Source organism: Pedobacter sp. ISL-64, assembly GCF_018613605.1.
Lineage (GTDB): Bacteria > Bacteroidota > Bacteroidia > Sphingobacteriales > Sphingobacteriaceae > Pedobacter.
The window spans coordinates 1-57,671 of the sequence record NZ_JAGGPU010000013.1 but is presented as its reverse complement, the minus strand read 5'-3'; the positions used below and the strand labels follow the sequence as shown (position 1 = coordinate 57,671).

General features: G+C 40.7%; 40 protein-coding genes and 1 tRNA gene (1 of these 41 running past the window's edge). 27 read left to right on the top strand and 14 right to left on the bottom strand.

The window, feature by feature from the left end:
* Window positions 1-666, bottom strand: the 5' portion of a protein-coding gene (locus J7E57_RS17345) for a response regulator (protein ID WP_215131457.1). The gene continues 387 nt to the left of window position 1, outside the view; the window shows 666 of its 1,053 coding nt (coding positions 1-666); its start codon is at window positions 664-666; its stop codon lies off the left edge, out of view.
* Window positions 641-1,858 carry a PAS domain-containing sensor histidine kinase gene (locus J7E57_RS17340; protein ID WP_215131455.1) on the bottom strand — a complete coding sequence of 406 codons (1,218 nt, stop codon included), beginning with the start codon at window positions 1,856-1,858 and terminating at the stop codon, window positions 641-643. Before J7E57_RS17340 ends, J7E57_RS17345 begins: the two co-directional genes overlap by 26 nt.
* Before the next feature lie 254 nt (window positions 1,859-2,112).
* Between J7E57_RS17340 and J7E57_RS17335 the strand changes: the two genes are divergently transcribed.
* The 12 genes from J7E57_RS17335 (at window position 2,113) to J7E57_RS17280 (ending at window position 20,571) form a co-directional block, all read left to right on the top strand.
* Window positions 2,113-4,803, top strand: a complete 2,691-nt coding sequence (locus J7E57_RS17335) for a cation-translocating P-type ATPase (protein ID WP_215131453.1) — start codon at window positions 2,113-2,115, stop codon at window positions 4,801-4,803.
* 324 nt (window positions 4,804-5,127) lie between these two features.
* Entirely contained in the window at window positions 5,128-7,506 is a 2,379-nt protein-coding gene (locus J7E57_RS17330; RefSeq protein ID WP_215131451.1) for a phosphoketolase, read from the top strand.
* Entirely contained in the window at window positions 7,503-7,916 is a 414-nt protein-coding gene (locus tag J7E57_RS17325) for a BON domain-containing protein (protein ID WP_215131449.1), read from the top strand. Before J7E57_RS17330 ends, J7E57_RS17325 begins: the two co-directional genes overlap by 4 nt.
* 326 nt (window positions 7,917-8,242) lie before the next feature.
* Window positions 8,243-9,898 carry an alpha-glucan family phosphorylase gene (gene glgP / locus J7E57_RS17320; protein ID WP_215131447.1) on the top strand — a complete coding sequence of 552 codons (1,656 nt, stop codon included), beginning with the start codon at window positions 8,243-8,245 and terminating at the stop codon, window positions 9,896-9,898.
* Between the two features lie 143 nt (window positions 9,899-10,041).
* Entirely contained in the window at window positions 10,042-10,872 is an 831-nt protein-coding gene (locus J7E57_RS17315) for a hypothetical protein (RefSeq protein WP_215131445.1), read from the top strand.
* Between the two features lie 21 nt (window positions 10,873-10,893).
* Window positions 10,894-11,322, top strand: a complete 429-nt coding sequence (locus J7E57_RS17310; protein ID WP_215131443.1) for a hypothetical protein — start codon at window positions 10,894-10,896, stop codon at window positions 11,320-11,322.
* Window positions 11,323-11,822: 500 nt separating this feature from the next.
* A complete protein-coding gene (locus J7E57_RS17305) occupies window positions 11,823-12,404 on the top strand; it encodes an RNA polymerase sigma-70 factor (protein WP_215131441.1) in 582 nt (193 codons plus the stop codon).
* 68 nt (window positions 12,405-12,472) lie between these two features.
* The gene (locus J7E57_RS17300) at window positions 12,473-13,600 is read left to right on the top strand and encodes a FecR family protein (protein ID WP_215131439.1); all 1,128 of its coding nucleotides are present in this window, start codon (window positions 12,473-12,475) and stop codon (window positions 13,598-13,600) included.
* A gap of 116 nt (window positions 13,601-13,716) precedes the next feature.
* Window positions 13,717-17,349, top strand: coding sequence for a SusC/RagA family TonB-linked outer membrane protein (locus tag J7E57_RS17295; protein WP_215131437.1), 3,633 nt, complete (start codon window positions 13,717-13,719; stop codon window positions 17,347-17,349).
* A 7-nt stretch (window positions 17,350-17,356) separates the two neighbouring features.
* Window positions 17,357-18,826, top strand: a complete 1,470-nt coding sequence (locus J7E57_RS17290) for a RagB/SusD family nutrient uptake outer membrane protein (RefSeq protein WP_215131436.1) — start codon at window positions 17,357-17,359, stop codon at window positions 18,824-18,826.
* A gap of 9 nt (window positions 18,827-18,835) precedes the next feature.
* A complete protein-coding gene (locus J7E57_RS17285; protein WP_215131433.1) occupies window positions 18,836-20,008 on the top strand; it encodes a DUF4369 domain-containing protein in 1,173 nt (390 codons plus the stop codon).
* 2 nt (window positions 20,009-20,010) lie between these two features.
* Window positions 20,011-20,571: a TlpA disulfide reductase family protein gene (locus tag J7E57_RS17280; RefSeq protein WP_215166212.1), complete on the top strand. Its 561-nt coding sequence runs from the start codon at window positions 20,011-20,013 to the stop codon at window positions 20,569-20,571.
* Between the two features lie 631 nt (window positions 20,572-21,202).
* Here the strand turns inward: J7E57_RS17280 and J7E57_RS17275 are convergent.
* Window positions 21,203-21,276: transfer RNA gene (locus J7E57_RS17275), tRNA-Met, on the bottom strand.
* A 1,366-nt stretch (window positions 21,277-22,642) separates the two neighbouring features.
* Here J7E57_RS17275 and J7E57_RS17270 point away from each other — a divergent pair.
* The 3 genes from J7E57_RS17270 to J7E57_RS17260 all read left to right on the top strand — a co-directional run bounded on the left by J7E57_RS17270 (window position 22,643) and on the right by J7E57_RS17260 (window position 25,818).
* The gene (locus tag J7E57_RS17270) at window positions 22,643-23,023 is read left to right on the top strand and encodes an START-like domain-containing protein (RefSeq protein ID WP_029278206.1); all 381 of its coding nucleotides are present in this window, start codon (window positions 22,643-22,645) and stop codon (window positions 23,021-23,023) included.
* A gap of 29 nt (window positions 23,024-23,052) precedes the next feature.
* Window positions 23,053-24,477 carry an LptF/LptG family permease gene (locus J7E57_RS17265; RefSeq protein ID WP_215131429.1) on the top strand — a complete coding sequence of 475 codons (1,425 nt, stop codon included), beginning with the start codon at window positions 23,053-23,055 and terminating at the stop codon, window positions 24,475-24,477.
* A gap of 129 nt (window positions 24,478-24,606) precedes the next feature.
* On the top strand, window positions 24,607-25,818 hold the full coding sequence (locus tag J7E57_RS17260; RefSeq protein WP_131032157.1) for a bifunctional 3,4-dihydroxy-2-butanone-4-phosphate synthase/GTP cyclohydrolase II: 1,212 nt from the start codon (window positions 24,607-24,609) through the stop codon (window positions 25,816-25,818).
* Window positions 25,819-27,102: 1,284 nt separating this feature from the next.
* On the opposite strand, the gene J7E57_RS17255 is transcribed toward J7E57_RS17260, so the two are convergent.
* On the bottom strand, window positions 27,103-31,533 hold the full coding sequence (locus tag J7E57_RS17255; RefSeq protein WP_215131427.1) for a translocation/assembly module TamB domain-containing protein: 4,431 nt from the start codon (window positions 31,531-31,533) through the stop codon (window positions 27,103-27,105).
* 74 nt (window positions 31,534-31,607) lie between these two features.
* On the opposite strand from J7E57_RS17255, the gene tsaD reads away from it, so the two are divergent.
* Both tsaD and J7E57_RS17245 read left to right on the top strand, forming a co-directional pair.
* Complete coding sequence (gene tsaD / locus J7E57_RS17250; protein WP_215131425.1) at window positions 31,608-32,609, top strand: tRNA (adenosine(37)-N6)-threonylcarbamoyltransferase complex transferase subunit TsaD; 1,002 nt, start codon at window positions 31,608-31,610, stop codon at window positions 32,607-32,609.
* Between the two features lie 296 nt (window positions 32,610-32,905).
* Entirely contained in the window at window positions 32,906-33,103 is a 198-nt protein-coding gene (locus tag J7E57_RS17245; protein WP_215131423.1) for a hypothetical protein, read from the top strand.
* Between the two features lie 85 nt (window positions 33,104-33,188).
* Here the strand turns inward: J7E57_RS17245 and recA are convergent, their stop codons facing one another.
* Window positions 33,189-34,202 carry a recombinase RecA gene (gene recA, locus J7E57_RS17240; protein WP_215131599.1) on the bottom strand — a complete coding sequence of 338 codons (1,014 nt, stop codon included), beginning with the start codon at window positions 34,200-34,202 and terminating at the stop codon, window positions 33,189-33,191.
* A 135-nt stretch (window positions 34,203-34,337) separates the two neighbouring features.
* The gene (nth, locus tag J7E57_RS17235; protein ID WP_215131422.1) at window positions 34,338-35,003 is read right to left on the bottom strand and encodes an endonuclease III; all 666 of its coding nucleotides are present in this window, start codon (window positions 35,001-35,003) and stop codon (window positions 34,338-34,340) included.
* Window positions 35,004-35,659: 656 nt separating this feature from the next.
* Here nth and J7E57_RS17230 point away from each other — a divergent pair.
* Both J7E57_RS17230 and J7E57_RS17225 read left to right on the top strand, forming a co-directional pair.
* Window positions 35,660-36,136, top strand: coding sequence for a DUF3347 domain-containing protein (locus J7E57_RS17230; RefSeq protein ID WP_215131421.1), 477 nt, complete (start codon window positions 35,660-35,662; stop codon window positions 36,134-36,136).
* Between the two features lie 16 nt (window positions 36,137-36,152).
* Window positions 36,153-38,444 (top strand): multicopper oxidase domain-containing protein, encoded by a 2,292-nt coding sequence (locus J7E57_RS17225; RefSeq protein ID WP_215131420.1) that lies wholly within the window; start codon window positions 36,153-36,155, stop codon window positions 38,442-38,444.
* A gap of 117 nt (window positions 38,445-38,561) precedes the next feature.
* Here J7E57_RS17225 and J7E57_RS17220 read toward each other — a convergent pair whose 3' ends face one another.
* From J7E57_RS17220 to J7E57_RS17210, 3 genes are read right to left on the bottom strand one after another with little or no spacing between them, the layout of a single operon-like run.
* Entirely contained in the window at window positions 38,562-38,966 is a 405-nt protein-coding gene (locus J7E57_RS17220; RefSeq protein WP_215131418.1) for a type II toxin-antitoxin system VapC family toxin, read from the bottom strand.
* Window positions 38,966-39,268: a hypothetical protein gene (locus tag J7E57_RS17215; RefSeq protein WP_251029956.1), complete on the bottom strand. Its 303-nt coding sequence runs from the start codon at window positions 39,266-39,268 to the stop codon at window positions 38,966-38,968. Before J7E57_RS17215 ends, J7E57_RS17220 begins: the two co-directional genes overlap by 1 nt.
* An 8-nt stretch (window positions 39,269-39,276) precedes the next feature.
* Window positions 39,277-40,236, bottom strand: a complete 960-nt coding sequence (locus tag J7E57_RS17210; protein WP_215131416.1) for a hypothetical protein — start codon at window positions 40,234-40,236, stop codon at window positions 39,277-39,279.
* Between the two features lie 211 nt (window positions 40,237-40,447).
* Between J7E57_RS17210 and J7E57_RS17205 the strand changes: the two genes are divergently transcribed.
* Genes J7E57_RS17205 through J7E57_RS17195 form a run of 3 tightly spaced genes read left to right on the top strand, consistent with a single transcriptional unit; the run spans window position 40,448 to window position 43,214 of the window.
* Complete coding sequence (locus J7E57_RS17205; protein WP_215131414.1) at window positions 40,448-41,545, top strand: fatty acid desaturase family protein; 1,098 nt, start codon at window positions 40,448-40,450, stop codon at window positions 41,543-41,545.
* Entirely contained in the window at window positions 41,535-42,593 is a 1,059-nt protein-coding gene (locus J7E57_RS17200; protein ID WP_215131412.1) for a fatty acid desaturase family protein, read from the top strand. The genes J7E57_RS17205 and J7E57_RS17200 overlap by 11 nt, the downstream gene beginning before the upstream one ends.
* A 27-nt stretch (window positions 42,594-42,620) precedes the next feature.
* Window positions 42,621-43,214, top strand: a complete 594-nt coding sequence (locus J7E57_RS17195; protein ID WP_215131410.1) for a hypothetical protein — start codon at window positions 42,621-42,623, stop codon at window positions 43,212-43,214.
* Between the two features lie 270 nt (window positions 43,215-43,484).
* Here the strand turns inward: J7E57_RS17195 and J7E57_RS17190 are convergent, their stop codons facing one another.
* From J7E57_RS17190 to J7E57_RS17180, 3 genes are all read right to left on the bottom strand, one after another.
* Window positions 43,485-44,669, bottom strand: a complete 1,185-nt coding sequence (locus J7E57_RS17190; RefSeq protein WP_215131408.1) for an MFS transporter — start codon at window positions 44,667-44,669, stop codon at window positions 43,485-43,487.
* A 1,057-nt stretch (window positions 44,670-45,726) separates the two neighbouring features.
* Window positions 45,727-45,921 (bottom strand): hypothetical protein, encoded by a 195-nt coding sequence (locus tag J7E57_RS17185; protein ID WP_029279590.1) that lies wholly within the window; start codon window positions 45,919-45,921, stop codon window positions 45,727-45,729.
* Window positions 45,922-46,008: 87 nt separating this feature from the next.
* Entirely contained in the window at window positions 46,009-46,593 is a 585-nt protein-coding gene (locus tag J7E57_RS17180; RefSeq protein ID WP_029279592.1) for an RNA polymerase sigma factor, read from the bottom strand.
* Window positions 46,594-46,852: 259 nt separating this feature from the next.
* Here J7E57_RS17180 and uvrA point away from each other — a divergent pair, with 259 nt between their 5' ends.
* Window positions 46,853-49,666 (top strand): excinuclease ABC subunit UvrA, encoded by a 2,814-nt coding sequence (gene uvrA, locus J7E57_RS17175; RefSeq protein WP_215131406.1) that lies wholly within the window; start codon window positions 46,853-46,855, stop codon window positions 49,664-49,666.
* A gap of 8 nt (window positions 49,667-49,674) precedes the next feature.
* Window positions 49,675-50,328: a LysE family transporter gene (locus tag J7E57_RS17170; protein ID WP_215131404.1), complete on the top strand. Its 654-nt coding sequence runs from the start codon at window positions 49,675-49,677 to the stop codon at window positions 50,326-50,328.
* A gap of 818 nt (window positions 50,329-51,146) precedes the next feature.
* Here J7E57_RS17170 and J7E57_RS17165 read toward each other — a convergent pair.
* On the bottom strand, window positions 51,147-51,587 hold the full coding sequence (locus J7E57_RS17165; RefSeq protein ID WP_215131402.1) for a hypothetical protein: 441 nt from the start codon (window positions 51,585-51,587) through the stop codon (window positions 51,147-51,149).
* Window positions 51,588-51,807: 220 nt separating this feature from the next.
* On the opposite strand from J7E57_RS17165, the gene J7E57_RS17160 reads away from it, so the two are divergent.
* From J7E57_RS17160 to J7E57_RS17150, 3 genes are read left to right on the top strand one after another with little or no spacing between them, the layout of a single operon-like run.
* A complete protein-coding gene (locus tag J7E57_RS17160; protein ID WP_251029955.1) occupies window positions 51,808-52,629 on the top strand; it encodes a metallophosphoesterase family protein in 822 nt (273 codons plus the stop codon).
* A gap of 16 nt (window positions 52,630-52,645) precedes the next feature.
* The gene (locus J7E57_RS17155) at window positions 52,646-53,485 is read left to right on the top strand and encodes a hypothetical protein (RefSeq protein ID WP_215131398.1); all 840 of its coding nucleotides are present in this window, start codon (window positions 52,646-52,648) and stop codon (window positions 53,483-53,485) included.
* Between the two features lie 25 nt (window positions 53,486-53,510).
* Window positions 53,511-55,952, top strand: a complete 2,442-nt coding sequence (locus J7E57_RS17150; protein WP_215131396.1) for a bifunctional YncE family protein/alkaline phosphatase family protein — start codon at window positions 53,511-53,513, stop codon at window positions 55,950-55,952.
* Between the two features lie 369 nt (window positions 55,953-56,321).
* Here the strand turns inward: J7E57_RS17150 and msrA are convergent, their stop codons facing one another.
* Window positions 56,322-56,810 (bottom strand): peptide-methionine (S)-S-oxide reductase MsrA, encoded by a 489-nt coding sequence (gene msrA / locus J7E57_RS17145; protein WP_057933770.1) that lies wholly within the window; start codon window positions 56,808-56,810, stop codon window positions 56,322-56,324.
* Between the last annotated feature and the right edge of the window lie 861 nt (window positions 56,811-57,671).

The following is a 57,671-nucleotide window of genomic DNA, read 5'->3' as shown; positions in this document are numbered from 1 at the left end:
ATCTGCATAACAACTATCACTTAATACCGAATTAATCCCCAGATAGTCACCCTGACCATAAATTCCTGTCATTAGCTCCCTGCCATCTTTTGCCAGTTTTATGGTTTTAACTCTCCCATGCGTAACCAGATAGAGCCCTTTTCCATGATCATCCGCATAATAGATGACCTGATTCTTCTTGAAGTTCCTGCTTTTCTTTTCCTCAATAATCTTATTGAATTCAGCAAGACCGTCTGTTTTCTCAACCAATACTTTGAATGCTTCAGTTCTGTTTTGGAGGGAAAGATCGTTTGCAGCTTTCTTTCTTAAACGGATATCAATGGCATTTAGCAATTCCATATCATCAAAGGGCTTAACCAAATAATCATCTGCGCCCAGTTCCATTCCTTTCCGAAGATCTGCATGTTCGGCCTTTGCAGTCAGAAAAATAAATGGAATTCCTGATGTCTGCTCATGCCTGTTGAGCATATATAATACACCATATCCATCAAGTTCGGGCATCATGATATCACAAAGTATGATATCTGGAACATGGCTGATGGCCAGTTCAACGCCAAGCTTACCATTCTCAGCCTGATATACCGTGTAACGGGCCATTTCTAGAATTTCAACCAGGTTTGTACGTATCTCACCATGATCTTCAATAATCAATACTTTTTTGCTCATGGTTATTTTTTTGTGGGAAGGTCAATGTAAATAAGGTTCCTCTGTTAACGCTGCTTTTAAAACTGACATGCCCATCCATCAATCCTGTATATCTGGAAAGTATACTCAATCCAAGCCCAGTACCTGATATATTACCAGTATTGTGGGCACGAAAAAAAGCATCGAAAAGATGTTTGTGATCACTTTCAGGAATACCAATCCCATCATCACAGATTCTGATGGTACAATTATGCTCATTAATCTTGGTGTAAAACTGAATCTGACTATCAGCTCCTGAATATTTAATGGCGTTGTCTATTAATATGATGATACAATTTTTTAATAGATTTTGATCGAGTGTTATCTTTTGGCTAGTACCTCTGTGTTTAAAGATAATCTTTTGCTTTCCCTGTAAAACAACCTGCATTTCGCCGGTAATTTCTTCTGCCATCTCTGATAAGTTAAAGCGACTCAGTAACGGCTTGACCATCCCGCTGTCTAATTTTTCCAGTGATAAAAAGTCGTTAAGAATAGCTGTAATATTAAGTACAGCATCTTTGATTTTGCCCACATGCTTTCTGATGTTCTTTTGATCAAGTGTTTCGGTATAACGTTCGATTAAGGAAGCGGATAGCTGAACGAGGCTTAGTGGCGTCCTGAACTCATGAGAAGCGATGGACACAAATCTGCTCTTCAACTGTCCAAGTTCTTTTTCTTTATTAAGTGACAGGTTCAGATCAATTTGAGTTTTTTGGAGTTGATTCACACTCATTCTCAATGAATGCGTTCGCTCTTCCACCTGCATTTCAAGTTGTGCTGTATAGTCCTGTAATTTTCCTTCTGCCTCTTTTTCCCTGGTCAGATCATGAATGAAACCAGCATAAATTATCCTGCCTGAATATTTAACCTCACTTACGCCCAGACGAAATGGAAAGAAAATCCCGTTTTTCTTCTTGCCTATTAGCTCTCGGCCAATTCCAATGATATTTGCCTTATCCGTTTGTTTATAATTAAAAAGGTAACGGTTATGGTTGGATCTATCTGATTGAGGCATCAATATGGAGATGTTTTGTCCAATAACCTCTTCAGGAGCATAATCGAAAAGACGACATGCAGATGGATTAATCGACTCTACCACACCGCTGTCATCAATAGTGATCAGTCCGTCTATTGCATGGTCAATAATTGCCTTTAGCAATACGGCATTTTCCATAATTTATTGATTAACAGCTAAATGTTTTAGCTGCATTAATAGAACCATCGCCAGAGGGGATTGTTTGGATTTTATTCTTTCAAAGAATATCAGCACGCTTAAGATTGTCATTCAAAAATGGAAGAATGGCTAACCGCTCATGATGAGCATCATCAATTCAGGTAGGGAATATCATTTCTAACTACAATTGGGGCGGTACTTTTGCTATATGTAGCGTCATCTGTCAATTCTGGCATTGACTGTTATAAAAGAAGATGAACAATAACTTAGCTGCCAATAATACACCTGTTCCAGTTTTAAGCGTTGGTGAACTACTTAATGCTTTTGAAACGGATGGGCAGCAGGGTATCAGTATTAATGAGGCTTCGTTACGTTCAGTCCAATTTGGACTCAACATTAACGTCAGCCAAAAGGTCAAAAGTATCTGGCAGATGTTTTTTGAACAGTTTAACAGTCCTATCGTTTACCTGCTGTTTATCGCTGCATTTGCATCGCTATATTTTAAAAACTCGTTGGAAGCAATCGCAATATTTATCGTTATTTTGGTTAATGCCCTGATTGGTTTTTTTATGGAACTACAGGCAAGGAGTTCCATGCGGGCGTTGAAAGAAATGGACCTAAGTGTCTCTAAAGTCGTTAGGGGCGGAAAAATCATGGATGTACTTTCCGAACAGTTGACCCCTGGAGATTTGCTGCTGCTTGATTCCGGAGACATGGTGTCTGGAGATGGCCGGGTTATCGAATCAAACGGACTTCAGGTAGATGAGTCTGCATTGACTGGGGAATCATTTCCCATCCTTAAAACAAGCGATAGCCAGGGGGCAGATACTGATGCATCTGCATCAACAAACATGGTATACAAAGGTACAGCGGTGATGAACGGAAATGGCAAAGTCATTATTACAGGCATTGCCGCAAACACCGAACTGGGTAAGATCAGCGAGATGGTTGGTCGTTCAGCTGCCACCAAATCACCTTTGGATATCAAAATCGGAAATCTGACCAAAAAGTTAATTTACATCACCCTTTTCATGACGGCTTTCTTTGCACTCACCGCTTTTATTGAAGGGAAACCCTGGCTCGAGATTCTGGAAACGTCAATAGCACTTGCTGTGGCTGCCTTTCCTGAAGGCCTTCCTATTGTAGCAACGGTTGCGCTCGCTTTTGGCATGCTGCGCATGGCAAAAAGAGATGCAATCGTCAAAAGACTTTCCTCGGTCGAAACGCTCGGCGGAGTGAATGTCATCCTTACAGACAAAACCGGAACCTTGACTGAAAATAAGATTTTTGTAAAAGTTCTGTCTTTTCCTGACGAAGAAGTACATGTTTCTATGGAAAAGGGACATCTGGTGTATGATGATATGGGTATCAACAGAAGCCAGGAAAATTTTGAGCTATTAGTTAAAATCGGCACGCTTTGTAACAATGCCCCTGTTGATCAAACTGAGACGTCTAAGGTGTCTGGTGATCCTATTGAAATTGCCTTATTGCTATTGAGCAAAGCCGCCGCGTTTTCCAGGGAGGGCTCTGCAGCACATTACCAGAGAAAATCGGAGATTCCCTTCAGCGCTGAAACCAAACTGATGGCAACTGCCGATCAAAATGGAAATGATTATTTCATTTCAGTGAAAGGGGCAGTTGAAGGTTTGATCTTAAAGTGCACAAAGATCCAGTCCGGAAATAGTTTAAATGAAATCACTTCCAGTGATCGGGAAAAAATACTCGCCAGTGCAGAAACCCTTTCAGCAAGTGGGTTAAGGGTATTGGCTTTTGCCTTCAAAAGCCTGAATGAAATGCCTGATGGCGACTTCATAACTGAGCTGACCTATGTGGGGATGGTTGGGTTTTTGGATCCCCCGCGAAGTGACATCAAAGGCGCTATATCGACTTGCCGCTCTGCAGGTATAAAAATCGTTATGATTACCGGAGACCATCCGTTAACAGCTTTAAGTATTGCAAAACAGGTTGGCATCACAGAAATAGCGGATGATCAGGTGATATTGGGAAATGCACTCCCGCAGGAAGACTTATTGGATCAGGAGTGGAGGGATAGGATTCTTTCCACTACTGTCTTTGCCAGAACTTCTCCTAAACAGAAACTCGAAATTGTGGATACTTATCAGAAGGCTGGCTTTTTGGTGGCGATGACCGGAGACGGGGTAAATGATGCGCCAGCAATAAAAAAGGCAGATGTAGGGATTGCCATGGGACTAAGGGGCACTCAAGTGGCAAAAGAAACTGCAAATATTGTGCTTAAGGATGACTCCTTTGTATCGATTACCCGGGCCGTTGCCAATGGAAGAGAGATCTTTCAGAATATCCAGCGCTTTGTCATCTATCTGATATCCTGTAACCTGAGTGAAATTATTATTGTAACCCTACTGGGCTTTTTGGGAACTGGTGCCATCCTCTTTCCCTTACAGATTCTGTTTCTGAATATGGTTACTGATGTTTTTCCTGCGCTTGCTCTTGGCCTGGGAAAGGGAGATAAATCCATTATGTTGAAGGCTCCAAGAGATCCTGGCCTTGAGATTATATCTAACCGTAACTGGCTGGTGATTTTGGTTTATGCAGTGCTCATGACGCTTTCGGTTATGCTTGCGATTTTTATATGCATGAGATATGTAAGTGAAAAAGTAGAGGTCATCAATAATGTAGCATTTATTACGCTGGCTGCTGCCCAATTATTTCATGTATTCAATATGTCTTCTTTGCGCTCGGGAATGACGAAAAATGAGGTGACCAAAAATAAATTCGTATGGATGGCAATCATATTCTGCTTTTCTCTTATCACTTTGGTGTATGTTTTTCCCAAAAGCCGGCAGGTTCTTAATCTCAATATAATACCATTACAGGCATGGCTCGCCGCAATTTTTGCAGGTACACTGCCGCTGATAATGGTTCAACTTTACAAGTTGATTTTAGGTAAAAAGCATCAAAAATAATCCATACAGTAACAATTAGTACCTACAAATAAACCACGAACGGGCTATATAAGTTACCTGCTAAATAACATGCTTGCCAGTCTTGATCTTCTATTTTAGGATCAACATCTCTATTAAACATGACCGCTATCATTTCTTGGCCCAGAATAGTTGAGGATATTTGATTAAACATACCAGATTAGAATGATATAGCGACTTGATATGTAGTTTTTTATTAGTCTTAATTTTTATTGCCAGATCTATATACACTTGGATAAAAACCTATCGAATCATTATCCATGAAGCTTAAAACAATACATGTTTAAAGCTTAAATCCAAAATACCATGCAAGAAATTTCAGAAGCAGTAATCGATAAAATACATCAATATTGGCAAGCGGTAAATTACTTATCTGCTGGTCAGATTTATTTACAGGCCAATCCGCTAATGCGCAACCCGCTTACACCAGACGACATTAAACCAAGACTGCTTGGTCATTGGGGCACTTCTCCTGGTTTAAACCTTATTTATGTCCACCTGAACCGGTTGATAAAAGATACGGATGCGGATGTGCTATATGTGTGCGGTCCTGGTCATGGAGCACCCGCAGTAGTAGCCCATACTTATCTGGAGGGTACGTATACCGAACTTTTTCCTGAGGTAACGATGGATGAGGAAGGTATGCTTAAACTTTTCAGACAGTTTTCTACTCCTGGAGGAATTCCCAGTCATGTAAGTGCCCACACACCAGGATCAATCAATGAGGGCGGTGAATTGGGCTATTCCCTGATGCATGCTTTCGGCGCTGTATTTGATAACCCAAACCTGATTGCCGCCTGCGTAATCGGTGACGGAGAGGCAGAAACAGGCCCTCTGGCAGCAAGCTGGAATTCAGTTGCTTTTTTAAATCCTGCAAGAGATGGCGCGGTGTTGCCAATACTTCACCTAAACGGATACAAAATAGCAAGTCCTACAATATTTTCCCGCATGGATGATACCGCTTTAAGTGAACTATTCAAAGGATATGGATATGAGGTGTTTTTCGTTGAAGGAGAATACCCGCACAATGTTCACCGTCAGCTGTCTTCTACATTTGATATCGTTTATGATAAGATCAGAAAAATCCAGTACAATGCCAGGGCTGAAGGTATAATCCACCAAAGAAAATGGCCTATGATTATTTTAAGAACGCCCAAGGGGTGGACCGGACCTAAATCCTGGAATAATCTGCCCATCGAGGGATCGTTCCGTTCGCATCAGGTTCCGTTGGCCGGAGTTAAGGAGAACCCTGAGAAATTGCAAGCCCTTGAGGTATGGATGCGCGGCTATGAGCCGGAGAAGCTCTTTGATGAGCACGGTACACTAAACGCTGACCTCCGCAGCCTCTCGCCTGTTGGGGATAAAAGAATGAGCGCATTACCTTATGCAAACGGGGGAGTATTGTTAAAGGATCTTATTCTGCCAGACTTCAAACACTACGGGATCAAAGTAGCGCATCCGGGAACAATCCAGGCAGAAAGCACCCGGAATCTAGGTAAGTTTTTGCGTGAAATATTTACCATGAATGCAGCCAATAAGAATTTTAGATTGTTCTGTCCAGATGAGACGAACTCTAATAGATTAGAGGCCGTTTTTCAGGTGACTGACCGATGCTTCATGGAGAAAATTATCGGTACTGATGATAAATTATCTCCAGATGGAAGGGTAATGGAAGTATTGAGCGAGCACCTTTGCGAGGGCTGGCTAGAAGGTTATCTGTTAACGGGCAGGCATGGCCTGTTTCCTTGTTATGAAGCTTTCGTAACCATTGTCGATTCCATGGTTAGCCAGCATGCAAAATGGTTAAAGACTACTCAGGAAATCCCTTGGCGTAAGCCAATAGCTTCGTTAAACTATCTGTTAACTTCTCATGTATGGAGACAGGATAATAATGGTTATAGTCATCAGGGGCCAGGATTTATTGATACGGTGGTCAATAAAAAAAGCAGCGTAATCAGGATTTATTTACCGCCCGATGCCAATACGCTGTTATCTGTAATGGATCATTGTCTGAGAAGTAAAAATTATGTTAATGTTGTGGTTGCAGGGAAACAGCCTGAGCTGCAATGGTTAGGGATGGAAGAAGCTGTAGCGCATTGCGAAAAAGGGGCATCTGTTTGGAAATGGGCTGGAAATGATTTTGGCGAACCTGAGGTGATTCTGGCATGCGCCGGAGACGTACCCACCCAGGAAACTATCGCAGCCGCCGAAATTCTTCGCACACACTTACCTGAGCTTCGGGTAAGAGTTGTTAATGTGGTTGATTTAATGGCCCTTTCTCCAAGAGCATATCATGCACATGGATTAAGTGATGAATATTTTGAAGACCTGTTTACCGATGCTGCCCCTGTGATTTTTGCATTCCATGGTTACGTCCGTATTATTCATGATCTGGTTCATGGACGCCCGGATCCCGCACGGTTTCATGTCCGCGGATTTATGGAGGAAGGAACAACCACCACACCATTTGATATGGTAGTATTAAATCAGATGAGCCGGTATCATTTAGCTATGGAAACGGTTAAACGCGTTCCCCGGTTCCAGCAACAGGCCGATGAGTTCATCCGTTTTTGTGAGGATAAATTAGCCAGCCATAAAGAATACATAGGTGTACATCTTGATGATATGCCAGAAATAAAAAACTGGAGATTCAAGTGCGCAGATAAAATAAACAAAATATTATGATGAGAAGGAGCAAATTTGGCCCATTGATAATGGAAATTATAATGAAAAAAAAGAATAAAAAATTAGCGGAGGAGGTTAGACTGGCTATCACGACCGATTCCCTTATAGGTGTAGAGAAAATAGAGATTTCGGTGGAAGATGGTTTGGTGACCCTTAAAGGATCAGTGGATAGCTACGCCAAAAAACTTGCTGCAGAACATGTCGCAAAATCTGTGAAGGGGGTAAAAAATGTTATTCAGAAAATAGAAGTCAGGTTTTCATTTAAAAGCAACCTGATTGTTTACATGGGCGCAAACCTGACCTTGGATAGTAAGCATGCTTATAAAAATGATAATGACCAACCTATGCATCTCATAGGCCCCCTGCATCCGGATTTGCACTTTGAAAGGAGTACTAATGAAATCTGGTGAAAATGGAAATGATGAGAAGGAAAATGGAATCGGCTTGTCCCGTCGATATTTACTTTTTAGATTGGGTATATTGAATTGGATCTCCAGCCGGTATTTATTTGTAGCGCTTTCAAAAAACATGATGCGCTGGCCATATCTGCCTTTGGGAAGGTTTATCAAAAAAATCTTTAAAAAATAGGGAACAATTTAGTGCGGACAGGTTCATTGGTTTGGTTTTTGTAGAATGCTTTTAAGGAACTTATGATTTGATCCTGAATATATAAACAGGTTCTTTTTAACAATTTCTTAATTCTCCAATAAAATAATCCACGAACAAAACGTTTTCTATGACCAGAACCGAGCGCTTTGGGTACAGCCCTAATGCAGAATATCAAACCAGTGTAGCCTATTTTTCAATGGAGTTTGCCATTGATCAATCCCTTAAAATTTATAGCGGAGGCTTGGGTTTTCTCTCCGGATCCCATCTCCGGAGTGCATTCGAATTGAAACAAAATTTATTAGGCATAGGCATGCTTTGGAAATACGGTTATTATGACCAGGTAAGGGATAAGGATAACAATATGGTTCCAGCCTTCATTCAAAAGGATTATTCGTTTCTGGAAGATACAGGAATTGTTCTTTCTGTTCCCGTACATAGTGCTATCGTTAAAGTCAAAGCATTTTTATTGCGGCCTGCCACATTTGGCACCGCACCTTTATTTTTGCTGAGTACCGATCTTCCTGAAAATGATGAAGTAAGTAGAAGCATTACTAACCGGTTATACGACCCAAACGAGGCCACCCGGATTGCGCAGTCAATCATTCTGGGGATTGGTGGGGGAATGCTGTTGGATCAGCTCAACCTGCAGCCAGATTATTATCATATGAACGAAGGGCATGCGGTGCCACTTAATTTTTATCTGTATTCAAAGTATCAAAATCTCGAAGAGATTAAAAAAAGAATGCGATTTACAACCCACACCCCTGAGCTTGCGGGTAATGAAGAACATGATTTTTCGTTGTTAAAAGAGATGTCATTCTTTTACCATATGCAGGAACATGAAGTTAAATTTGTGCTGGGACTGGAGGGCGAGAAGTTTAATTACACGCTGGCAGCATTGAAGTTTTCTGGCAAAGCAAACGCTGTTTCCAAACTTCATGGTGAAGTTGCCCGCGAAATGTGGGGAGGCTATGATGGGATATGTGAGATTGTTTCCATAACCAATGCACAGAATCAAAAGTACTGGCAGGATAAGGCTATCGCTCAGCGCGTAAATGAGAATAACCAACAGGCGTTTTTAGCCCGGAAAAAGGAATTAAAATCACGCTTGTTTCGGCAAGTTGCCGATCAGACAGGAAAGCTATTTGATGAAAATGTGCTCACTCTGGTATGGGCCAGGCGTTTTGCCGGATATAAACGAGCAGATCTGCTGATGCACGACTGGACGCGTTTCGAGATGTTATTAAAGCATTCAAAATATCCCATCCAGATCATTTGGGCAGGAAAACCCTATCCAGAAGATACAGGCGCAAACCAAATCTTCAATCAGATCATTGATAAAACAAAGGCGTTCCCTAATTGTGCAGTTTTGGTAGGTTATGAACTCGGTTTATCCTCACTTCTAAAAAAGGGAGCTGATGTGTGGCTTAATAATCCAAAAATGTACCGGGAAGCTTCAGGAACCAGCGGCATGACAGCGGCTATGAATGGAGCTATTAATCTTTCTATTCCAGATGGATGGATTCCCGAGTTTGCGCTGAATGGAGAGAACTGTTTTCTTATCGAGCCTGCAGAAAGTTTGCTATCCGAGGAGGAAAGAGATAAAAAAGAGAATACCAACTTAATGGATGCGCTGGAAAAAACAGTTTTGCCTACTTACTATGATGATCCATCAAAGTGGTTTAATATTGTTCAAAGTGGTATAAAAGGCGTTATCCCTGAATTCGAGTCAGCGAGAATGGCAGAAGCTTATTATACGCAGATGTACCGTCAGGCCGATTAAAAAAAATACGTTAATTTCGATATCCTTCCTTACTAAATTCCCCTGTCATGACCACCCTCAATCAATAAGGTGACCAGTATCATTTTATTTGCTTTAAGCTATACCGACCTTTGTTGTCAGCGTATAGCTTGAACAAGTAACAAATGAAATCCATTATCATCATTAACGATCATAGTCCAGAATCAGAGCATGCTGCCATATTTGCACTTGTATTGGCACAACGTCTTGAGGTAAATATTATCCTGGCTAATTTACCCGTTCTAAATCTAACCACGGATGAATATGGATGGACAGAAATGCTTCCAGAGATCAGTAATACTGTAGCAATCGATTCCAGGCTGATGAAAAATCTTTTGGAAAGAAAAATGCTTCATCCGGGATTTAAACCCGTAATTCAGGAGCTGAGTTTTTCTTTTGAAATGGGGGATCTATATAGGCTGGCCAACGAAAACGAAATCTTAATGGTTATAAAGGGTTTGGATGAATTTCTGCCTCAGGCTTTGCTGAATGTTAATCTTGCCATTAATAATCTACTACATAAAATTCAGGTGCCGCTAATGATCATTCCTTCCTCATGGTCTGAAAATGAGCTCAAACGGATGGTATATTTAACCGATTTGCGTTTCTGTGGCCTAAGGACAGTAAAGTTTCTGGCAGGCCTTGCCACCTGTTGGGATGCTAATCTGGTTATTGCGCACGCTTCGGCCAGTGGCCTTCCGCTGATGGAGACCGATCAGGCAGAAGAGGTTTTTAATGATGAAGTCAGCCTGAATATAGGCTACAAGAAACTCTTCCTAAACATGCTAAATCAAGGCGAACCTGACAACACACTGAAAGTTATGGTTAGCGAAATGAAAGCGGACCTTTTGGTTCTGGTTGACCAGCATTTTCATTTTAATTTGCTTACCCAACAATATTTCAAAGATAATTGCGCGCTGTATAATCCCGTTCCCATACTCATATTCCCTTCTTGATTTCACCCTAATAAAACATGAATGAACAGCATAAATAGTACCTCCCCCGCATATATCCAATATCATGCTATCGCAAAGCACTGGGCATCAGACATCGATTTTTTTAAAATTGAAATGGTTTTTCTTCATCATTTGCTCGATGATCATTTTATATTGCTCTCCGGCCCAGCGTATATTGATGACCTAAAAGCCGTCGGTAAAAAATTCTTACAGCTTGAACAAGATAAATATAGTGCTGATACGGATCTGATCGATTACATAAAAGTACTGGAGGGACAAACAGAAAATCTTGTTGACGGCCATGGAGAACTTCTTGCTATTAGACAAAAACAGATGGAACATACTATGCTTCACTTGACTTCGACTTACAGGATACTCAAGCAAGAACTATTTTCTCTGGTTATCGCATTAATTCAGGATAGAAAGCGGCAAGCTTTGCCTCAGCTATAAGGTCATGTTTAGGATCAGCCAAAAGGCTGATCTAAATATTCTACGGACGGGAGATTAACCTTGATTTCATCCCCATTAAACTCGTTTACTCGGTATAAAGGTCAAACAAAGCAGAGTAGTTCTGTCCGAGCAGGATCGAACTGTTAATTGCTTTATTTTAGCGAATAAGGCGTTTCTGTTTATATTTGAGATGTTCAATAGAAAATGCGCTAAAAGCAAAAAGCCTTGAGTTTGAGCTCCTTTCAATGAAAGAGGTCGAACTTCAAGGCTTTTTGCCGTTTACGTAGAGTCAATCCGCGGAAGTTCGACCTTGTTCGAGCATTGTGATGCTATAGTCAATTTCGAAAAAGTCTTGAAAAACAAACTTGAAGGACAGTATCGCACAAAGAAAAAGCTTCGTTGATATTTTGCAATTTAGGATATCCTTCTAACCTCTTCGGAAAAACCAATTAACATATCCGATTAATTTATTTTGTAGATTCGCAAGTCATCTTCGGTCCATGTCAGCAAACCTTCCATATAATGATCAGCAACTTGTCCTACTTCTAAAGCAGGATAGTAAGGAGGCGTTTGGCGAAATCTATGGTCGGTATCAGACATTACTGTTTTTGTTTGCTGTGAAAAAGCTTCAGGATGAGGAAACTGCAAAAGATATTGTGCAGGAAGTTTTCATTTCCTTGTGGAACAACAGGGCAACAATCATTGACAGCGCCCCCCTTGCACCTTACCTTTACCGATCAGTATTAAATAAGGTACTTAATATTTTTCGTAGTAAAGGGGTAACCGAAGAATACATTGCCTCCCTGCAATATACCCTTAATAATTTTTCAGAAGGTTCTGCTGATTATCTGATACGAGAAAAGGATATAAGTGCAATGATCGAACTGGAAATCGCAAATTTACCTGATAGAATGCGGGAAGTTTTCGATTTAAGACGGAAAGAATATTTAAGCAATAAGGAAATTGCCCTAAAACTTAACCTATCCGAGCATACCGTCGCAACCCATATGAAAAATGCGTTAAAAATTCTTAGAAAGAGGCTCGGTTCTGCGATTTTTTCAGTTTATTTCATTAATCTTTAAATTTTTTTTCACTTCTATACCCGATTGGCCAGAGTAAGGTGTAATGTAAGGTATAGAATAGATGTGAAATGCAAAAAAGCGAAGCAGAAAAATTATTTGATAAGTTTAAAAATGGAACTTGTAACGCAGCCGAAATGGAAGCCGTTCGCTATTGGCTTCACTACTACCGCTCGGAAACTGATGCAAAATATTCTTCAGCGGAACTTGAAGATATTTCAGAAGAGATATGGAGTAAGGTAGAGCTAGCCTTACCTGAACGTAAACCTCGGGTTATCGCGCTGAAAGCTAAAATTGCTGCTGCTGCCGCAATCGTAATGTTGACGTTGGGCGGGCTCTATTTTATGCAGAACAAGGCACCCCTTTCCAATCAAGTAGCCAGCGTATACAAAAATGATATAGACCCTGGAGGGGATAAGGCTTATTTAATACTCGCTGACGGGAAAAAGGTTAGTTTAGATCATTTACAGCAAGGGGATATTACCCAACCGGGTGTTAAAATATCAAGATCAGCTGATGGTATGGTGATTTACAAAACTTCTGCTGATCAGGCGGCCACCGATGAAAACAACACGCTTGAAACACCTAGGGGCGGAAGATTTTCCATTGTCCTTCCAGATGGGACAAAAGCCTGGCTCAATGCAGCATCCACCTTAACCTATCCGCTCTCTTTCAAAAATAAAAAAGAACGCATAGTGACATTATCCGGAGAGGGGTATTTTGAAGTGGCCCACGATAAATTGCATCCGTTTATGATTCGTTCCCAAAGACAGACGGTACAGGTGTTGGGAACGCATTTCAATATACAGGCCTATTCTAATGAAAAAAAGATCAGGACAACGCTATTATCGGGTTCGGTACGTATATCGGGCAGTATGCAGGGCTCAAAAACACTTAAGCCTGGAGAACAGGCAGATTTTACTACAAATGGCGTTACGGTTTCGCAGGCAGATACAGAGCAGGCAAATGCCTGGGTAAATGATGATTTTGTGTTTAATGGCGAAGACCTTCATACGGTAATGAGACAGGTTGCAAGATGGTACGATGTAGACGTAGTGTATGATGGGGAACAGGATAATGCAGCATTCTACAGTACCATTTCAAGAAAGAAAAAGCTTTCTGAGATATTGAAAGCGCTGACAATGAATCAGGGTGTGCACTTTAAACTGGAAGGAAGGAGGGTAACTGTTATGCCTTAATCCGGAAAATTCCTGGACTGGTAAAAAAGCGGGAGCGTTGGAGGCGCCCCCGGTTAAAGGCCGGTACAGATGAGTAATTGTTCAAACACTATTATCAACTAAAACCAACCAAACAAATGTATAAAAAATACCATGCAAATGGATATGATCCAACTAATCATGTCCGTAAGTCAGGTTCCCTTTTCGGGAAGATCCCTCAGGACGCACGGATAGCCCGGAAATATTTTCCGCCGGGGCTATATTATTTACTTTTCTTTTTTCTGCTGTTTCCGGCCCGGTCTTTTGCTCAGAACGAGCGCATCAGCTTATCAAAAAAAGATGCTCCCCTGAGTGAGGTGCTAAGGGATATCCGCAAGCAGTCCGGATTTGATTTTGTGATTAACCGTGAGCAGATCGGCAGGTCAAAACGGGTAACCATCCAGGTTAAGGATGCCGGTTTAAAAGAAGTTCTGGATGAATGTTTTCGCGGTCAGCCTTTCGATTATACAATAGAAAACAGGATCATCGTTGTAGTTAACCGGGTTAAAGTAGAAAACAAAGCTTTTTTGATCAATCTTAAAATCCGGGTACAGGACCAAAAAGGTGGGGTGTTGCCCAGCGCCAGCGTAACCTCAAAAGAGGCAGGTTTGATGGGTTTTACCGATACAAACGGTGAGTTTGTGTTTTCGAGGATTCCGCGGGATGCAACTGTTGTGGTTTCCTATGTCGGTTACAGATCGGATACACTTACGGTTAAATCGTCGTCCGAAATTGTAGTCATGATGAGTCAGCAAATCAATACGATAGATGAGGTTTCTGTTGTTTCTACCGGTTACCAAACCCTATCCCGTGAAAGGGCGACGGGATCTTTCGGCAAACCTGATATGCAGATTTATCAGAACAGGGTGGCCACTCAAGATCTGGTTTCCAGGCTGGACGGTTTAGTTGCCGGAGTGACGGTAATTGCCGGGCCGAAAGGTGTGACAGGAAACAGACAGTTTGGGGGTGGAAACACCCAACAAAGTATCATCAGGGGTAGATCGACTATTCAGGCAAATTTCGATCCCCTTTACGTTGTGAACGGCGTGCCAGTGACTGACCTGTCAGTGATCAATCCGGATGACGTTCAGGATATTTCGGTATTGAAAGATGCATCTGCAGCTTCCATATGGGGCGTAAGGGCTTCAAACGGCGTAATCGTAATTACAACTAAGAAGGGATCTACGGGCAAACCCATAAAAATCAGCTATTCAGGAAATATATCTCTCTTCGGCAAACCGGATCTCGATTATGTTCCCATGATGAACAGTGCACAATACATACAAACGGCAAAAGAGCTGTTTAATCCTGCTGCTTTTCCATATGCAGCCATTGGTACCTCGGTAATCGCACCACACGAACAAATCCTCTATAACCAGAACCGGGGTTTGGTCACTGCGGCTCAGGCACAGCGCAGTCTGGATAGCCTGATCAATATCAGTAACAAAGATCAGATACGGGATTTGCTGTTTCGGAATGCTTTCACCACCAACCATACGCTTTCTGCCTCGGGCGGGACATCAGCCTACAGTTTCTATGCTTCTGGTTCTTATACCAACACCACCAGTAGCCATCCGGGAGATCAGAATGGCGCATATCGGTTAAACATCAACCAGACTTTTATGCCCATCAGCAGGCTTCGGATCAGTCTGAACACCGCATTAAACAATACCATAACCAATAGCGACAAAAGTATTGTAATCGGAAGCAATTTTGTTCCTTATCAGCTCTTCCAAAATGATGCAGGAAACAACTTGCAAATGAATTATGTTCAGGGGCTTTCGCCGGAGGTAAGAAAAGATTACCAGACCAGAAGCCGGATCAATCTTGATTATTCGCCCTTGGACGAAGTCAATATGGGATTTACAAAAGGGAATACCCTCTCGGTGAACCTCACCGGGAATGTGAATTTAAAAATATGGAGAGGACTTAGCTTTGATGGTACATACAGCTATCAAAAAGCACCCTCCACCAGCCAGCTTTATAATGATAGCAAAACCTACGACCTGCGAAGGGAGCTGCTGGGCTTTACTGTTGCAAGGACTGCAAATGATGTTCCCGTATACTATTTACCAACTTCGGGAGGAACCTATAAAACAGTGAATATTGATCAGCGAAACTATACACTGCGAAACCAGCTGATTTACAATATTGGGCTTAGGGACGGACGGGACAGGCTCAATGTTCAGATCGGCCATGAAGCCCTCGAGCAGCTTGCTACCAACAGGACAACTATTGCCCGGGGTTATGATCTTGACCTGCTGACTTCTGCGAGCCTTAATTATTTGGCCCTGAGCCAGGGAATCTTTGGGGCCGTATCGTCCTTTAGAAGTACTTTTAACGAAAAACCATTTGAGACTTTTGAGCAACTTAACCGGAATGAATCCTTTTTCGGATTGTTTAATTACACCCTGAACGAAAAGTACATGCTGGATGCCAGCATCAGGAGAGATTACAGCAATCTGTTTGGTTCCGAAAAAGGCAAGCAACGTAAACCCACGTTCAGCGTGGGCACGAAATGGCTGATCAGTAAGGAAAACTTCCTCGAAAAGAGTACCTGGATCAATAATCTGGCGCTTCGCACCACGTATGGCGTTACTGGTAATTCGCCATTCATCGGTGCAGGTTCATCAAGAGATGTGATTCAGATTGGCCGTAACAATGTAACTGGAGACTACTACTCCCTGATAGGGCTGGCCAATAATCAGCTTACTTTTGAAAAAACGGCGACGGTTAATATTGGGGTTGATTTTAGTGTGCTGCGGAACGCGATTAGCGGAAGTATTGATTTGTATAATAAGAAAACCACTGATATTCTTGGGCAGGTAGATCTCAATCCGGTCAACGGCGCATCTATTATTCGTGGTAATCTTGGAAACATGACCAACCGCGGACTGGAAGTTACCTTGAATTCGAGAAATTTCCAGCTAAAAGATTTTAGCTGGACTACAGGGCTAACATTTAGTATGAACAGAAATCGCTTGCTGAATTATTCAACTCCCCAACCTACTCAGCTTACAACCAATAGTAGAATTAATAGTAATTATGTGGTTGGCTACGGCATACAACCCTTGTTTGCCTATCAGTTTGCCGGACTGGATGCACTTGGCGATCCGCAAATCCGTTTGGCAAATGGAACCATAACCAAGGATCCTGATGTTGCTACGGCCGATGATCTGATTTATATGGGTACCACTATTCCAAAATTTAACGGTGGGCTGAGTAATACTTTCCGATACAAAAACCTTTCACTTACCGCAAACATGATCTATAATTTCGGCAATGTGATGAGACGGGATGTTAACCGTTATTTTTATGGACGCATCGATTACGGCACAGGTAGTTTTGGAGGTAACCTGAGCCCGGATTTTTTGGAGAGATGGAAAAAACCGGGGGATGAACTGCTAACCAATATCCCTTCGTATGTGGCCAGTGCAGGAGTAAATGTGAGCAGGAGAAATATTGATTACTATACCTATGCTGATATCAATGTGGTGAGCGCGTCTTATATCAAACTCAGAGATGTTACGCTGAATTACATGGTGGGACCAAAATTATTGAACCGCCTGCATGTAGCGTCTTTATCGCTTTTTGCACAGACCGGAAACTTCATGATGTGGAAAGCAAATGATTTCGGTATAGATCCTGAATACCAATCTTTCAATCAGGGAGGACGAAATATGCCTGCCTTTAAGCACAGTTTTAGTTTCGGTGCAAACCTTACCTTTTAATCTTAAGATGATGAAAATATATCAATATTTATCTTTCCTGCTGTTGTTGGTTTCTGTAGCAGGGTGTAAAAAATCTTTCCTTGAGGTAGTGCCCAAGGGACAGTTAGTTGCCACGACAACGGACGACTATGAAAAGATCATGAACGCTCCGGATCTTTATTTCTACTCATTTGCCGGGGGCTGGCAATCGATGGTGCTCATGGGAGACGATGTAGCTGCGGAAGGCAGTTACTTCTCATCAGCTTCACCGATGAGCCAGAATGCATTCAATTATAAGGCAGATATATTCAGGGCTCAGGATAATACCTTCGATTTCAAAGCTTACACAAGTAACCTGTATACGGTAAATAAGGTGATCAACGAGATCGATGAATCTACGGGGGGGAGCGCCGTACAGAAGCTCGCATTGAAAGCTGAAGCGCTGGCTAACCGGGCATGGATTTATTTTCAGCTTATCAATATATATGCAAAGCCTTACAATCCCGTTACCGCTGCACAGGATCCCGGATTTCCGATCATCCAGAAAGCCGATATCAATTTAAGTGGACACACCAGAAACAGTGTTGCTGAAGTTTATGCTTTTATCATTCAGGATTTCAACGACGCTATCAGTACCCTGCCCCAGAACAATAAATTCGCCCAGCGTTTTTCAAAGCCTGCCGCGGAAGGTATGCTGGCTAAGGTTTATCTCTACATGGGTAGAAATGCGGAGGCCCTGGCCATGTTTAATACCGCTTTGACTGATGCTGCCGCCCAGGCCGGGCCTGCTAAGCTCTACGATTATAATGTGGAATTTGCTTCGGGCGGGAAGTTTGATCCAATTGGCTACAATGGCCCGAATAATTCTCCTGGGATAAACTATGACGACGTGACAGAATCAGTGCTGGCGAAAACATTTTACAATGGGCCCTACAGCGGAAACGAGTTTGGGAATGACTTTCTTGTACTATCTCCGAAGGCACAGGCACTGTTTGCTCCAGGTGATTTGAGGCTGAATTTTTATGGCGCTTTTTTTCCGTATTCTACACCTAACCCTTCAGGCAGGCTATCAAAATATTCAGTTAATTATTCAAAGTTTGGATTACAGTTGGCCGAATTATACCTGCTAAGGGCAGAAGCAAATGCGAGGTTAAATAACCTTGCAGCCGCAGTTTCTGATCTGGAGCTGCTGCGCAGAAACCGTATGCCTGTAAATGTTGCCAGTGTTCCCGCTCAGGCTGCTTCCAGTAAAGAGTCACTGATAAGGTTTATCTTCCAGGAGCGTACAAGGGAATTCGCAATGGAAGGATACCGATGGTTCGATATGCGACGATGCTCAATTGATCCGATTTTCTCGGGCGAGACATTCTCTCATATCATTTATAATGACGAGACTTCTACCAATATTACCAGTTTTAACCTGCCTAAGGAAAGGCTTACGCTTCGGCTCCCACCAATCGTAATGAATGCCAATCCGGGCTTTACTAATAACCCTTAAATAAAGATCATGAATATTTTAAAAATCAATATACGCTTAGCGATTACCTTAAGTTTGCTGCTGTTTTCAGTAGCTTCCTTTTCACAGAACAAATTCACCATCAAAGGGCAGCTTTCGCCAGAGATTAATGGTAAAAAAGTCTTGCTATCCTATAAGAACAATGGCGTAAGTGTAGAAGATTCCACCAAAGCTGAAATGGGTAAATTTACTTTCAAGGGGCTGATCGGAGATCCGGCCTATGCACGGATCAGTGTAGATCCGCCTGCCATGACTACCATGCAAAATGTAAAGAGCCTTGATGTTCGCGACTTCTTCATCGATGCAGGAGAAATCTTGATTACCGGATCTGCGGGCGCAAAAACAGCTGTAATCAAAGGCGGGAAAACACAGACCGATTATCAGAGAAGGTTTGAGCTTTACAAGCCGGTGCAGGCCCGTGTTGATTCCCTGAATACATTGATCGCCGGTTATAAGGAAAAAGGAGATAATAAAGCAATGGATGCTGCCAGACTGGAGATGAATGCAGAATTCGCCAAAACAGGGAAAATTGATAGCAATTTCATTAAGGATAACCCTAACAGCTTTCTCTCCCTTGACATCTGGAGATCAAAACATCGGGGAACCCTTCGTTCTAACTTTGAGCCAGAGTTCAAAAGGTTCAGTTCGGAGGTTAAAAATACCTTTGCAGGTAAAGAAATCCAAGCTAAGTTTGACCTGGCAAAAAAACTGGCTCCAGGACAGCTAGCACCCGAGTTCAAGCTTAAGGACACAGCAGGGAATGAGGTTTCTCTTTCCTCACTTCGTGGAAAGAATGTATTCGTTTGCTTCTATGCACCGGATTTTATGAACTATGATGCTTTTACATTTAACCTCGGCCGTATTAATAGGGCCTTGAAAGACAAAAATACGGTAATGGTAACGGTTTACTACGGCTATGCCGACAGGCCGGATTCATATTGGATGGAAACGATAAATAGATCCAATTTCAACTGGATGAACCTGAATGATATTGGTGGTGTGAACAACGCGGGAAGTGTGAGTTCAACGGCAAAAGCTTACGGTTTGACATACTATACCTTGCCTAATGCACTCCTTATTGGTGAGGACGGTAAGATACTGGCCAGCCAGCTCAAATTAAATGATACGGGTTTAGCGCAGGAACTTGCACAGTTAATAAAATAAAAATGAAAAGAAAAGTAATATTAATAATTGCGTTTATGGCAACTACTATCATGAGTATGTATGCGCAAACTCCCAAACGGGAATACCTTGATGTTGGAGACACCATTAATACCTATCCGAAGGTGGAATGGATTAAAGGAAATGCCATCAGTAAGTTTGATCCTTCGAAAATATACATTATAGATCTTTGGGCCACATGGTGCAAGCCCTGTATTGCCGCTATGCCTCATTTTAACGCGATGGCATCAAAGTTTAAAAACCGGGGAGTAGTATTTATAGCGCAAGATGTGATGGAAGGCGACAGGCAAAAAGTATTGGATTTTGTAAAAGCAAATGATAAAATGATGGGCTTTGATGTTGCTTTCGGTGGCGGAAAGGGAAGTGACTTTGAACAGGAATGGATTAAGCCAGCAGGGGTGAGCGCTATACCCGAAACCTTCGTGATAAAGGGAAACAAGTTGCTTTGGCAAACCTCTCCAGACATGATCAACGAAGCTGTTATTGAGATGCTGATCAAGGGCGATTTCAGTATCGAAAAAGCAAAAAAATCAATTACAAATTAAAATATTTCCTGATTTTTGCTACTGGTAACCGTTCTGGTTGCCAGTAGCATTTTCTGGGCTGGTTGAGGATTTATTCCAAAAGTGGCCACTTGTTTTTCAGCAAAATGACCACTAATTCCGCTTAATTATTGATCACTCGCCTAATTTTAAATGGCTTTAAGGCTTATTTAAAGCCATTTGGATCAATAAGGTTGCTTTTGTGTTCAAGGCAGCTTTAGTGGAGCGCTAAAGCGCTTAAAAAAGGTTTTTTTTAGAAAGGGTGTTGCTGGAGTTTTTTATCTGTGGATTTTGGATGTAATGCTGCCCTAGAACAGCTTTATTGGCTGGATAATCATATCGGGATGCTGTGGAGTGAAGTTTTGTGCGGATGGGAAACAGAGTGTTGCCAAAATTTCTGTTGCGATGGTTTTGATAGGAATGGATATATTTGGGATTCTTCTCAAGATATTCTGCTCAAAGTCGGGCTAATCTACTGGGCTACAGTTTGGAACGGAATCTACTGTCCACTATTGCCGAAATCCTTAAGTATATTAGTTCAATTAAATTAAATACGTGTAGTTATTACTGTATAAATACACGCCTAATCCCCCTTAAACAAAAAAAGCCCATCTTTCGATGAGCTTTTAATCAGTAGCGGGGAGCAGGATCGAACTGCCGACCTCAGGGTTATGAATCCTGCGCTCTAACCATCTGAGCTACCCCGCCGGGCTTAATATTTACTAAATAACGTAAATATCGATGTGGTTATTTTTAAGAGCTGCAAATATAGGATAAATATACATTCTATTAAAAAGAAATGTGAAAAATACTTAAAGCCTTATTGCTCAGTAAATTTGATTGTTTTTAAGAGACTATAATAGTCATTTTAGACCTTAAGGGAGCCTGTTTTTAGAAATTAATAACATATAAAGCACCGCATTTCGACGGATACCGCAGAATTAACCGCATTCCTGGTCTTAGCATATGATTAAGTCTATTGCTTACGGCATGTACGAAGATATTTCAGCTGGCCATTTGTGCTCATAAAATTGATGGTTTCAAAGATTGATTACCCCCTGGTGCTACCAAGTCATCCCCAAGGTAACTTTTGCCATAGCTGATATTCGCGAATCCTTTACCTTTTAGGTAATAAATTTGGTAACGCCAGGGTAAAGAAAAGGTAATCCTGGGGTATCCCTGGGGTTAACTTGGTGTACAGAAAGGGTAAACAAGTGGTAAACAAAGGGTAAAGAATAGGTAGAGAAAGGTAAACAAGGGGGTAGAGAAAGGTAAACAACATTTTGCCTGTCCTGTACTGAAATAAGTTTACAATAAGAAGGTTTAATTACTGCTGATTGTTTACCATTAATTTGATTTTACTGGCTGTTGTTTACAAGTTAGTTTTATTACTGCCATTTGTTTACAATACTTTAATTTTTTTTGATGGCATGTGTTTGATGTGGTGTCTGGTAACTGCAACTGGCATGTAACTTATATTATTATACTTATTCTATACAGAAGCCAATTAACCAACTTAAACCATTAACCGAAGTCTTTATTCGAAGTCAGTTAACAGATTTCAACAATTACCCGCCTTTCTTAACCATAAAGACATATAAGGTTCATATAAGTTCAATCGAAGACTTAAATGGACTAAAATTGCTTATATGGTGAAAGACCTGTACGCCCACTTTTATAACAGATTTAATGGTATTCTTTATCCTCACAAAGTGGTCAGCTACGCAGCATCTTTTTCTTAATCCTATAATGCATACAGGCATTGGATTTTCTTTATTAGTCAGTATTGCGGATGTTGAGCAGAAATTAAGAGCCGATTAATCAACTACCCGCCCTGCGTTCGTCGTCAAAATAGCCTTCTGGCATGAAATAACGAGGGGAATGACCATTAACTAATGAACCAATGACCAATGAGCTATTACACCAGTAAGCAATGAGCCAATGGCGAATGTACCACTGAACCCGCACCTGGAACCAATAAAAATTATATTGTTGCAGATATAGAATAAATTACCTTTCTTTAGAAAAATAATATTAAAAAATAGTCCGGAAATTATCCTGGTAGTGTACTAACATGGCAGAAAAGAAAAAATTTACACTAGAGTACGAAGTTAGATCGTCACCAAGAATATTGTATAGTTTTATTAGTGAGCCAAACGGCTTGTCGCAATGGTTTGCGGACGATGTGAATTTTCGCGATCAGGTATATACTTTTACCTGGGATGATGAGCAGCAGAAAGCAAAACTGGTTTCCATTAAAGAAAATAAGCTGGTTAAATTTAAGTGGCTGGATGATGAACCTCAATGTTATTTTGAGATGGAAATTGTACAGGATGAACTAACCAATGATGTTGCCCTCTCGATTACTGATTTTACAACCGATGAGCTTCTTGCAGAGAAAAAATTAATCTGGGATAACCAGATCGATTATCTGATTAGCGTTTTGGGTGCATAAATTACCTTCGTATTGTTTACCTTTGTAGGGTGAAAAAAATACATCTTCTATTAATAAAAGCATTTGTGAAGCCATTCATAGCAACATTTTTTGTTATGATGTTTATTCTATTGATGTTTTTTCTGTTTAAATGGATTGATGATTTAATCGGAAAAGGTTTCGAATGGTACACCATTCTGGAGCTGATGTATTACGCCTCGGCTGCCAACGTATCTATGGCGCTACCGCTATCGGTACTGCTTTCGTCCATCATGACTTTTGGTACGCTGGGCGAGAATTATGAGCTGGTGGCTATTAAATCGGCGGGGATTTCTTTACAGAAAGCCATGCGCCCCTTGTTTGTGGTGATTTTGATGCTCACTATAGCCTCCTTCTTTTTTGCCAACTATATGCTGCCCAAAGCCAACCTCAAATTTGGTTCGCTACTGTACGATATCAGGAACAAAAAACTTTCATTTTTAATTAAACCAGGCGTTTTTAACAATGCCATTCCAGGTTATGCCATCCGTGTCGATTCGAAAGAGGAAGACGGTACGCTACACAATATCATGATTTACGATCACCGTGAAAATAACGGAATTCCGAAGGTAATTCTGGCCAGAGAGGGTAAAATGAATAAAACAGCCGATGGTAAGTTTTTGGTGCTTTACCTTAAAAATGGTGTGCAATACGAAGAGCAGGCTTCGAAAAACGGCATGTACAACCCAAGGCAGATTTTTACGCGGAACCGTTTTAAAGAAACCTCACCGCGTTTCGATATGTCGTCTTTTGATGGAAATACCACCGATCCTAATGCTTTTGGAAACAGCACGCCCATGTTAAACCTGAAAGGGATCGTTAAAAAGCGCGACTCGCTGACCAAGCAATTGGATACGCTGCAAATGCGAACCATTGCCAACCTCACCAGCAACTTTAAACAGTTTAATGTTACCAAGGGTTATACCAAAGTAAAAGCCGTACCGAAAAAGATTGATGATGTAATACTGAAGAGTATCCCTAACGGATCGCGGAAACTGGCCCTAGATAATGCAACCAATACCGTGGCGAATATTATGCAGCATGTGCCTAACTGGGGGCCACGTCAAACCGATTTAACCGGCGAAATTATTTTTACCACGGTAGAGTACCAGCGTAAATTTACCCTGGCTGCATCTTGTATCCTGTTGTTTTTTATTGGTGCTCCATTAGGTGCGATTATCAGAAAAGGGGGAATGGGTTTACCGGTAGTGGTGGCCATTTGTTTCTTTCTTGTATACCACATTATTACCACAGTGGCCGAAAAATCAGCCCGCGAAGGTAATTTAAACCCGATATTCGGGATGTGGATTGCCGTAATCGTTTTATCGCCACTGGCGGCCTTTTTAACCTATAAAGCTACAGTAGATTCGGCCTTGTTTGATGTAAATTATTACAAGCAGTTCTTCCTTCAGCTGTTTAAAAAGAAGGAAAAATAGGCGTCTTTTCCTTTACTTACAGATGATATTTTAATCCAAATATTGCTCAATAAGGTTGTACATTTGTACGGGTTATTGTTTGTGGTATAAATTGATTTTAACACGCCATTGCCCCATAATGTTTATAAAATGCAAACAAAATTAAACACAATAGAAGAGGCCATCGCAGATATAAAAGCTGGTAAAGTGATTATTGTTGTAGATGATGAGAATAGAGAGAACGAAGGTGATTTTTTAACGGCAGCCGAAAATGCAACGCCAGAGATCATCAATTTTATGGCTACTTACGGCCGTGGTTTAATCTGTGCGCCCTTAACAGAAGAACGTTGTAAAGAGTTAAACTTGAACCTGATGGTGGGTAAAAATACGGCAGCTTACGAAACTAATTTTACGGTTTCCGTAGATCTGGTTGGACACGGTTGTACCACCGGGATCTCAGCAAGCGACCGCTCTAAAACTATGCTGGCCCTGGTTAATCCTAAAACCAACCCCGAAGAGTTGGGCAGACCAGGACATATTTTTCCTTTAATTGCAAAAGATGGTGGCGTAATCCGCCGTGCTGGTCATACAGAGGCTGCGGTAGATTTAGCGCGTTTGGCCGGCATGAAACCTGCAGGTTTATTGGTAGAGATCTTAAAAGAAGATGGCGAAATGGCCAGACTCCCTGATTTATTTAAAATTGCCGAACAGCACCAGTTAAAAATTATATCAATCGAAGATTTAATCGCTTACCGTTTAACCATGGATAGTTTGATTAAACAAGAGGTTAGCATCGATTTACCTACTGCTTGGGGTGATTTTAAAATGACGGCTTATACCCAGTTGGATAACAATGCCACGCACTTAGCCATTTCTAAAGGCGAATGGAATGCCAACGAACCTATTTTAGCACGTGTACACAGCTCTTGTGTAACTGGCGATATCTTTGGTTCCTGCCGTTGCGATTGCGGTCCACAGTTGCACAAAGCACTAGAAATGATCGAAAAAGAAGGTAAAGGTATAGTTGTATACATGAACCAAGAGGGTAGAGGTATCGGGCTGATTAATAAATTACGTTCGTATAACTTACAGGATGCCGGTTTCGACACGGTAGAAGCGAACATTAAATTAGGCTTTAAAGGCGACGAACGCGATTATGGTGTAGGTGCGCAGATCCTGAGATCAGAAGGGGTTACTAAAATGCGTTTAATGAGTAATAACCCAACCAAAAGAGCAGGTTTAATTGGTTATGGCTTAGAAGTGGTCGAAAATATTCCTATAGAAATTGCAAGTAACGTACATAATGAACGTTATTTAACCACCAAAAGAGATAAAATGGGCCATTCGATTATGAAAGGATAATTCAGTTGACAGTTAACAGCCTGCAGTTCACAGTTTGGATTGTGAGAACTGAAAACTGCTAATTGAAAACTTATACAAGACCAACAGTTGAACACGTGTTCGACTGTTGGTCTTTTTGTTTAGTCCAAAATCGGGCATCATTCTCAGGGCGTTCGTCATCCTGATCCGATAGCTATCGGACTTGTTTTATTAGTTGTGTTTATTGTTTTCATCGGTCTAATAGCTAATCGTGGTCAGGATCTACGTTGTGTGTGGTTCTAGTAATTAATTGAAGACTAGAATGCAATAGGCATTAAGATTCCCGCGTAGGCCTTTCGTGTGGACACATCTTTATATGTGTGGGTTTTTCGGCGTTATGCTGGCCTACTTTAATAATACACAGGTTTTACCGAAGAACGCCCGTCAATCCCAAGTGGCAGGAAATCAAAACAGGCGCAGAATAGAACAAAATAGCACTACCAAACCTAAAACGCAGTGGTTTTGTGTTCATAAAGCTAATTTAAAGTTTTAGGAAATATTGAACACAAACCCCGAAGGGCTCAATTAGCCCAAAGAAAACATAAACAAAAACTGATTAAACGAAGTGCCGCTGTTTTTTGATGAGCGTGGGTGGTGAGGAGCCACATTGCCGGATTGACAAAGCGCTTTGGGTACTTTGGCGCTCCAAAATGCGCAGCATTCTTGAACACCGCTAAAAACAACACTATCTGTGAAAAACTACCATGCCCCGCGGCAAAGAGCGGAAAAGCCAATGTTTGCTTAATTAATGTTTTTTCGAAATAAATGCCTTTTTATAGCTGGAAAGATGCTGATCCCGAACATTCGGGACAGCATGACGACCGCCTTGATGAAATGTACTAGAAAAACATATTTAGAGTTAACAGAAGAAGTGTCCGCACGATAGGCCTGCGCGGGAATGACGACCGCCATAATCCGAGTTGATTTCTTATGTATGCGTCATTCCTAACTTGATTGGGAATCGTAATGCTATAGGGCTGATTAGCTTCGCTGAGCACTGCATGGTTTCTTTGCTTGCGTCATTCCCACGGCGTTCATCCTCCTGAACTTGTTTTATTAGTTGTGTATATTTTTTCAATGGCCTAATAGCTACTTCGTGGTCTGGATCTAAATGATACATAATCTATCAAAGAAGATTGCTTCGTCGTTCCTTCTCGCAATGACGTATGAGGAAGAATGACACCTGGACCAATGACCAATAAACTATTGACTATTGAACCAATAAACTAATGCCCACTAACCCCTCAACACTAAGCCCTAACCCTTCTACCTCCGTTGATTCCCTTTACTTTGATTGATAATCGCTTCTTTATTGATCGGTTTATTCGTTTTAACAGGGGCCTGGCTTTGTTTCCGCTTTAGGTTTCGGCGGTAAGCACCGGAAATTTTCTGGATAAACTCCTTAAACGTATCAAACTGCTGGGTATAAACCAAACCAAAAGAGGTTACGTTTGCCGTTGAGCTAATCCCGCTGTTTAAGAAGATACTTTGTTGCGTAGGTGGTTTATTTGCCGCCTTAACGGTTAAGCTTCCATCTTTTTTAATTAAGAAAAGGGCCTCGACCTCTCTACCCACATTGTCTTTAGAGAAATCGATAACGGTAAAATCATTCACACTGTTTCGATCTACAATGCCCGCATTAATAATTAAACGATCGCTAAAGAATTTAAACGATGCATTGGCCTCGCTCAACGAGCGCACATTCAGATCGACAAAATTTAAATTTAATGAAGAAAGTACATTGTTAAACTGGTTAAATACCAACTCGGTAGCTGTACTGGTTGCGGTAGAGCTGAGCTGGTTCCCGATCGATTCTCCTCCGTTTCCAGGGGCAAAACTTCTTCTGATGATTAAACTGAAAGCCTGCAGGTTCAGGTTGTTCTGATCGCTGAAATAGGTTTGCAGTTCTTCTTTGATAGAAGGCTGAGCAGGGAAGTTAATGTCAAGTTTAATATCTGGTTTTAAGAGTAAACCCGTTAAACCCATCTCAACCTCAGTATTTACCCTTTGGTTGGCATTACTGCTGGCATCGCGGTTGGCTGCTTTGTAAAGGTCGTTTAAACTCGCCCTCAAAGCGTACACTGCTTTTAAGTTAATCTGTGCAGCTGTAGGGTTACCCGTCCAGCGGATGGTGCCACCTTGCCTGATCTCGAATTTTTTGTTGATTACCTCCTGTGCCGTAAAATCGAAACTTCCGGTTTCGATGATATAATCGCCAGACATTTCGAAATCGCCGAAACTGTTGATGTTTAAGTTCAGCTCGGCATTACCCTTGCCACTTAAATTACCCAGTGTTGTATAAATATTGGCTGTGGTATTCGGGTCGATGGTTAATTTGAAGGTTAAGGTCAGGCCATCAAAGTTGGTCTTTTTCTTAACCAGCACGGTCGAATCGCGGCTTACAAAATTAATGAAATCTTTATCCGATATGGTTTCCGAACTGTTTAAAGGCAGGTTGAAAACGGTTCCTTTTTCAGTTTTTGCCTTAATATCAATTTTCATTTTATTTGTTGGCCCGGTAAACTTAAATACACCAGTGCCGTAAGCCCTGCCGTAATACACCGAATTGTCTTTGCCTGTCGTATTTAAGGCCATTAAGCTATTCGCGTTTACTGTTACATCCAAAGTAGGGTAATTGATGTCGTTCAAATCTACGGTACCGCGTGCGGTAGCCTCATGACCTTCCAGGTCCTTAAGTTCAAAATCGCCGAGTTTAATTACGCTATTGTTTATTTCTACATCATCGGTAATTACATAAGTGGTTTTAAGGTAGTTTACCATCAGTTGCCCTTTATCTAATGATAGGGTTCCATTGATTTCAGGTTTTTCTAATTTGCCCTTTACGGTTAAATCAGCCGAGATATTCCCCTTTAAATTCGATACAAGTTGTTTAACAAAAGGCTCAAGGATGGTGAGTTTGCTTTCGTCCATTTTTACAGCCAGGTCGATTTCTTTTTCTTTTAAATCGAGATTTCCAGTCAGTTTAAAAGTCTCCGAATCGTCGGCCATAATGCGGGTAAATACGTTGATCTTTTTGCTCTCGTTACTGTATGATGAAGTATCGGTTAAAGTACCGATATAGATATCGTTAAAGTTTAATGAATCGATCTTTAAATCGTCGGCAACCCTCGGTGCTTTTAATATGCCGTACAGATCGGTTGTTCCGTTCAGGTTTCCACCCAGTTTAACACCAAAACCTTTGGTAAAAGGGTTCAGGGTTTTTAAGTTGAAATCTTTAAAGCCAACACTGATTAAATCTTTAGGGTCTTCCGAAATTAATCCATCAATAATAACCTGCTGCTTTCCGTTGGTTAAATCGAAATTAGTGATCTCCGTTTTACCATTGTTGAGCACGATGCGTACCTTCTCCTGGATGCGCCACTCTTCGTTGTTGATTTTTAAGATAGAGGGCAATACGCTTAACCTTGCCGTAGTATCCTGGTTTTTGGTAAACTCTACCAGGCCGTTTAAATCGAGCTGATTGTCCTCTTCGGCGTTCGACATTTTTACGTTGAAAGCCAAACTGTCGTTCCGCAGGATGTTGGAAATGTTTACATCTTTAATAAACAAGCTGTCGTTAATCTGCACCCGATCTGAAGTTACAATCAGTTGAAGCTGCTGTGTGGTGGTATTTTCATCGAGGATGATATTGTTTACCACAATACCATTGTATTTTAGTTTCTTAACAAAACCGTTCAGCGTTGCGGTATTGTTGCGCGAATCGAAATCACCGGTTAATGTAGCCCCTTCTTCTAATTCTAAACCCGGGATAAATATCTGTGCCAGCGGTTCGAACTTTTTAACCTTGAGGTTGAACTGAAAAATCTGGTTCTTGTATTTGATAATATCGGCCTTTAACGAAGGGATATAAGTTTTGGCGATGGCTTTGTAATAAGAAACAATAGAATTTAAATCGTACTCACCTTTAATACTGGCATCTAAAATATCTGATCGGATATCCAGTACGCGGCTGGCACCCGTTCCGGCGGCCATTAACTGTACCGAATCAACACTGTAGATACCCTTCGGATTTTGCAGCCTAATTTGTTCTATTAATAATTTGCCTGAGATATTGTTCAGGTTAGTACCCGAGAAATTGGTTGTAAATTTAGCATCAACCTGCAACGAATCTTTCACCAGCTTTAAAGCCTTTAATCTTGCTTTAGAAATAGTGGCATTAAAGTTAAATACCGGCAGTTTAGGATTCAGGTTTACTCCGCCATCAAAAACCAGTTTAACGTTACGGTCGTTAATGCTCAGCTTGCCATCGAAATACTTTTTGTTAAAGGTTCCGTCGATCTTCACATTGTGGTAACGGTAATTATTAAAGTCGATATAGTCTACATCGCCGTTTATCTTCTCAGTCAAATCTTTAAGCTCCGTGCCGCGGCCCTTAACATACAGTGAAGAGCTGATACGGCCAAGGCTTTTTTCGTCAATCAGGTTGCCAAGGTTAAAATCGTAGCTTTTTACGTTCCCTGTATAGGAAGGAACATCGTTTTTATCGATTTTCATGTTCACATCCGAAACAATACGGCCAAGTTTGGTTTTAAATTCACCATAAGCAATAAAGTCGTTCTGGAAACCGGTGAAACTTCCGTTAAAGTTAATGTTGCCAAATTTGTTTACAATTACCGGAACAATTTTTTTCTTGCTGTTGGTAATACCTGCCAGCACTTCATCCAGATCGGTTTTATTCGTGCCCGCCATTTCAATGTTGAGGTCCATAAAGGTTTCTTTCCATTTCGGCAGTCCTTTTAAAATAAAATCTCCTTTAATGTGTGTAGCTTTTCCTGTTTTTAACGATAGTTTTTTGGCTTTAAGGTTATTCACTAAACCCGTAATCTGGCCGTCAACATCCAGGTCGAGTTTCATGGTGTTCATTTCTGGCGCAAAAAAAGCAACGTCTCTTGAGCTGATGTGGCTATCTTTAAAAATGGCCTTCATCCGCACATTATCTACATAGTGGTTAAAGTCTTTATAACTTTTAAACCGCATCTGGTAGTAATCGGTTAAACGGCTCTGATTGGTTTCGAGCAATAGGTTTTTCAGCTCGATGGCATTACTGTCTATCGTGGTTTGAGCCGTTAAGTTTTTAAGGTAAAATCCGCTGCGCTCTTTAAAAGTTAGGTTTTTGATATTGGTTTTAATCAAATGGTTTTTAGTATCGAGCCCTTCAAAAATTCCGCTCAACTCTTTAACAGATACATTTTCGAAGTTTACACTTTTGCCCTGAACGGTATCTTTTGCCCTGTAATTGATATACCTGAAGGCGAATTTATTTAAAATAATGCGGCCAATATTAATATCGTACGGTTTGCTTTTCTTTTTCTTTACAGTAGGTTTACCAGAATCGAAGTAGTTTATAATGAAATCGAGATTAGAAGACTTATCTTTGAAATCCTTTAGGAAAAACTGCCCATTGTTAATTTGAAGGGTATTGATATCAATGATCTTTTTATCAATGGACAATTGATTAATATCCACCATAAATTGTGGTGTGCTTAGTAAAGTGTCTTTTTGTAAATCTAAAACCAATAAATCTTCGAGTACAATAGATTTAAATGGCTTGATGTAGAGACTCTTGATGGAGACGGTAGTATTAAGCTCTTTAGATAAATATGCGGCAGCCTTCTGCGCAAAATAAGTTTGAACAGGCTTAAATTGCAGCGAAAAAATAAGAAGCGCAAGCAGCAAGATTATTGATGCGATTACCCAAAGGAGTATTTTAAATAGTTTTTTAATAATTTTGCAGCTTAAATATTAATAATTTGTCTGTTATACTTGCTATTGAGTCTTCTTGCGATGATACATCCGTTGCTATTTGTAACAACGGCAAAATTACTGCCAATGTTATTGCAAACCAAACAATTCATCAAAATTATGGTGGTGTTATACCTGAATTAGCTTCAAGGGTACATCAACAAAATATTGTGCCTGCCGTACAACAAGCTTTAATTAATGCTAAAGTTACAAAACAGGACATTAATGCTGTCGCTTTTACACGTGGCCCCGGCCTTTTAGGATCGTTACTGGTTGGTGTTTCTTTTGCAAAATCTTTCGCATTAGCTTTAAATATACCTTTAATTTCTGTCAATCACATGCATGCGCACATCTTGGCGCACTTTATTGATGATCCTAAGCCAAATTTCCCTTTTATCTGTTTAACTGTTTCAGGCGGACATACACAGATTGTGCTGGTAAAAGATTACTTTGATATGGAAATTATTGGCGAAACATTAGATGATGCTGCTGGCGAAGCTTTTGATAAAACCGCTAAATTACTGGCCTTGCCTTATCCTGGCGGACCGCTGATTGATAAACATGCACAACATGGAAATCCTTTGGCTTTTAAATTTGCCGAGCCAAAAATTGCCGATCTGAATTTTAGCTTTAGCGGTTTTAAAACTTCTATTCTGTATTTTATCAGGAAGCAGGAAAAAGAGAACCCTAATTTTATTGCCGAAAATTTAGATGATATTTGTGCATCGGTTCAGCATAGTATTGTACAAATTTTGCTGAACAAGTTGAAGAAAGCAGCAGAACAATACGGAATTAAAGAAATTGCCATTGCAGGAGGTGTTTCGGCAAATTCTGGTTTAAGAAATGGATTACAGCAAACAGCCGACGAACTGGGCTGGAAGGTATATATCCCCGCCTTTCAATACTGTACCGATAATGCAGGGATGATTGCCATAGCAGGCTACCAGAAGTACCTAAAGCAGGATTTTGTAGGACAGGATGTTTCGCCAATGGCGCGGATGGAGTTTTAGGAGGGGGGCGTTGGTCATTCATTTGTGTAACCGACTAAGGACTCCAGACTATAGAGTCCGGACTGCTTAGTTCACTGAATAGATCCTGAAACAAGTTCAGGATGACGACCGCTTAGCAGATGACGACCGCTTAACGAGTGGCGACCGCGAGAGGGATGGCGGAAGATGGAAATAGCACCGCATGATTTATCTACATGTTATAGTTGCTTCCTGACCGAATGGCAAGGCAGGTACGGCAAAAAAAACCGATCACTGAAAACTGCCAACTGAATAATTGTTTAAATTGAATTTTACATATGACTGGAGCATCGTTAATATTTTGGATTGTTTGTGCGATACCGCTAATTGGCATTTTATATTGGCTAATCAGAAATGATAAGAACAAACTGAAGGGGAGTTGGGGAGTAATTATCCTGGGTGCTTTGGTTATTGCTGCACTTTTGGTAATTGTATATGTAACTAAAGATTTTAACGCGGTATTTAGTCAGAACTAACACCGCTTTCTATTATAAAACAAAGCGTCCTGCTAAATTATCTTTAACAGGACGCTTTTTATATTTACTTAAATTTAAGCTTTGTTTATTTCTCAGCCAATTTCTCGCCGGTTACTTCGGCTTTAATTTTAATTTCTAATTCTTCTGCAAGTTCAGGGTTATCGCTTAACAATTGTTTTACGGCATCTCTACCTTGGCCAAGTTTGGTATCTCCGTAAGAGTACCAGGATCCTGCTTTTTTAATGATGCCGAAGTCAACACCTAAATCAACAATCTCTCCGTTTTTAGAAATACCTTCACCGAACATCACATCAAATTCTGCAATACGGAAAGGTGGAGCTACTTTGTTTTTAACGATTTTTACTTTCACACGGTTACCAGAAACTTCGTCAGAATCTTTAATCTGTGAAATACGGCGGATATCTAAACGTACCGATGCATAAAATTTCAAAGCATTACCACCTGTTGTGGTTTCAGGGTTACCAAACATTACACCAATTTTATCACGCAACTGGTTAATGAAAATACAGCAACATCCGGTTTTAGAAATCGTTCCGGTTAATTTACGCAATGCCTGACTCATTAAACGGGCATGTAAACCCATTTTACTGTCGCCCATTTCGCCTTCAATTTCACTTTTAGGAACTAAAGCTGCAACCGAGTCAATTACAATTACATCAATCGCACCAGAGCGGATCAGGTTATCGGCAATTTCCAATGCCTGCTCACCATTATCTGGTTGAGAGATTAAAAGGTTATCGGTATCTACGCCTAATTTTTTTGCATAAAACTGATCAAAGGCATGTTCTGCATCGATAAATGCTGCAATACCACCTTGTTTCTGTGCTTCGGCAATAATGTGTGTAGCCAAAGTTGTTTTACCAGAAGATTCCGGGCCATAAATTTCGATTACACGACCTTTTGGCACACCGCCGATACCTAAAGCAATATCTAAACTGATTGATCCTGTAGAAATAAAATCTATCGGCTCAATAGCGGTATCGCCAAGTTTCATGATGGTGCCTTTACCGTATGATTTCTCTAGTTTATCTAAAGTAAGTTGCAGGGCTTTTAATTTATCTGGATTTGCGGTACTCATTTCTTTTTTCATTGATGGCGTAAATATAATCGATTATCGGCTAATATGCTTAAATGTTGATATTTAAAATACTAATATATTTAGCTAAGGTAAAAGTTTTCTAGCTAATGTCAATAGTAAAGTGAAAATAATTTTTTAAGCTTTTAATTTATCTCTCTCGTTTTGAGCGGTTAAACGTTCGAAGTACCTGCACATGTAGGTAATTTCGCAAACAGCGCATTTGGGGTTTCTGGCTACGCAAACGTAACGTCCGTGCAAAATAAGCCAGTGGTGTGCAATATGGATATCGTGTTCGGGAAGATTTTTAACTAAATCTTTTTCAACCGCCAATGGGGTTTTACCGTTAGTTAAACCCAAACGGTTGGCCACACGGAAAACATGGGTATCAACCGCCATGGCTGGTGCATTGTAAATTACTGAGGCAATTACATTGGCGGTTTTGCGGCCCACACCGGGCATTTTCTGTAAATCGTCAATCCCCGAAGGCACCACATCGTTAAATTCGTTGAGCAAAATATTAGCCATGCCCACCAGGTGTTTTGCCTTATTATTGGGATAACTAATGCTTCTGATGTAATCGAAAACAATATCAGGCGTAGCTTCGGCTAAAGCTTTGGCATTGGGAAAGCGCTGAAAAAGTGCAGGAGTTACCATATTTACCCTTTTATCGGTGCATTGTGCAGAAAGGATTACGGCTACTAAAAGCTGAAAGGGATTGTTATAATTTAACTCGGTTTCTGCATCAGGCTGCTTGGCCGAAAAATGTTCTACAAAAAGTTTGTAGCGTTCTTTTTTAAGCATGTGCAAATATAGGTTAAAGATGGAAAATGTAATATGGGAAATAATGGAAGAAGAGGAGATGGGAGAGATAAAGCTGCGATTTTCATCCTGAGGGATAATTTATTGTATAAAAATGAATCTGAATGACGCATATTCTTTTTTGCCCAGAGGCTCATTCTTGCCTCGGCTCACCGCCGCCGAAAGGCTCTTTCTTTTTGATGTCAAAAAGAAACAAAAAACACCGGCTGAAAATTTTTCTTTAGAGGTCAGTGGTGTGGCTGGGTCAGCAGAATCCGAAAAATTTGTTAGGCCGGATTTAAGTGGAACGAGGATACGGTGCTGTGGCCTAGCTGGATGGAAATGTATAATGTCGCAAATGTCTTATTAGTAGGTAATTGCAAAATAACGTCAATGATAGCTTTGTCGAAGGATCTTTACTTATAAAAGGTAATTGTTTAAATCGCTCAATCCACCCCCAACCACTTAACGCCAACCTCATGGCCCAACTACAAGCGATAATTATATAAACATTTTCGGTAAAAGTGTAACATCCGGAAAGGCCATACCGCTAGCTTTGTATAATAATAAAGCCCTGTTATGGTTGCATAAGCAAATTAAAAAAACAGCTCGCTAACTGGTATCGGGAAATATATTGATAACATTTAACTTAACACAAAATGAAAAGGTTACTTAAATTCTGGACAATCAATGTCCTTGTACTAATTGTAGTTGGCAGTGTATCAGCACAGGAAAAAGCAGCAGCGGTTAACCCTTTGCAGGCGTATTACGAAGTTAAAGATGCCTTAATTAGCAGCAATGCAAGCGTGGCTGGCACCAAGGCTGCTGTATTAATTAACGCGATAAAAGCTAATGAAAAAACCAACGTTTCGAAAGTATTGCGTGATAAAATATTATTTGATGCCGGGCACATTGCCGAAAGTAAAGATATTGAACATCAAAGAGATCATTTTACTTCTTTATCAACCGATTTTTATGCCCTGGTAAAAGCGGTAAAACTTAACGATAAGCCTATTTATTACGCTTATTGTCCGATGAAAAAAAGCTATTGGTTAAGTGAAGGTGAGGCGATAAAAAATCCATATTATGGTAACAAAATGTTAACTTGTGGTAAGGTTGCCGAAGTACTTAAATAAAAACACACGCTACAAAATGAAGTTTATTTTAGTTTGTTGCCTTAGTATTTTGCTCAGTAGTTTTGCTTTTGGCCAACATCAGCACAACGAGGTAAAAGCGGCTGCCCCCAAAAAAGCCCTCCAGAAAGCAAGTGATGTAGAAACTTTAGGCAACAAAAAATCGCCAGGGGTTGTGCGCTATGATTTATATGTTGCCGATACAACGGTAACTTTTGGCGGAAAACCTAAAAGAGCCATTGCGGTGAATGGGCAAATACCCATGCCAACGCTAACCTTTACCGAGGGCGATACAGCAGAAATACATGTACACAACAGGCTAAAAGAGTCAACCTCGTTGCATTGGCACGGAGTATTTCTGCCTAATCAATATGATGGGGTTCCGTATTTAACCCAAATGCCTATTGAGCCCAATAAAACCCATGTTTACCGTTTCCCTATTATACAGAACGGTACCCATTGGTACCATAGCCATTCGGGCTTGCAGGAGCAAATTGGGATGTACGGCGCGATGATTTTGAATAAAAGAAAAGAGCCTGCAATTCCTACTGTCCCAATTGTTTTAAGTGAGTGGACCAATATGATGCCCCACGAAGTTGATCGGCGATTACACAATGCCAACGATTGGTTCGCGATAAAAAAAGGTACAACACAAAGTTATGCCGAAGCCATAAAAAGTGGGCACTTTAGAACCAAGCTCACCAACGAACTGAAACGGATGACTGCCATGGATGTGAGTGATGTGTACTACGAAGCATTTTTAGTAAATGGAAAAAATCAGTACCAGGTACCAAACAACCTCAAAGCAGGCGATAAGGTAAGGTTGCGCATTGCTAACGGCGGGGCATCTACCTATTTTTGGCTCACTTATGCCGGTGGTAAAATAACGGTAGTGGCCAATGATGGTAATGATGTAACGCCTGTAGAGGTAGATCGGCTGGTTATTGCCGTTTCCGAAACCTATGATGTAATGGTAACCATCCCCGAAAATAAAAGTTACGAGTTTTTGGTAACCCCCGAAGACCGTACCAAATCTGCTTCCTTATGGCTGGGTAGTGGGCAAAAAGTGCCGGCCCAAAAAATGCCCAAATTGAAATATTTCGAAGGCATGAAAATGATGAACGAAATGATGGATATGAACGGTAATCTGGTGCAGATGGAAGGTATGAAAATGCAAAACCAGGTGATGGATATGAATGCCGTAATGTATGCAGAGCTGGATGATGCTGGGATGGATACGGTTGCTTCTGATGCACATAAAGGCCATAATATGGGGAATGACCATAGTATGAAAGGACCGATAACAACATTAAATTACGATATGTTGCGCTCGCCTGAAAAAACAGTTTTGCCTAAGGCGCCAATCCGGCAAATGGAGTTTCAGTTAACGGGCAACATGAACCGTTATGTTTGGACTTTGGATAATAAAACCATTTCCGAAGAAGATAAAATCCTCATCAAAAAGGGCGAAAACCTGCGGATTATTTTATATAACAATAGTATGATGCGTCATCCTATGCACTTGCATGGGCACGATTTTAGGGTAATTAATGGCCAGGGCGATTATGCCCCTTTAAAAAATGTACTCGATATTATGCCCATGGAACGCGATACCATTGAGTTTAGCGCTTCAGAAAGTGGCGATTGGTTTTTTCACTGCCATATTTTGTACCACATGATGAGCGGGATGGGTAAAATTTTCAGCTATGAAAACTCGCCGTTAAACCCCGAAATTCCGAACCCTAAACTGGCACAGCGAAAGCTTTTTGCCGATGACAGGATGTTTCATGTCATGGCCGAAAATGATTTTGCCAGCAACGGAAACGACGGTATGGCTATGTTGGCAAATACGCGCTGGAGTATTGGAGCCGAGTGGCGTTTAGGCTATAATAAAATGCACGGCTTTGAAACGGAAACCCACATTGGCCGATATGTAGATCGGATGCAGTGGCTAATGCCTTTTGTGGGGTTCGACTGGCGGTACCGGAAAATGGAAGCTGGCGAACAGGAAAGCAATATTTTTGGCCAAAAAAGCACAAAGGATAACAGAACTATGTTTAGTGTGGGGCTTGCCTACACCTTACCCATGCTAGTGGTAGCGCAGGCAGAAGTGTACCACGACGGTAATGTTCGTTTGCAGCTAATGCGGGAAGATATACCGATTTCTAAGCGCTTAAGGGCGAGTTTTATGGTAAACAGTGATAAAGAGTTTATGGGCGGACTTAAATTTATTACGACTAAATACATGGGTATTTCTGCCCATTATGATAGCGATATGGGCTTTGGCGCAGGCTTAACGCTTAATTATTGATTTGGTGTTTTTTGCTCTGATATTTTGGTTAATGGTTTTGTATTTGTCGGATTTAGCAATAAAAACCATTAGAATTTTGTCAGTCACCACGAGTCAGACTGATGTTATAAGCCAATGCTATTTTCGGTCAAACCAATTTTCTATTTTTATACCGTCCAAACGTTCAAAATCCTTTATATTATCTGTAACCAAAGTTAATTTATTCTCAATCGCTGTGACGCCAATAAATAGGTCGAACTCGTCGTGTATGGGTTTGCCTGTTTTTCGAAGTCTAACCTTCTCTTTTGCGTATCGTTTAATTGAGCCATAGATTGGAACAATTGAAAGTCCGCTTACAAACGCATCAACAGCTTTATGTGATTTTGCTGGGTTATCGCTATTCTCTGCACCGTACCGAAGTTCTGCAACTGTTATTTCTGAAATGAAACAATTTTCTCGTCCTTTTTGTCGGATGCGCTCGTCTAAATTTAATTTTCCGCGCAAAAAGAAAACACAGATGCTTGTATCAAGTAGATACTGCATTAGAATTTGATTTCCTTACTCTTAAAAACCCTGCTTGATTTAATGTCCTTTATAATTTTCTCGCCTGATTTTTCTGTAGAAAAAGCCCCAAATGATTTGTAAAATTTATTGTCTTTTGTTGTCTTTTCGGTTTTTAATGACTTTGAAAGACTTTCTATTAATTCAATTTTACTTAAAGAGCTGAGGCCCTCAAATAATCCTGAATAAGTTTCAATAATATGTCTGTCAGTATAACTCATTTTGTTTTTTAGTAAAGGTACGATTTTTTTTTTTTTTTGACCAATGTGTTGTATCCATAACATGCAAGAAATTAGCTGTTTGTAATCTCCCTCAACAATTTATCGCATTCAGCAAAGGCATTATATAAATATTTATTGCGGTGTTTTTCTCCCTGGCCGCTAAAAGAAACCGATTTCATAATCAGGCCCTGCATCCATTGTTTGGTTTGTTTGCAATAGGCCTGGTCTTCGGTTCTTAAGTAATTAAAAGTATTAAACCTGTTGTAGCAGGCCATGCGGTCTTTAAAATCGACCAGGTAAGCGATGCTTCCCAATACATCGCAATTGTACCAGTTAAAGGTATGGTTGGGGTCGATGGTTTTTTTGCTGCTAATGGCATACATATTCATATCGGTGAGGCAATACCTTACCTGCTCTACAATTTTTACGGCCAGTTCGGTATCGGTAAGGTGCCCGGCTTCGAATGCATACCTGATCTGTTCGAGTGTGCCTGTTACGGTATCTTTAGACCATATTTCGGTGCTTGGTATCTCCAGATAAGTGGCATGCAGCTCTTGCGAAATTTTAATAATTTCATCGGATAGGAATGAGGAGCTGAACGGCATTTCCAGGTTATTAGCGCTATTTGCCCAAAAGAAGAGTTTAAAACTGGTAAGTTCGGGGTACTTGAAAAAATGAAATAAAGGAATATCGTCGGTAGTAATGGTGATGTGTTTCTTGTTGCTGTTCTTGATGGCTTTTATATTGTCCAATAAATTCCGGAGATAGCCAATCATATCTAAATCTTCATTTACACTTAAATAGCTAAAAGTAACAGATAACGATTGTTTCGGGCTGTACAGAAACGGGACATCGAAACAATCAGAAAGTTTGATGATTTGCTGAAAAGTAAGGTTGCTGTCGCCCCTGATTTTCTTATAGGCCTCATTGGTACTTATTCCTAATTCTTCGGCTACACTCAGCGCCAGGTTCTGGTATTCGGGCAGGGCTGCTCTGATGGCCTGAAAAAATAATGCTTGTTGATTATCCATAAAGATTAATTTATAAATGAAATCTTGCCGTTTTTAATAATCGAATGGATTATTATCAACTGTTAATTTAATAAATATAATTTATAATCACATGATAGGTGTATAAATTTCTTTTAGGATTAGTAGTCTGGTACGAGATAATCTTAAAGATTAATTGAACATTGTGGAGTGTATTAGATTTGATAAACAAATTTAAACCTGAAATATCAAGATGAACAAATTAAGATTTATAAAAGATGAAGGCTCCGAATTCTATAAAGAATTGAACGAGCAGATAGATCAATACTTTAGCCAAAATGGATTAAAGAGAACAGGGAACACCAAAATGTTTTTCAAGATCTTCCTTTACTTCGGTTTAGACATCCTGTTTTACGCCTTAATGATCACCAGCCATTCGGTAGTTGCGTTTTACGCTTTTTACCTGCTGATGGGGCTTTCGGTTTTGTTAACAGCTTTTAATGTTTCGCACGATGCCGCCCATGGTGTAGCGGTTAAAAGCAAGTTCTGGAACCGGTTATTGTTTTCACTTAGTTTTAATCTGCAGGGCAATAACGCATATGTATGGGGTAAAAACCATAACGAATCTCACCATTTATATACCAATATAGAAGGCAGCGATATTGATGTATTGAACAATCCCCTGTTTAGAATGACCGAATCGCAGCCTTTGCAATGGTACCATCGGTATCAGTTTATGTATGCGCCGTTTCTATATCTCTTTTATTCCATTAACTGGTTCTTTTTTAGAGAAACCTTAATGATGTTTAATTTATCGAGCCGTACCATTAAAGTGAAAATTCCCCGCGCCGAGGCCATAAAGCTGGTGGTGTATAAACTCTTGTATATAGGTTATATGATTGTGTTGCCTATTTACCTGTTACCTTTTGGCTGGACGGTAGTTTTGATGGCTTTCCTGCTGAATCATTTTATCATTTCCCTGCTGTTTGTGTCGGTGTTAGGCGTTGCACACTTATCAGATTATGTAGCTCATCCGGTGCCTGATAAAGATAATCAATTGAATATGAGCTGGCCGAAACTGCAGTTGCTTACCTCAATCGATTATCATGCAGAAAGCAAATTTCTAAACTGGACATTAGGCGGTTTTAACGCCCATGCGGTACACCATCTGCTCCCGAATGTTTGCCATGTGCATTACATTAACATTATTCCGATTTTTAAAGCATTGGCTAAAAAGCACAGGCTTACCTATATGGAAATGTCGTACGGTGAATCTTTGGTCTCGCATTTCAGGTTTTTGAAAATGATGGGTAAAAGTGAGCATTTAATCCCGATGCGATATGAAGGATAAACATATTCATGTAGCAGCTGATAGTCAGTTGCTAAAAGCGATATACCAACGTGTGGAACAGGAACTGGTGATCGATAAATCTGCTTTTGCGAGGATGATTATCGCTAAGTTTCTGGTGTACTTCTCGCTCACGGTATTTGCTTATCTAACTTTGTATAAAATTGCTGGTCCGATGAGTTTCATATGCTGTTTTGTGATATATGGTTTTATCTCATTGCTCTTTGCCTTTAACTTTTCGCACGATTTTTCGCACAATACCATTTTTAAAAGCAAGCGGCTTAACCACATCTGTTTTGTGGTTATTTATACATTGGTTGGGGCACATGCTGAGGCATGGAAACTGCGTCACGTTAATTCACATCATTATGCGCCAAATGTAGAAGATTATGATTCAGACCTTAAAATATCGAAGCTGATCCGTGTGGTGCCCGATAGCAAACATTATTGGTTTCATGCTTACCAGCACCTGTATGCGCCATTAGCTTATACAACCTATTCGCTGTTTTGGATTTTTATTAAAGATTTTGTGATTCTTTTTGGCAATGATGGCTTTGTTATTAAAAAAGACTTTAAATATTATTTGTCTTTTGCGCTTCAAAAAACAATCTATATCAGTTTATTGTTGGTGCTGCCCTTGCTTTTTTCTGGTCAGCAGTGGTATGTGGTAGTGCTTGGCTTTTTGATGATGCATTTAAGCCAATCGCTGTTTTTACTGTTTACATTTTTTATGACCCACCATGTAGAGGAAACACAATATCCGAAAGCAGATTCGCAAGGTTATATAAACGCTTCCTGGTTAATGAACCAGGTTAAGAGCTCAAACGATATGCATCCTTTTAGTGAAACGGCGAACTTTATTTTGGGTGGCTTTAACAATCATATTGCCCATCATTTATTCCCGCACTACCATCATGTGTATTACCCACAGATTAGCAAAATATTATATGAAATGCTTCACGAAAAAGGGATAAAGCCAAATTCTACCAGTTATTTAGGCGGGATAATATCTCATTTAAAGCTACTTAAAAGAATGGGAGCTGCCGCATAGCCCTTATACTCATCTAAATTAAACGTTATGAAATATTTATTGATATGCTTTTGTTTGCTGCTGTTTATAGATGCATCGGCACAGCAAGATACCTTACGCCAGAAACGGAAAACCTATTTTGGTGTTGGTTTTAGTTTGGGCGGCGGTGGCAATAGACGGTTGTATGGTGATGTAGATTTTTTCCTGCAGAAAAGAAACAGTTATATTTCGTTTAAAACATCGGGTGTTGAGCGGATCAGGATATTTTACTTTGGTGGCCTGCCGGAGCCACGTATTTCTGACGTTGGTATTTTAGTGGGCAAAAGTTATACTTTTAACCATTATCATTATTTAAAGTTCGGTGTGGGGGTTGCTTTAGTGCATCAGGTAAGCCGTGGTGCATTGCTGTATAATGATTGTGATAGACCTGGAGGATGCCTTTTCAGTAATAATATATATGAAACAATCAGAAAGAAACCGATTGGTTTGCCGCTTGAAATAAAGTACGGCCTTTATCTGGACAGAACAGCTGCGGTTACTGCCGGCTTTTCGGCAAATCTGAACGATGTAGAATCTTTTTATGGGATATCAGTGGGCTTAGTAGTAGGCAGGCTGAAAGATAAAGTAAGTAGCAGATATTAAGCGTATATTACTTTTGAAATTGAGATTGTTTTTAATGCGGTGGGTTTATCATTAACGGCACAACCTTTCATGGTAAACCTGATGGCAGCGACAGCCCGAGCTTTTTCTGCGAGGCTAGAGTGTACAGCAGGACTGAACATTTTTACTTGCACAGACCTTACGTTTTCTACAAAGTAGACTGGCAACTGATTTTGAATGATTGAGTTTGACTGAGTGAATGACTGAATGTTGAAACTCCTCATCCTGTCATTCACTCGTTCAATTATTGTGCTAATGAAAAGAGGTAACGGGCACTTTAACTTCTTCCGTTACGCCCTGATTGCTCTTAATTAACCAAAACGCAAAGAAAGCACCAACCAAAGCCATTGCGGCACCAACATAGGCTGGCGAGGTATAATCGAAGCCATATACTAACGGAAGACCACCAAAGAATGCGCCTAAAGCATTACCAATATTAAAACTCGCCTGACTTGCAGATGCTGCCAGCATTTCGGAGCCTTTGGCACTCTGGATCATTAACATCTGTATTGGGGCTGCCAACGCAAAAGATACGGCGCCGGTAACAAAAGTCATAATTAAAGCCAGTGGCTGACTTGCGGATACAAAGTGAACAATGGTTAAGGTAATTACCATAGTTAGTAACAAGGCTGCAGACGCTTTTGCTGGTGAAAATTTATCGGCCAATAAGCCGCCAATGTAATTGCCGAACATCATGCCCAAACCTGCCAGCATTAATATATAGGTTACTGCATTTGGCGAAAAGCCTGCAACATCCGTCATTAAAGGAGCGATATAACTGTACCAGGTAAATAACCCACCCGTTCCGATCGAGATCATAAAAATGATGATCCAGGCTTCTCTTTTTTTGAAGAAACTTAGTTCTGCTTTTAAATCACGGTTTTTTGTGGCTTCCAGCGCTGGCAGCCATAATTTTAAACTTAGCAAAGTAACCAGGCCAACAAATACGACAACGGCAAAAGAGATCCGCCAGGAAAAATTGTGACCGATAAAGGTACCTAATGGCACCCCAACAATATTGGCGATGGTTAAGCCCATAAACATGAGCGATACGGCTTGAGCCGCTTTCCCCTTTTCGGCTATTCTGCTGGCCACTACCGATCCCACCCCGAAAAATGCACCGTGTGGTAAACCCGAAAGCAACCGGGCAATAAACAGGGTATTAAAAGTAGGGGCAAATGCAGAGAAGGCATTGAAAACCGTAAACATGATCATCAAAGCAATCAATATCATTTTTGGGGGATATTTACCTGCAATCATAATCAATAATGGGGCACCGATTACCACCCCTAAAGCATATGCAGAAATTAGATGGCCTGCCTGCGGAATGGTTACTGCTAAATCTTTTGAGATATCGGGTAGCAGGCCCATCATAACAAATTCTGTTATCCCGATGCCTAAACCACCTAAAGTGAGTGGGAGCAAGTTCTTGTTCATAGCGTACTTAGTGTTAAATTTACACTATGCAAAGGTAAGGCTTTTTGTTTTAGGGGATTGTAAAAATTAGGCCATTTATGGGGGGAGATGCGAGGAGTAGGATAGAAGACGGAGTATGGATGATTCATTGCTGGTAACCTGAATTCGATTATTTTTATGGGTTTTATCAGCAAGCTTGAATGCAATTAAAAACAATAAACAGATTATGAAAAATCTATTTCATTTCAACAGCTTAGCGATCGAATTCAGGTTAATACTAAAATACTTTTTCACATTTGGAGCGCAGGACCTGTACTAAACAATAAATTTCTTCCCGTTTTCCGCTTATACACTTCGCTTCCTCGTACCTCGTTGCTGCAGGGTAACGCTTCAACCGGGGCTAATTAGCAAAAACAGTATTTCATTTGTAAAGTTGCAGGGAGCACATGCGCTTGTGCCTAAACCCGACAGCAGCGGCAGCCTCCGCTTTAAGCACTGTTTTTTGCTTTTTATGATGTGCTTGCTTGTTTCACAGGTTCCATCGGAGCTATAGCGAATGGCGGGACTGAGAACCACAGGCCAATCATTTCCTAATTTTAAAACATTAACATCATTTTGAGCGCAGGGCCTGTACTAAACAATAAATTTCTTCCCGTTTTCCGCTTATACGCTTCGCTTCCTCGTACCTCGTTGCTGCAGGGTAACACTTCAACCGGGGCTAATGAGCAAAGACAGTATTTCATTTGTAAAGTTGCAGGGAGCACATGCGCTTGTGCCTAAACCCGACAGCAGCGGCAGCTCCGGTTTAAGCACTGTTTTTTGCTTTTTATGATGTGCTTGCTTGTTTCACAGGTTCCATCGGAGCTATAGCGAATGGCGGGACTGAAGTCTCCCAGGGACCATAAGCCAGCCAATTCCTAATAATCAGGATTCCATTATTTTATGGGTTTATAAGCAAGCCGAAAGAGATTGCTTCGTCCGTCGATTCAAAGTCCCTTCATCTCACCTCTTTCATTTTCCATAAAAAAAGCTTGCCCCACCCTGTGGAACAAGCTTTTTTGGCTCATGTAAAGATTTTCTACTTTGCGCTGCTGTAAGCTAAAATCTTGTTGATGGTTTCATCTTGAGGATTTTTAGCCAGTCTATCTAACTTACCTTTTATTTGATCATAAAATAAGTCGATTTCTGCGTCCGATTCAATATCAGTTCTAGGCTGAAACATGTTAGGTGTAGGTAAATTTACATTTGTTTTTGATGTAGAGGTTTTTGTCATAAGCAAAAAATGTGATAAGTTTTATAAACTTAACGATAGTTCAGATGCTTTATTTCAACCCCTAAAAAATTTTATGTAACAATTTTACTACCCTTTGTAGGTCATCTCCTTTGTTTTAAGCATTTTACGCAAATTACTCAATGCATAACGCATACGGCCTAACGCTGTATTGATGCTTACATCGGTTAAATCTGCGATCTCTTTAAAGCTTAAATCAGCGTAATGGCGCATCAGGAGCACTTCTTTCTGTTCATCAGGCAATAAATGGATCATTGCTTTCAAATCTTTATGGGTCTGGTCGCGAAGCATTTTATCTTCTGCACTTTCGTCATAAAAGTGTAGCATATTGAATACATCCATTCCATCGGCACTGGTGATGATTGGTGTTCTCTTTTCTTTTCTGAAATAATCAATAACCAAGTTATGGGCAATACGCATTACCCAAGGCAAAAACTTGCCTTCTTCGTTATATCTTCCCGATCGCAGGGTATTAATTACTTTTATAAAAGCATCCTGAAAAATATCCTCCGCCAGATATTGGTCTTTAACCAATAAGTAGATAGAGGTATAAATTTTACTTTTATGTCTTCTTAAAAGTTCCTGCAATCCATTCTCGTTCCCGGCAATATATACCTTTACCAGGTCCTGATCATTATATGATTGTAAATTCATAGGTTTACCTACACTAAATCCCGTACTATTTGCTAAAAATTAATTTGTAGATGTTTAATTTCTATAGCTTCTCTCCTATGTTTTTTGATGTGTGTTAGTTTGGTTTTGAGGTTGTTAATATTCAAAGAAAGTTATTTTTTTATCAAAAAGCAAAAAATAAAATGTTAAAAAATAAATTAACCGTCTCAGTACCCTATTTTTGTATGTTCTTAAAACCCTAACAACATTCTGGGGTTATACATTATATTCGTTATTATACATGAGCAAAAAAGAGGCCGAAAAAGATCCGCATAAAAATATTATCATAAAAGGTGCCCGTGTGCATAACCTCAAAAACATCGATGTTGCCATTCCAAAAAACAAACTTGTGGTGGTAACAGGTATGTCTGGTTCGGGGAAATCTTCGCTTGCGTTTGATACTTTATATGCAGAGGGGCAACGCCGATATGTAGAAAGTTTATCTTCTTATGCCCGCCAGTTTATGGGCCGGATGAATAAACCCGATGTTGATTATATTAAAGGTATTGCCCCGGCAATTGCCATCGAACAAAAGGTTATTACTTCCAACCCACGTTCTACCGTTGGTACCTCGACCGAAATTTACGATTACCTTAAACTGCTTTTCTCGCGTATCGGGAAAACCATTTCGCCTGTTTCGGGCAAAGAAGTAAAAAAGGATTCGGTAAGCACGGTGGTAGATTATGTAAATGCCATGCCCGAAGATACAACGGTTACTATTTTTTGTCCTTTGTACCCGCACAATAACCGTACAATTAAGGAGGAACTGGCTATTTTATTACAGAAAGGATTTTTACGCGTTCTGATTAACGATAAAATTGAAAAAATAGAAGCGGTTTTAGATGATGCCGACTTTAAGGATGAAGCCTTAACTGATGATAAAACAGTTCAGATCCTGATCGACCGTATTGTAACCAACCAGGAAGAAGAAACATTAAGCAGATTGGCTGATTCGGCACAGACTGCTTTTTTTGAAGGTAAAGGCGATTGTTATGTAGAAGGCCAGGGCACAACAAAACATTTTAGCGACCGGTTTGAACTGGATGGAATAAAATTTGAAGAACCTACGCCGAACTTTTTCTCTTTCAATAACCCTTATGGTGCGTGTAAACGTTGTGAAGGTTATGGAAACGTAATCGGCATTGATGAAGATCTGGTTATTCCTGATAAGAGCAAAAGTATTTACGATAATGCCATTGCCCCCTGGCGCGGCGAAAAAATGAATGTATGGTTGCAGAATTTTATTAAAGCTGCACCAAAATTCGAATTCCCGATTCACCGGCCTTATAGTGCCTTAACAGAAACAGAGCAACGCTTGCTTTGGACAGGAAATAAATATTTTGCAGGCCTTGATGCTTTTTTCAAAGAACTGGAAGAACAGACCTACAAAATTCAGTACCGCGTAATGTTATCACGTTACCGCGGAAAAACCACCTGCCCTGATTGTAAAGGCTCGCGTTTGCGTAAGGATGCATCTTACGTAAAGATTGCTGAGAAATCGATTATCGATGTGGTACTGATGCCATTGGCAAAAGCGCTGGTTTTCTTTAACGAGCTGAAATTAAACGCGAACGATACCAAAATTGCCAAACGTTTATTGGCTGAGATTGATAACCGTTTCCTTTATTTAAACAATGTGGGGTTAGGTTACCTTACCTTAAACCGTTTATCGAATACGCTTTCGGGAGGAGAATCGCAAAGGATCAACCTGGCAACTTCTTTAGGCAGTAGTTTGGTGGGTTCTATTTACGTTTTGGATGAACCGAGTATTGGGTTGCACCCACGCGATACGAACAAGCTGATCGAAGTATTGATTTCACTCCGTAATGTAGGCAATACTGTTATTGTGGTAGAGCACGAAGAAGAAATGATGCGTGCGGCTGATTACATTATTGATATTGGTCCTGAAGCGGGTACTCATGGTGGTAATCTGGTATTTAGCGGTAACTATGAAGAGATTTTAAAAGATAAAAATAGTTTAACAGGCCGATACCTGGCAGGTATAGAAAAAATAGCCATTCCTGATAAACGCCGTAAATGGAAAGACCATGTGCTGATTAAGGGCGCAAGGGAAAATAACCTACAGAATATTGATGTGAAATTTCCGCTAGGTGTTTTTACTGCCGTAAGTGGTGTTTCTGGATCGGGTAAAACCAGTTTGGTTAAAAAAATCTTATATCCTGCATTACAAAAGGCAATTGGCAACTACGCTGGTGAGCAAACCGGTGCTTATGATGGCATTTTCGGCAATTACGATCTGGTAAGCGCTGTAGAAATGGTCGATCAGAACCCTATTGGCCGTTCCAGCCGTTCTAACCCGGTTACTTATGTAAAGGCATGGGATGATATCCGTGCCTTGTTTTCGGGCCTGGCATCGGCAAAAGCTGCAGGCTTAAAACCAGCTGCATTCTCTTTCAACGTAGAAGGTGGCCGTTGCGATGTTTGTCAGGGTGAGGGAGAGGTGAAGATCGAGATGCAGTTTATGGCCGATATTTACTTGCCTTGCGAAGCCTGTAACGGAAAACGTTTCAAACAGCAGGTTTTAGATGTAACCTACAAAGAGAAAAACGTATCTGAAATTTTGGATATGACTATTGAAGAGGCGGTAGTTTTTTTTAAGGATGAACAAAAGATCCTCAATAAATTAAATCCATTGGTTGATGTAGGTCTGGGTTATGTACATTTAGGCCAATCTTCTAATACCTTATCTGGAGGTGAGGCACAACGTATTAAACTCGCATCGTTTTTAATTAAGGGAAATAATGCCAATAAAACGCTGTTTATCTTTGATGAGCCAACAACCGGTCTGCATTTTCATGATATTAAAAAACTGCTAAAGGCACTGAATACCTTGATTGAACAAGGGAACACTATTTTGGTAATTGAACACAATATGGACATGATCAAATGTGCCGATTGGGTAATCGATATCGGCCCCGAAGGGGGCGATGGCGGCGGTCAGGTGGTATTTGAAGGTATACCAGAAGATTTAGTTAAGGTAGAAAAATCGTACACCGGAAAATATTTAGCATCGCATTTAAATTTAAATCCATAATTTCGGCAATGCTTTTTCTAACGTTTTTCATAGGCATCATTCTCAATGCCATGGGCTATATCCCGCCAGGCAATATTAATCTCACCGTTGCACAGCTCGCTATTAACAAGGGCATGCGGCAGGTTTGGTACTTTATTCTTTCCTTCTCTTGTGTAGAAGTGTTTTTTACCTTTGGGATGATGCGTTTTGCCCGCTGGGCCATGAGCGATATCAATCCGAATGAGGCCGTAAGTGAAGTTCGCTTAAGCACTTTAGTGGATTGTTTTATGATTGTGATGTTTTTGGTGATGGGTACCATTACCTGGAAAAACAGGAAAAAAGTGCCTAAAACAAGCAATAAAAAAGAAGATAAACGCAGTGGAAGTGTTTTATATGGGTTAATTTTAGGGGTGCTAAACCCTGTGCAAATTCCATTCTGGCTGTTTTTTGGCAATTATGTAATTTTACACCAATGGATTGAAACGGATTACCTTTCATTGGTGATTTTTAGTTTGGGCTCAGGCGTTGGTTCTACACTCGCACTTTACTTATATGCGCATTTTGCAACTTATATTCAGGAGAAATTTGCACTGAGCAGTTTAATTATCAATAAATCGATAGCGATATTTTTGTTCGCATTGGCAGCTTACCTGGTCATAAAGCAGGCGATTGTTATCTTTTAATAAATATTCTAATCCAAGGTATCCTCGCAGACCTTTTGTTTTTTGGAAGTTTCCTGAATTTGGAAGTTTGTTTTTTGCCACGGAAATACAGAAAGCACGGGACAGGTGCACTTGGTTTTTATTATTTTGAATAATATTGTCGGTCTGAGCCCATCGAAGACCTAACAGCAATTTTTTTCTCTTTGTCCAAGGTCCGCGTCCCCACAGACCTTTTGTTTTTTGAAATTTTCCTGAATTGGTAGTTTGTTTTTTGCCACGGAAACACGGAAAGCACAGGACAGGTGCACTTGGTTTATTATCTTGGATAATGTTATCGGTCTGAGCTCGCCGCCCGATTTTGGGGTTTGTCGTCCTTAATGCAATGAAGGGTCTTTCTCCTTTAGTAGCAATAGCAATGAAAAACCAGGGACAAGGTTCGGTTTTTCAACACTAATCCAAGGTCTGCGTCCTCACAGACCTTCCAGTTGGCTTTTATCAAATATTCAATAGGTAGAAATTAATTGCTTTTCGTTCTGTGAGGACACAGGCCGAGGGATGGGCCTTCTCTTTCTCCAAGGTCTGTGTCCCCACGGACCTTTTGTTTTCATATTTTCTGGATTGGTAGTTTGTTTTTTTGCCACGGAACAGGTGCACTTGATTTATATTTTGAATAAAGTTGTCGGGCTGAGCCCGTCGAAGACCTAACAGCAATTTTTTTCTCTTTCTCCAAGGTCTGTGTCCTCACAGACCTTTCAGTTGGCCATTATCAAGTATTCAATAGACAGAAATTATTTGCTTTTCGTTCTGTAAGGACACAGCCGGGTAATGGGTTCATCTTATTAAGCCCGTTGTAAACGGCTAAGAACAGCTGCGGTTACTAAGCCACCAATAACATACCAGGTTACGGTTAATATTTTGGTTTTATCCGTATGGGTTACTGGCGTATCGTCCAAACCAATTTTATCGGGAATATTTATAGCCCCTAGACCCGCTGTAAGTCCTGCTAACGCACCCTTTATATAAATATTTTTTTTGCTGCCAAAGCCTATAGCGCTATAATATAAACCATTACTCACTATATCGCCAGCAAGGGTGGCCAGATAAAGATTGTTCCCACTTGGCGTTTCAAGATTTAAACTTTTCATCGATCTTGACAGGGCTTGTTCGCCTAAAAGATCAATCCTTGGTGCATCAGGATCAATCCGTCTTACACTTTCGTGCAATATATTTAATGCTCCGGCACCAGCGAAGCCCGCGAGTAAGGATTTGAGTAGTTTCATATTATGATAATCGCTGCTACACCTAAATTGTTTTGAAATTGCCAAATTGTATAGTCAAAACCAGTTAGCAAAATCACTGTTCTGTTATAAAATTGATACATAGATATGCTTCGGTTAACCTAATCATAACATTAAATTTATGTTTAAGAAGCCTAACCAAGGTAATATTGGGCTTTGATACAAAACATATCCCATCCTTATGTCTAACAGACGATTTTTTTTGAAAAATAGTTTGGCTGCTGCTGTAGTGGCCAGTATTTCGCCGGTTCTGTCTTCATTTGCAGAAGAACACACGGCACCTGCCAGACTGGGCAAAGCACCAAAATTACGTTTCGCTATTGCATCAGATGGACATTATGGGCAGCCTGGAACGGAGTACAAATTGCACCATGAGAATATTGTGAAGTGGTTAAATGAATCGCACGATAAAAACCCCCTCAATTTTGTGATCATTAACGGAGATCTTGTACACGATCGCCCGGAACTCTTATCAGAAGTAAAAAAGGAATATTACGATAAACTTAAAGTTCCTTTTTATGCCATTCCGGGTAATCACGATCATGCCGATGCAAAGATCTGGAAATCGGTTTTTGGCTATGAGGATAACTTTTCTTTCGAAAAAAATGGAGTAGGTTTTGTTTTGGCCAATACATCTGATACCAAAGGCACTTATTTATGCCCTAATAACGATTTTTTAAAACAGGAACTCGATAAGTTTAAAAACCTGAAAACTGTTTTTGTGGTGTTGCACATTCCTCCTCATTTCTGGGTTCCCGAAAGCCCTTTTATAGAATGTCCGGATACGATTAAACTGTTGCACAGTTATGCAAACGTAAAAGCGGTATTCCATGGGCACGACCACAGCCTTGATGCTGTTTTTTATACCGATAAACTGCCACACTTTTTTGATGCGCACATCGGTGGAAACTGGGGTACGGCCTATAAAGGTTACCGCATTGTAGAGGTTGATGAAAATGATAAGATCCAGACTTATCAGGTAAATGCAAGTCAATCGCCACTATTAAATGAAACCAAATTTTAATTGATAGATCATCGCAATGAAAAAGACAATTTTGATGCTCATTTTTGCTGGTACCGTTTTAAGCTGTGCCGCACAGAAAATAAATGAAGCCAAGCCCGAAATCAAAACAGGAACTGATGCCGCTCAGCCCTTTCTGTTTTCGCTGAATACCTTAACTGCAGAAAATCCCCGTTGGAATATCCATTATTCAGGAAGTTATGGCGAAAGAACCAATGGACAGTTCGGTTATGATGGTTTAGGGCAACAGTTTGGTGTTAAGGGCTATTTAGGCAGCAGGTTTACCTTGTATGCAACAGCAGCAATCGGTTTTGCCAATTCTGGCGGAGTAACCTCTGCGCAACAGGCTGAGGTAATTAGAGATTTAGTGGGCAGTAAAGGCATAACTGGTTTTAGGTTAGGTGCAGGCTTAGGTTTAAGCAGAGACTGGTCGAGTGTTGGTTCGGCAATTAGCAGGATTACCGCTTCATTTGATCAGACAAACTGGAGAATGGCGGGTAACCTTCGCTTTGAAAAAGCTTTTGATAAAACAAGGGATAAGCTCGATTTTATAAGCAGTTTTGGGTATCAGCATCGTGTTTCTAACGTTTTATACCTTGGCTTCGAAGCCTTAGGTCAAGATTTAGAAGGCTTTTGGGAAAAGGACGAGGCAGAAGGTGGTGCAAAGGTAATGATCGGGCCATCAATCAATCTGGAACCAAACCATTCGAAACTTTCGTTCTCTATTTCTGGCGGACCTGTTTTTTATGCAACCCGTAGTCAGGTAATCCCATCAGAGGCCATCCGCGAAATCGGTTCCGTAGCATCTGGTAACGGTTACACCATCAGGGCCCTGGTTAATTTTAATCTTCATCGATAAGGTGTTGCTACATCAATTTAAGAAAATGAAAAAATCATATATATTTATATTATTCGGTTTCCTGTTCATCCAGAAAGGATTTGCACAATGGCCAGGCAAAAACGAAAGTACGCAACAGATTTTACTGCCTAATGGGTGGAAGCTGAGTCCGGCAGGGCATTCGCTGCAATTGGGCGATTTGCCTTTAAACATGCAGCTCAGCGCCTCGGGTAAATATCTTGCCATTACCAACAACGGACAAAGTACCCAGTCGCTGCAATTGCTTGATGCCAAAACAGAAAAGATTATCGATGAAAAAGTGTTAAGTAAATCTTGGTACGGCATTGCTTTTAGTAAAGACGAAAAACACCTTTACGCTTCAGGCGGTAACGACAACTGGATTTTAGATTTTAATATCCAGAACGATAAATTAGGCAAAAGCGATACGATTAAACTAGGTCCCATTTGGCCAAAGGGAAAAATCAGTCCGGCGGGGATTGTTGTAAACAAAAACAACAGTAAGTTATATACGGTAACCAAAGAAGACAGCAGTTTATACATTATCAACCCCACAGAAAAGCAGATCCTGAAAAAAATCCAGCTTCCTGCAATTGCCTACAGTTGTGTTTTATCTGCAGATGAAAGTAAATTATACGTTTCACTCTGGGGTGGAAAATCTGTTGCGGTTATCGATTTAGTTTCAGAAAGCATCTTACAGCGCATTCCTGTTGGCGATCACCCAAATGAACTATTGCTTAATAAAAAAGGAAATATTTTATTCGTAGCCAATGCGAACGATAATACCGTTTCGGTGATCAATACTTCGAATAATAAGGTAATCGAAACCATTGCCACTACACTTTATGCCACGCAGTTAACGGGTTCTACCACCAATGGTTTAGCTTTAAGTACCAACGAGAAGACTTTGTACATCGCCAATGCAGATAACAACTGTTTGGCAGTTTTTGATGTGAGCAAACCTGGATTAAGTTTAAGTCAGGGTTTTATCCCGGTAGGCTGGTACCCAACAAGCGTTAAGGTTTTGGGCTCGAAAATTTTGGTTACAAACGGTAAGGGCAATACACCTATGGCTAACCCTCAAGGGCCACAACCTATTTCTAAAGTCGATAATAGTGGCTACCACATGGGAAGTACAGCCAATAGCCGGCTGCAGTATATTGCCGGTTTGTTTAAAGGAACCTTATCTTTTATTGATGCACCAAAACCTGAGCAGTTAAAAGCATATACCAAACAGGTGTATGCCAATACGCCCTTTACTGATAAGCGGACTATCATGGCCGATGGTGAAGCCGGAAATCCTATTCCACGTAAACAGGGCGAAAAATCGCCAATTAAACATGTTTTTTATATCATTAAAGAAAATAGGACCTACGATCAGGTGCTTGGCGATTTACCAAAAGGAAACGGCGATTCTACGTTAACACTTTTCGGTAGAAAAATTACACCTAACCAGCATGCCTTTGCCGAAAACTATGTGCTGCTTGATAATTTCTATGTTGATGCAGAGGTAAGTGCCGATGGGCACAACTGGAGCATGGCCGCTTATGCCACAGATGTAGTTGAGAAAACATGGCCTACCAGTTACGGTGCACGCGGCGGAAGTACCACCTTCGAAGGCGGCAGGCCGGTTACTTACCCAAAAGGTGGTTTTATTTGGGATTACTGCCAAAGGGCAGGGGTAAGCTACCGCAGTTATGGTGAGTTTGGCGATTATGGGAAAGCGAATATTAAATCGCTACAGGGCCATATGTGTGCCGCTTCACCGGGTTTTGATATGGATATTAAAGATCAGGTTCGGGTAGATGCCTGGCAGCACGATTTCGATTCGTTACTGGTTGCAGGTGTTGTACCTCAGTTTAATACCTTAAGAATATCTAACGATCATACCAGCGGACAAAAGAAAGGTAAATACTCGCCACAGGCCGCAGTTGCTGATAACGATTTAGCTGTGGGCCGTATTTTAGAGCATTTATCGCATAGCTCAATCTGGAAAGAATCGGTTGTTTTTATTTTGGAAGATGATGCACAGAATGGCCCCGATCATGTTGATGCACACCGTTCGCCAGCATATGTGGTTGGCCCTTACGTTAAGCGGAATACGCCTGTTCATACGATGTATTCTACTTCCGGATTTTTAAGAACAATGGAACTTATTTTAGGTTTGCCACCAATGAGCCAATACGATGCTGCAGCTATGCCACTGTATGAATGTTTTACGGCTACGCCTGATTTTACACCTTATAATGTGATTCAGCCGCTTATTGATTTAGATACGCGGAATGTGGCGGTGAATGAGAGCAGCAGACGTTCCGAACTGTTCAATTTTGCCAAAGAAGATTCGGCACCAGATTTAGATTTAAACGAAGTGGTATGGAAATCGGTTAAAGGGGAACAATCTGTAATGCCAGCACCAAAACGGAGTGCTTTTGTGATCCTCGAGAAAAAGAAAAAAGATGATGACGACTAGGGCTTAATTATAAGCTCATTTTAAACAAAAAGGCAATTTTCGATTAAGAAAATTGCCTTTTTTATAATTTGCTTCCATGGTCTGTGTCCTCACAGACCATTTGTTTTTATACGTACATCAAGGATTTCTCCATTACGGAAATGAAGATGAACCTATATCGTCATTCCTGAAGTGCAACGAAATGGATAAATCTTTTCTAAGAATCTAGGTGGTCTGTGGGGACACAGACCACGGGGATGCGGCAATTTTCGATGAGAAAATTGCCTCTTTGTTTTTGTACGTCATTGCGAGGTACGAAGCAATCTTACCACGATCGCTACAGACTAAAGCATTAGGATTGCTTCGTGCCTCGCAATGACGGTATTGTGCCTACAGTTTCCAATCCGGCCTCTCGAAATGGCAGGTATAACCGTAAGGGTTTTTCTGTAAATAATCCTGGTGTTCTTCTTCAGCATTCCAGAAATCGGTTTCCGGTACCACCTCGGTTACAATTTTGCCAGGCCATTTGCCAGACGCATCTAACTCGGCAATTAATGCATTTGCGGTGTTTTTCTGTTCTTCGCTATTGTAAAAAATAGCTGAGCGGTACGAGGTACCCACATCATTTCCCTGTCTGTTGCGTGTGCTCGGATCGTGGATCTGGAAGAAGTATTCTAATAATTTACGATAGGTTAAAACAGTTGGATCAAAGGTAACTTCAATGGCTTCGGCATGTGTGCCATGGTTCCGGTAAGTGGCATTGGGAACATCACCACCAGTGTATCCAACAACTGTTGAGGTAACACCTGGGTAATGACGGAGCAGTTCTTCTACTCCCCAAAAGCAGCCTCCTGCAAGAATGGCTTTTTCAGTATTCATATATCTTCCTTTTTTTTGATTAATAAAGATACGACGAAGATGTGTAAAGGGAAAGTAAAGAAGGGTAGTTGTATGGTTGACTCGGTGAGGTGACAAATGATAAGATAAGCCGTACATGATTGAACGCATCCAGGGGTCTTCGACTAGGCGCAGACTGACAAATTTAGGCACTGCAGGCTTATGTTTTGGAGCGCAAGGCTTCTGTAAGAAACTAAATTTCTTCCCGTTTTACGCTTATACGCTTCGCTTCCTCGTACCTCGTCGCTGCAGGGTGCACTAACCTTTGTTCATAAACCCGATTGCAATGTAAAGCCCACAGCGTAGCGCGGACTTGGAATGCAAAGCGGGGCTATCAGCGGCCAAGAACCACAAGCCCTCCATTTCCCAATTTCAATATATACAAACAATTCCGTTTTCGGTCGGTGAGAACCAACTGATAGGATTAATTTTATTGCTGTATTGTTATATTTTGGAGCGCAAGGCTTCTGCGACACACTAAATTTCCCTCCCGTCTTCCGCTTCGCTTCCTCGTACCTCGTCGCTGCAGGGTAACGCTTCAACCGGGGCTAATGGGCTAAAACAGCTTTTCATATTAGCGGTTGCAGGATGCACTAACCTTTGTTCATAAACCCGATTGCAATGTAAAGCCCACAGCGTAGCGCGGACTTGGAATGCAAAGAGGTACTGTCTTTAAAAGCAAATAAAAGTTGATAAAATTTTATCTTCTGAGAAGCATTAATTTAAATGCTTTCCATTTGTAAAACAGCACAATAACTTTACCTTTGTTTTAGTGATAACTTCCTTCAGGAATTTTATCATGTGTAGCTCTGGAATTTTCTGGTGCTATTATTTTTTTCTAAT

Bases quoted from the DNA above. Each gene is read 5' to 3' on its own strand.
- J7E57_RS17340 (WP_215131455.1), bottom strand. From the start codon at position 1,858: ATGGAAAATGCCGTATTGCTAAAGGCAATTATTGACCATGCAATAGAC.
- J7E57_RS17335 (WP_215131453.1), top strand. From the start codon at position 2,113: ATGAACAATAACTTAGCTGCCAATAATACACCTGTTCCAGTTTTAAGC.
- J7E57_RS17330 (WP_215131451.1), top strand. From the start codon at position 5,128: ATGCAAGAAATTTCAGAAGCAGTAATCGATAAAATACATCAATATTGG.
- J7E57_RS17325 (WP_215131449.1), top strand. From the start codon at position 7,503: ATGATGAGAAGGAGCAAATTTGGCCCATTGATAATGGAAATTATAATG.
- glgP (WP_215131447.1), top strand. From the start codon at position 8,243: ATGACCAGAACCGAGCGCTTTGGGTACAGCCCTAATGCAGAATATCAA.
- J7E57_RS17315 (WP_215131445.1), top strand. From the start codon at position 10,042: ATGAAATCCATTATCATCATTAACGATCATAGTCCAGAATCAGAGCAT.
- J7E57_RS17310 (WP_215131443.1), top strand. From the start codon at position 10,894: ATGAACAGCATAAATAGTACCTCCCCCGCATATATCCAATATCATGCT.
- J7E57_RS17305 (WP_215131441.1), top strand. From the start codon at position 11,823: ATGTCAGCAAACCTTCCATATAATGATCAGCAACTTGTCCTACTTCTA.
- J7E57_RS17300 (WP_215131439.1), top strand. From the start codon at position 12,473: ATGCAAAAAAGCGAAGCAGAAAAATTATTTGATAAGTTTAAAAATGGA.
- J7E57_RS17295 (WP_215131437.1), top strand. From the start codon at position 13,717: ATGTATAAAAAATACCATGCAAATGGATATGATCCAACTAATCATGTC.
- J7E57_RS17290 (WP_215131436.1), top strand. From the start codon at position 17,357: ATGATGAAAATATATCAATATTTATCTTTCCTGCTGTTGTTGGTTTCT.
- J7E57_RS17285 (WP_215131433.1), top strand. From the start codon at position 18,836: ATGAATATTTTAAAAATCAATATACGCTTAGCGATTACCTTAAGTTTG.
- J7E57_RS17280 (WP_215166212.1), top strand. From the start codon at position 20,011: ATGAAAAGAAAAGTAATATTAATAATTGCGTTTATGGCAACTACTATC.
- J7E57_RS17270 (WP_029278206.1), top strand. From the start codon at position 22,643: ATGGCAGAAAAGAAAAAATTTACACTAGAGTACGAAGTTAGATCGTCA.
- J7E57_RS17260 (WP_131032157.1), top strand. From the start codon at position 24,607: ATGCAAACAAAATTAAACACAATAGAAGAGGCCATCGCAGATATAAAA.
- J7E57_RS17245 (WP_215131423.1), top strand. From the start codon at position 32,906: ATGACTGGAGCATCGTTAATATTTTGGATTGTTTGTGCGATACCGCTA.
- recA (WP_215131599.1), bottom strand. From the start codon at position 34,202: ATGAGTACCGCAAATCCAGATAAATTAAAAGCCCTGCAACTTACTTTA.
- nth (WP_215131422.1), bottom strand. From the start codon at position 35,003: ATGCTTAAAAAAGAACGCTACAAACTTTTTGTAGAACATTTTTCGGCC.
- J7E57_RS17230 (WP_215131421.1), top strand. From the start codon at position 35,660: ATGAAAAGGTTACTTAAATTCTGGACAATCAATGTCCTTGTACTAATT.
- J7E57_RS17225 (WP_215131420.1), top strand. From the start codon at position 36,153: ATGAAGTTTATTTTAGTTTGTTGCCTTAGTATTTTGCTCAGTAGTTTT.
- J7E57_RS17220 (WP_215131418.1), bottom strand. From the start codon at position 38,966: ATGCAGTATCTACTTGATACAAGCATCTGTGTTTTCTTTTTGCGCGGA.
- J7E57_RS17215 (WP_251029956.1), bottom strand. From the start codon at position 39,268: ATGTTATGGATACAACACATTGGTCAAAAAAAAAAAAAAATCGTACCT.
- J7E57_RS17210 (WP_215131416.1), bottom strand. From the start codon at position 40,236: ATGGATAATCAACAAGCATTATTTTTTCAGGCCATCAGAGCAGCCCTG.
- J7E57_RS17205 (WP_215131414.1), top strand. From the start codon at position 40,448: ATGAACAAATTAAGATTTATAAAAGATGAAGGCTCCGAATTCTATAAA.
- J7E57_RS17200 (WP_215131412.1), top strand. From the start codon at position 41,535: ATGAAGGATAAACATATTCATGTAGCAGCTGATAGTCAGTTGCTAAAA.
- J7E57_RS17195 (WP_215131410.1), top strand. From the start codon at position 42,621: ATGAAATATTTATTGATATGCTTTTGTTTGCTGCTGTTTATAGATGCA.
- J7E57_RS17190 (WP_215131408.1), bottom strand. From the start codon at position 44,669: ATGAACAAGAACTTGCTCCCACTCACTTTAGGTGGTTTAGGCATCGGG.
- J7E57_RS17185 (WP_029279590.1), bottom strand. From the start codon at position 45,921: ATGACAAAAACCTCTACATCAAAAACAAATGTAAATTTACCTACACCT.
- J7E57_RS17180 (WP_029279592.1), bottom strand. From the start codon at position 46,593: ATGAATTTACAATCATATAATGATCAGGACCTGGTAAAGGTATATATT.
- uvrA (WP_215131406.1), top strand. From the start codon at position 46,853: ATGAGCAAAAAAGAGGCCGAAAAAGATCCGCATAAAAATATTATCATA.
- J7E57_RS17170 (WP_215131404.1), top strand. From the start codon at position 49,675: ATGCTTTTTCTAACGTTTTTCATAGGCATCATTCTCAATGCCATGGGC.
- J7E57_RS17165 (WP_215131402.1), bottom strand. From the start codon at position 51,587: ATGAAACTACTCAAATCCTTACTCGCGGGCTTCGCTGGTGCCGGAGCA.
- J7E57_RS17155 (WP_215131398.1), top strand. From the start codon at position 52,646: ATGAAAAAGACAATTTTGATGCTCATTTTTGCTGGTACCGTTTTAAGC.
- J7E57_RS17150 (WP_215131396.1), top strand. From the start codon at position 53,511: ATGAAAAAATCATATATATTTATATTATTCGGTTTCCTGTTCATCCAG.
- msrA (WP_057933770.1), bottom strand. From the start codon at position 56,810: ATGAATACTGAAAAAGCCATTCTTGCAGGAGGCTGCTTTTGGGGAGTA.